The 56,694-nt window shown below is 64.1% G+C and carries 42 protein-coding genes (1 of these 42 only partly in view); 10 read left to right on the forward strand and 32 right to left on the reverse strand.

The window, feature by feature from the left end; all coding sequences use genetic code 11:
* The 5 genes from RM463_RS16700 to RM463_RS16720 all read right to left on the reverse strand — a co-directional run.
* Window positions 1-1,104: the 5' portion of a Re/Si-specific NAD(P)(+) transhydrogenase subunit alpha gene (locus RM463_RS16700; RefSeq protein WP_311430684.1), read on the reverse strand. Its footprint begins 468 nt before the window's first position; 1,104 of the gene's 1,572 nt are visible here — the first part of the coding sequence; the start codon lies at window positions 1,102-1,104; its stop codon lies beyond the left edge, outside the window.
* Window positions 1,105-1,350: 246 nt separating this feature from the next.
* On the reverse strand, window positions 1,351-3,258 hold the full coding sequence (gene htpG, locus RM463_RS16705) for a molecular chaperone HtpG (protein ID WP_311430685.1): 1,908 nt from the start codon (window positions 3,256-3,258) through the stop codon (window positions 1,351-1,353).
* A gap of 106 nt (window positions 3,259-3,364) precedes the next feature.
* On the reverse strand, window positions 3,365-3,835 hold the full coding sequence (locus tag RM463_RS16710; RefSeq protein WP_311430686.1) for a PaaI family thioesterase: 471 nt from the start codon (window positions 3,833-3,835) through the stop codon (window positions 3,365-3,367).
* A complete protein-coding gene (locus RM463_RS16715) occupies window positions 3,828-4,325 on the reverse strand; it encodes a PaaI family thioesterase (RefSeq protein ID WP_311430687.1) in 498 nt (165 codons plus the stop codon). The genes RM463_RS16710 and RM463_RS16715 overlap by 8 nt, the downstream gene beginning before the upstream one ends.
* Window positions 4,326-4,378: 53 nt before the next feature.
* A complete protein-coding gene (locus RM463_RS16720; RefSeq protein WP_311430688.1) occupies window positions 4,379-4,723 on the reverse strand; it encodes a DUF1232 domain-containing protein in 345 nt (114 codons plus the stop codon).
* 244 nt (window positions 4,724-4,967) lie between these two features.
* Here RM463_RS16720 and RM463_RS16725 point away from each other — a divergent pair, with 244 nt between their 5' ends.
* Entirely contained in the window at window positions 4,968-6,914 is a 1,947-nt protein-coding gene (locus RM463_RS16725) for a transglycosylase SLT domain-containing protein (protein ID WP_311430689.1), read from the forward strand.
* A gap of 144 nt (window positions 6,915-7,058) precedes the next feature.
* Here the strand turns inward: RM463_RS16725 and RM463_RS16730 are convergent, their stop codons facing one another.
* Together RM463_RS16730 and RM463_RS16735 are read right to left on the reverse strand one after the other, a co-directional pair.
* Window positions 7,059-7,703 carry a LysE family translocator gene (locus RM463_RS16730; RefSeq protein WP_311430690.1) on the reverse strand — a complete coding sequence of 215 codons (645 nt, stop codon included), beginning with the start codon at window positions 7,701-7,703 and terminating at the stop codon, window positions 7,059-7,061.
* 10 nt (window positions 7,704-7,713) lie between these two features.
* A complete protein-coding gene (locus tag RM463_RS16735; protein ID WP_195687298.1) occupies window positions 7,714-8,130 on the reverse strand; it encodes a TM2 domain-containing protein in 417 nt (138 codons plus the stop codon).
* Between the two features lie 252 nt (window positions 8,131-8,382).
* On the opposite strand from RM463_RS16735, the gene RM463_RS16740 reads away from it, so the two are divergent.
* Entirely contained in the window at window positions 8,383-8,589 is a 207-nt protein-coding gene (locus RM463_RS16740; protein WP_195687299.1) for a cold-shock protein, read from the forward strand.
* Between the two features lie 114 nt (window positions 8,590-8,703).
* Here the strand turns inward: RM463_RS16740 and RM463_RS16745 are convergent, their stop codons facing one another.
* The 3 genes from RM463_RS16745 to RM463_RS16755 all read right to left on the reverse strand — a co-directional run bounded on the left by RM463_RS16745 (window position 8,704) and on the right by RM463_RS16755 (window position 12,232).
* Window positions 8,704-9,459, reverse strand: coding sequence for a hypothetical protein (locus RM463_RS16745; RefSeq protein ID WP_311430691.1), 756 nt, complete (start codon window positions 9,457-9,459; stop codon window positions 8,704-8,706).
* A 197-nt stretch (window positions 9,460-9,656) separates the two neighbouring features.
* Window positions 9,657-11,624: a M48 family metallopeptidase gene (locus RM463_RS16750; protein WP_311430692.1), complete on the reverse strand. Its 1,968-nt coding sequence runs from the start codon at window positions 11,622-11,624 to the stop codon at window positions 9,657-9,659.
* An 11-nt stretch (window positions 11,625-11,635) separates the two neighbouring features.
* Window positions 11,636-12,232 (reverse strand): LemA family protein, encoded by a 597-nt coding sequence (locus tag RM463_RS16755; protein WP_195687302.1) that lies wholly within the window; start codon window positions 12,230-12,232, stop codon window positions 11,636-11,638.
* Between the two features lie 215 nt (window positions 12,233-12,447).
* Between RM463_RS16755 and RM463_RS16760 the strand changes: the two genes are divergently transcribed.
* Both RM463_RS16760 and RM463_RS16765 read left to right on the forward strand, forming a co-directional pair.
* The gene (locus RM463_RS16760; RefSeq protein ID WP_311430693.1) at window positions 12,448-14,046 is read left to right on the forward strand and encodes a cation:proton antiporter family protein; all 1,599 of its coding nucleotides are present in this window, start codon (window positions 12,448-12,450) and stop codon (window positions 14,044-14,046) included.
* An 80-nt stretch (window positions 14,047-14,126) separates the two neighbouring features.
* The gene (locus RM463_RS16765; protein WP_195687304.1) at window positions 14,127-14,414 is read left to right on the forward strand and encodes a hypothetical protein; all 288 of its coding nucleotides are present in this window, start codon (window positions 14,127-14,129) and stop codon (window positions 14,412-14,414) included.
* Window positions 14,415-14,475: 61 nt separating this feature from the next.
* Here RM463_RS16765 and pepN read toward each other — a convergent pair whose 3' ends face one another.
* The 3 genes from pepN to RM463_RS16780 form a co-directional block, all read right to left on the reverse strand.
* Window positions 14,476-17,109: an aminopeptidase N gene (pepN, locus tag RM463_RS16770; protein WP_311430694.1), complete on the reverse strand. Its 2,634-nt coding sequence runs from the start codon at window positions 17,107-17,109 to the stop codon at window positions 14,476-14,478.
* Window positions 17,110-17,175: 66 nt separating this feature from the next.
* Window positions 17,176-17,547 (reverse strand): YbaN family protein, encoded by a 372-nt coding sequence (locus RM463_RS16775; RefSeq protein ID WP_311430695.1) that lies wholly within the window; start codon window positions 17,545-17,547, stop codon window positions 17,176-17,178.
* 104 nt (window positions 17,548-17,651) lie between these two features.
* On the reverse strand, window positions 17,652-18,137 hold the full coding sequence (locus RM463_RS16780) for a YajQ family cyclic di-GMP-binding protein (RefSeq protein ID WP_311430696.1): 486 nt from the start codon (window positions 18,135-18,137) through the stop codon (window positions 17,652-17,654).
* Between the two features lie 161 nt (window positions 18,138-18,298).
* On the opposite strand from RM463_RS16780, the gene cobO reads away from it, so the two are divergent.
* Window positions 18,299-18,898 (forward strand): cob(I)yrinic acid a,c-diamide adenosyltransferase, encoded by a 600-nt coding sequence (cobO, locus tag RM463_RS16785; protein ID WP_195687308.1) that lies wholly within the window; start codon window positions 18,299-18,301, stop codon window positions 18,896-18,898.
* 65 nt (window positions 18,899-18,963) lie between these two features.
* Here the strand turns inward: cobO and RM463_RS16790 are convergent, their stop codons facing one another.
* The 11 genes from RM463_RS16790 to RM463_RS16840 all read right to left on the reverse strand — a co-directional run bounded on the left by RM463_RS16790 (window position 18,964) and on the right by RM463_RS16840 (window position 32,340).
* Window positions 18,964-20,259 carry an adenylosuccinate synthase gene (locus RM463_RS16790; RefSeq protein WP_161423192.1) on the reverse strand — a complete coding sequence of 432 codons (1,296 nt, stop codon included), beginning with the start codon at window positions 20,257-20,259 and terminating at the stop codon, window positions 18,964-18,966.
* A gap of 61 nt (window positions 20,260-20,320) precedes the next feature.
* Window positions 20,321-21,496, reverse strand: a complete 1,176-nt coding sequence (locus RM463_RS16795; protein ID WP_195687310.1) for an ATP phosphoribosyltransferase regulatory subunit — start codon at window positions 21,494-21,496, stop codon at window positions 20,321-20,323.
* Window positions 21,497-21,857: 361 nt separating this feature from the next.
* Window positions 21,858-22,742 (reverse strand): protease modulator HflC, encoded by an 885-nt coding sequence (gene hflC, locus RM463_RS16800; protein WP_195688355.1) that lies wholly within the window; start codon window positions 22,740-22,742, stop codon window positions 21,858-21,860.
* The gene (hflK, locus tag RM463_RS16805) at window positions 22,743-23,975 is read right to left on the reverse strand and encodes an FtsH protease activity modulator HflK (RefSeq protein ID WP_311430697.1); all 1,233 of its coding nucleotides are present in this window, start codon (window positions 23,973-23,975) and stop codon (window positions 22,743-22,745) included.
* Window positions 23,976-24,059: 84 nt separating this feature from the next.
* The gene (hflX, locus tag RM463_RS16810; RefSeq protein WP_311430698.1) at window positions 24,060-25,382 is read right to left on the reverse strand and encodes a ribosome rescue GTPase HflX; all 1,323 of its coding nucleotides are present in this window, start codon (window positions 25,380-25,382) and stop codon (window positions 24,060-24,062) included.
* 8 nt (window positions 25,383-25,390) lie between these two features.
* Window positions 25,391-25,639, reverse strand: coding sequence for an RNA chaperone Hfq (gene hfq, locus RM463_RS16815; protein WP_132043297.1), 249 nt, complete (start codon window positions 25,637-25,639; stop codon window positions 25,391-25,393).
* A gap of 100 nt (window positions 25,640-25,739) precedes the next feature.
* Window positions 25,740-26,678, reverse strand: a complete 939-nt coding sequence (gene miaA / locus RM463_RS16820; protein WP_311430699.1) for a tRNA (adenosine(37)-N6)-dimethylallyltransferase MiaA — start codon at window positions 26,676-26,678, stop codon at window positions 25,740-25,742.
* A gap of 171 nt (window positions 26,679-26,849) precedes the next feature.
* Window positions 26,850-28,796, reverse strand: coding sequence for a DNA mismatch repair endonuclease MutL (mutL, locus tag RM463_RS16825; protein ID WP_311430700.1), 1,947 nt, complete (start codon window positions 28,794-28,796; stop codon window positions 26,850-26,852).
* 33 nt (window positions 28,797-28,829) lie between these two features.
* On the reverse strand, window positions 28,830-30,278 hold the full coding sequence (locus tag RM463_RS16830; RefSeq protein WP_195688350.1) for an N-acetylmuramoyl-L-alanine amidase: 1,449 nt from the start codon (window positions 30,276-30,278) through the stop codon (window positions 28,830-28,832).
* A complete protein-coding gene (tsaE, locus tag RM463_RS16835) occupies window positions 30,278-30,784 on the reverse strand; it encodes a tRNA (adenosine(37)-N6)-threonylcarbamoyltransferase complex ATPase subunit type 1 TsaE (protein ID WP_311430701.1) in 507 nt (168 codons plus the stop codon). Before tsaE ends, RM463_RS16830 begins: the two co-directional genes overlap by 1 nt.
* 17 nt (window positions 30,785-30,801) lie before the next feature.
* On the reverse strand, window positions 30,802-32,340 hold the full coding sequence (locus RM463_RS16840) for an NAD(P)H-hydrate dehydratase (protein WP_311430702.1): 1,539 nt from the start codon (window positions 32,338-32,340) through the stop codon (window positions 30,802-30,804).
* A gap of 126 nt (window positions 32,341-32,466) precedes the next feature.
* Here RM463_RS16840 and queG point away from each other — a divergent pair, with 126 nt between their 5' ends.
* Window positions 32,467-33,579 carry a tRNA epoxyqueuosine(34) reductase QueG gene (gene queG / locus RM463_RS16845; protein ID WP_311430703.1) on the forward strand — a complete coding sequence of 371 codons (1,113 nt, stop codon included), beginning with the start codon at window positions 32,467-32,469 and terminating at the stop codon, window positions 33,577-33,579.
* Between the two features lie 132 nt (window positions 33,580-33,711).
* On the opposite strand, the gene RM463_RS16850 is transcribed toward queG, so the two are convergent.
* The 3 genes from RM463_RS16850 to orn all read right to left on the reverse strand — a co-directional run bounded on the left by RM463_RS16850 (window position 33,712) and on the right by orn (window position 38,332).
* Complete coding sequence (locus tag RM463_RS16850; RefSeq protein ID WP_311430704.1) at window positions 33,712-34,707, reverse strand: HD domain-containing phosphohydrolase; 996 nt, start codon at window positions 34,705-34,707, stop codon at window positions 33,712-33,714.
* Window positions 34,708-34,715: 8 nt separating this feature from the next.
* Window positions 34,716-37,598 (reverse strand): MHYT domain-containing protein, encoded by a 2,883-nt coding sequence (locus RM463_RS16855; protein ID WP_311430705.1) that lies wholly within the window; start codon window positions 37,596-37,598, stop codon window positions 34,716-34,718.
* Window positions 37,599-37,726: 128 nt separating this feature from the next.
* The gene (gene orn, locus RM463_RS16860) at window positions 37,727-38,332 is read right to left on the reverse strand and encodes an oligoribonuclease (protein WP_311430706.1); all 606 of its coding nucleotides are present in this window, start codon (window positions 38,330-38,332) and stop codon (window positions 37,727-37,729) included.
* Window positions 38,333-38,429: 97 nt separating this feature from the next.
* Here orn and rsgA point away from each other — a divergent pair, with 97 nt between their 5' ends.
* The 3 genes from rsgA to asd all read left to right on the forward strand — a co-directional run bounded on the left by rsgA (window position 38,430) and on the right by asd (window position 41,279).
* Complete coding sequence (rsgA, locus tag RM463_RS16865; protein WP_311430707.1) at window positions 38,430-39,464, forward strand: small ribosomal subunit biogenesis GTPase RsgA; 1,035 nt, start codon at window positions 38,430-38,432, stop codon at window positions 39,462-39,464.
* A gap of 27 nt (window positions 39,465-39,491) precedes the next feature.
* Window positions 39,492-40,322 (forward strand): rhodanese-like domain-containing protein, encoded by an 831-nt coding sequence (locus RM463_RS16870; protein WP_311430708.1) that lies wholly within the window; start codon window positions 39,492-39,494, stop codon window positions 40,320-40,322.
* 114 nt (window positions 40,323-40,436) lie between these two features.
* On the forward strand, window positions 40,437-41,279 hold the full coding sequence (asd, locus tag RM463_RS16875; protein WP_311430709.1) for an archaetidylserine decarboxylase: 843 nt from the start codon (window positions 40,437-40,439) through the stop codon (window positions 41,277-41,279).
* A gap of 126 nt (window positions 41,280-41,405) precedes the next feature.
* Here asd and epmA read toward each other — a convergent pair whose 3' ends face one another.
* Together epmA and efp are read right to left on the reverse strand one after the other, a co-directional pair.
* On the reverse strand, window positions 41,406-42,395 hold the full coding sequence (gene epmA / locus RM463_RS16880) for an EF-P lysine aminoacylase EpmA (protein ID WP_311430710.1): 990 nt from the start codon (window positions 42,393-42,395) through the stop codon (window positions 41,406-41,408).
* A gap of 191 nt (window positions 42,396-42,586) precedes the next feature.
* Window positions 42,587-43,153 (reverse strand): elongation factor P, encoded by a 567-nt coding sequence (gene efp / locus RM463_RS16885; protein ID WP_132043320.1) that lies wholly within the window; start codon window positions 43,151-43,153, stop codon window positions 42,587-42,589.
* 115 nt (window positions 43,154-43,268) lie between these two features.
* Here efp and epmB point away from each other — a divergent pair, with 115 nt between their 5' ends.
* A complete protein-coding gene (epmB, locus tag RM463_RS16890; RefSeq protein WP_311430711.1) occupies window positions 43,269-44,378 on the forward strand; it encodes an EF-P beta-lysylation protein EpmB in 1,110 nt (369 codons plus the stop codon).
* A gap of 108 nt (window positions 44,379-44,486) precedes the next feature.
* Here epmB and leuA read toward each other — a convergent pair whose 3' ends face one another.
* From leuA to RM463_RS16905, 3 genes are all read right to left on the reverse strand, one after another.
* Complete coding sequence (leuA, locus tag RM463_RS16895; RefSeq protein WP_311430712.1) at window positions 44,487-46,193, reverse strand: 2-isopropylmalate synthase; 1,707 nt, start codon at window positions 46,191-46,193, stop codon at window positions 44,487-44,489.
* A 349-nt stretch (window positions 46,194-46,542) separates the two neighbouring features.
* A complete protein-coding gene (locus RM463_RS16900; protein ID WP_311430713.1) occupies window positions 46,543-47,367 on the reverse strand; it encodes an ion transporter in 825 nt (274 codons plus the stop codon).
* A gap of 150 nt (window positions 47,368-47,517) precedes the next feature.
* On the reverse strand, window positions 47,518-56,664 hold the full coding sequence (locus tag RM463_RS16905) for a DUF5801 repeats-in-toxin domain-containing protein (protein WP_311430720.1): 9,147 nt from the start codon (window positions 56,662-56,664) through the stop codon (window positions 47,518-47,520).
* Window positions 56,665-56,694 lie beyond the last annotated feature (30 nt).

Consider the following 56,694-nt stretch of genomic DNA (forward strand, 5'->3'; position numbering starts at 1 on the left):
ACTGGCGTGAACCACCGTGGCGCCACGGATGACATCATCCTCCATGTCATGGTGGATCTGGCCATCCTTCTCGGGGGTCAGATCGGTCAGCATATGGCGGATATTGGTGGCGTAGAGCAGCGACGACTGGGTCGCCATGCGTGACGGGAAGTCGGTATAGCCGACCACCACCACGCCGTTGTCGGAGACCACCTTCTCGTCGGCGACGGTCAGATCACAGTTGCCGCCCTTCTCCGCGGCCAGGTCGATGACCACCGAGCCCGGCTTCATGGCCTGGACCATATCCTCCAGCCACAGCTTGGGCGCCGGCCTCCCGGGGATCAGTGCCGTGGTGATGACGATATCGATGTCGGGGGCCTGCTCGCGGAAGCACTCGAGCTGCTTCTCGCGGAACTCGGGGCTGGAGGGAGCCGCATAGCCGCCCGTCTCGGAGCCGTCCTGACTCTCGTCGAAGTCGAGAAACAGGAACTCGGCGCCCATGGATTCGATCTGCTCCGAGACCTCGGGGCGCACATCGAAGGCGCGCACCACGGCCCCCAGGCTGGTGGCCGTACCGATGGCGGAAAGCCCCGCCACCCCGGCGCCGATCACCAGCACCTTGGCCGGCGGCACCTTGCCGGCGGCCGTCACCTGACCGGTGAAGAAGCGCCCGAAGTTGTTGCCCGCCTCGATCACCGCGCGATAGCCGGCGATATTGGCCATCAACGACAGGGCGTCCATCTTCTGGGCCCGCGAGATACGCGGCACCATGTCCATGGCCACCACGGTGGCGCCCTGGGCGCGACACTTCTCGAGCAGCGCCTCGTTCTGGGCCGGCCAGAAGAAGCTGATCAGGGTCTGGCCCTCGCGCAGGCGCTCGGCCTCCGCCTCCTCGGGCTCACGGACCTTGATCACCACCTCGGCCTCGCTCCACAGCGCCTCGGCCCCGTCGACCACGGTGACGCCGGCGTTGCGATAGGCCTCGTCATCGAAGCCGGCGGCCACGCCGGCGCCGCTCTCGATCAGGCAGTCGTGTCCAAGCTTCTGGATGAACTTCGCGCTGTCAGGGGTCAGCGCGACGCGCGCCTCGCCCTTGGCGAGCTCCCTGGGTGCACCAATCTTCACGTTGGATCTCCCGGTTGGTTATTGAATTCGTGCATAGGTCAGGCTTTTTATTCATACCGTACAATGCCGCATTGCACAACCGTCGATTCAGCGTCGAAGGCGAGGCATAGGGCATCATCGGTGTGACAGCTGGAGAGGTGCAACGCTGACCGGAAACAGACGAAAAGGCAAGTGCCCAACAGCGGTGCCCAACGCAAGCAGGCCGCCCGGAGGCGGCCTGCAGACTGGTCAGTCAATGCAGAGGAATCAGGCGCTTAGCAGGGCGTTGAGGCGCTTGACGTAGGCGGCGGGATCATCGAGATGCCCCCCCTCGGCGATGATCGCCTGGTCGAGCAGGATATGGGCCAGATCGTCGAAGCCCTCGCCCTCGACACCCTCGAGGCGCGCCACCAGGGCGTGCTCGGGATTGAGCTCGAGAATCGGCTTGACCTCGGGCAGGGCCTGGCCAGCGGCCTCCATGATGCGACGCATCTGGAAGCCCATCTCGTGCTCGGGCAGCACCACACAGGCCGGCGAGTCGGTCAGACGATGAGTCACCTTGACCTCCTGGACGGTATCGCCCAGCGCCTCCTTGACGCGCTTGACCAGATCCTCCTTGGCCTTGGCGGTCTCCTCCTGCGCCTTCTTCTCCTCCTCGTCCTCGATCTCGCCGAGGTCGAGCTCGCCCTTGGCGACGTCAACGAAGGCCTTGCCCTCGAACTCGGTGAGGTGGCTCATCAGCCACTCGTCGATGCGGTCGTGGAGCAGCAGCACCTCGATGCCCTTCTTGCGGAAGATCTCCAGATGCGGGCTGTTCTTCGCCGCATTGAAGCCGTCGGCGACGATATAGTAGATCTTCTCCTGACCCTCCTTCATGCGCGACACCACGTCGGCCAGCGACTGGTCCTGGGTGGCGCTGTCGGTATGGGTGGTGGAGAAGCGCAACAGGCCGGCGATCTTCTCACGGTTGGCGAAGTCCTCCGCCGGGCCCTCCTTGAGCACGCTGCCGAAGGTGTTCCAGAAGGTCTGGTAGGCCTCGGGATCCTTGGCCAGCTTCTTGAGCATGTCCAGGGAGCGCTTGGTCAGCGCGCTCTTGATCTTCTCGACCTGGGGGTCCTGCTGCAGCAGCTCGCGGGAGACGTTGAGCGACAGGTCGCGGGTATCCAGCACGCCCTTGATGAAGCGCAGATAGAGCGGCAGGAACTGCTCGGCGTCGTCCATGATGAAGACGCGCTGCACATAGAGCTTCACGCCGCGGGCGCCATCGCGCTCGTAGAGGTCGAACGGCGCGCGGCTAGGCACGTAGAGCAGGCTTACGTACTCGAGCTTGCCCTCGACCTTGTTGTGGCTCCAGGTCAGCGGGTCCGTGAAGTCGTGGGCCACGTGCTTGTAGAAGGCCTTGTACTCATCGTCGCTGAGCTCGCTCTTGGGACGCACCCACAGGGCGGTGGCCTCGTTGACGGTCTCCCAGCTGACGGTCTCGCTGCCCTCGATCTCCTTGCCATCCTCGTCGCGGGCCGTCTCGACCCTGGGCATGCGCACCGGCACCTCGATGTGATCGGAGTACTTGCGCACCAGGCTCTGCAGGCGGAAGTCATCGGCGAACTCGCGGGCGTCCTCCTTGAGGTGCAGAACGATCTCGGTGCCGTGGGCCTCGCGCTCGACATCGGCGACGGTGAACTCGCCCTCGCCCCTGGAGCGCCACTCGACGCCTTCCCCCTGCTCGGTGCCCGCCTTGCGGGTACGCACGGTGATGTCATCGGCGACGATAAAGCCGGAATAGAAGCCGACACCGAACTGGCCGATCAGGCGAGCGTCCTTCTGCTGCTCGCCGGAGAGCTGCTTGAGAAACTCGGCGGTGCCGCTGCGCGCGATGGTGCCGAGGTTCGCGATCACCTCATCGCGGCTCATGCCGATGCCGTTGTCGCGCACCGTCACGGTGCCCGCCTCGGCATCATGCTCGATCTCGATGCGCAGCTCGCTGTCGCCTTCGTAGAGGGCATCGTTGTCCAGGGCCGCGTAGCGCAACTTGTCGCAGGCGTCGGCGGCATTGGAGATAAGCTCGCGCAGGAAGATCTCCCGGTTGGAGTACAGGGAGTGGATCATCAGGTGCAGCAGCTGCTTCACCTCGGTCTGGAAGCCAAGGGTCTCTTCGTGTTGCGTGGCAGTGGTCATGTGGCGTGAACCCCCTCTTTCGACATGACGACGGTGGACGGACCACCGACTCGGAACTGGCAATCGATATGGGGTTCCCGCGGGGGTTTTCAAGCCCCTGGGTGACTCACGCCTGCCCTCCTTCGGGGTCATCCAGCACAAAGTGCAGCCTGGCGGTGGCCACCGGTGTGGCTTCCTCCTTCTGCCAGGCACTGACCGTGACATTGGCCAGGCGTCGCCCCTCGCGCAGCAGCGAACAGCGCGCATGGGTCGGCACCAGCCGGGCGGTACGCAGGTAGTCGATGGAGATATCGACGATGCGCGGCAAGCGCGGCTCACGGGTGGCCAGCATCAGGTCCAGGGTCGCCGCGGTCTCCATAAAGGCCGCCACCACACCACCATGCAACGCCGGCAGCATCACATTGCCGACATTGCCCGGGCGAGGGTCGAGACGGAACAGCAGGCCATCCCCCTCTGGGTCCGGCGACGTCGTGACGCCGATGCGCCGCGCATAGGGCATCAGCTCGAGCCAGGCCGACAGATCCCCCGCGTCACGGGTCCTGGTCAGCCACTCCACTCCATGAATGCCTTCAGGCATGGTCCTCCTCCTCGGCAAACAGCGCCTCGGCAAATGTCGGCGGGGTGTTGCGCGGCCCCAGCCGCACGAAGTTGCCGACGGCACGCGCCACCTCTCCCTCGGCCGACTGCCAGACGCGCCCCTCGGTGAATACCACCGAGGCGGTAACTCGCACGACCCGGGCCTCCACCAGCAGGTCCTGGCCGGCCACCGCCGGACGGAAGTGATCGATGCGCAGGTCGAGGGTCGGGCAGACTTCCGGTGACGGCAGTGCCGGCAGGACCGCCGAGCCACAGGCGGTGTCCAGCAGCATGGTCAGCACTCCCCCATGGACCAGCCTGCGGCTGCTGTCGCCCAGCAGCTCCGCGTGCCAGGGCAGGCGCATGCGAGTGAGCCGTGGCGAGGCCTCGAGCACCTCGAGACCCAGCTCACGCGTGTGGGGTATCACGTTGACGAAACGGGTCAGGGCACGCCGCCAGTCGGCGGCGTCGGGACGGGAGTCGGCGTGCATGGGCGGCTCGGCTAGGCGTGTTGTGATGAACAGCTGGCAGTCAAACGAGCGTATCAAACTCCACTGGAGTTATCCTTGCTCCTGTCAACGCTCTCCTCCCGCCAGGCACGATAGGGTCCCAGGGCACTATCCACCCGGGTCAGCAGCCAGCCGACGATCACCGCGTCGTCGAGCACGCCCACCAGCACCAGAAAATCGGGAATCAGATCCAGAGGCGAGATCAGGTAGACCAGCGCCGCCAGCATCCACAGGATGGCCACCCAGGGCACCGGACGATAGCGGCCACGCAGCACGTCGCCGAGCATCGGCACGAACAGCCGCAGGGCCCGGGTAATCTGGCCGATCACACGGGAGCGCCCGCGTAGCCGGGACTTCAACTTGTCACCCTTGCCTGCCATGGGCCTCTCCTTGCCATTTGCGAAAAAAAGTCATATGCGCAAAAAGGTCATGTGCGCGAAGAAGGTCATGCGCGCGACCAGGTCGTACGCGAGAGTCGTACGCGAGAATAGAACGCCACGATAAGCGATTCGATGAGACGACGACAGCCTCGACGACGCTGTCGTGGTCAGGCGACACTATCCCCTAGCCACCCCATCGGCGACGATGGTGGTTTCCACTCGAAACGACGCTGGAGGGTTCCCCATGTCGTTGCGCCTCTTCGTACCCTGGCGTGCCCTGGCCGCCGCCACCCTGTGCTGCCTGCCACTGCTGGGCCAGGCCGACGACCGCAGCATGCGCGAGGCCCTGCAGGCCGCCCGAGCCGGTGACTGGCAGCGGGTCGACGAAGCCGCCATTGCCGATCATGAACTGGCCGGCTACGTGGCCTATCACCGCCTGCGCGACCGTCTGCCCGATGTGGCTCCCCGGAGGGTACTCGACTTTATCGAGCGTCACGCCGACTCGCCCCTCGCCGAGTGGATGCGCGGCCAGGCAATCGATCGCTACGGCCAGGCCGGGCGCCGCACGGACCTGCTCGAGGTCGCCGCCGGGGAGCCCGAGGGCACCGCCCGGCGCTGTCATTACTACACCGCCCTGCTCGACCGTGACCCCGCCATGGCGGCCGCAGGCGGCCGCCGGCTCTGGCGAGTGGGGCGCTCCCAGCCCGAGGCCTGCGACACTCTCTTCAACACCCTGCGACGCCGCGGCGAGATCGGCGAGGAGCAGATCTGGGAGCGCCAGATGCTGGCCTGGCAGGCCGGGCAGAGTGGCCTTGCAAACTATCTGGGGGGCCTGCTGGGCAGTCGCTGGCACGCCGCCCAGCAGGCCATGGCGCGTGTCCAGGCGGACCCTGTCGCGATCACCCGGGTGCCCGACTGCCTGGGGCCCGAGTGCCGTGGCAGCGGCCCCTTCTTCGCTGCCGCCATGCATGACCATGTGCGCGCCGACACCGCAGAAGCCCTTGAGGCGTGGCGCAGGATTGCCCCACGCCTGAGAATCGCGGCCGAGCATCGTCAGACGATCGAGCATGACCTGATCTTCTACTCCCTGGTCCGGGACGTACGCTCCAATCGCGCCTGGGTGGATGCCACCCTTCCCCAGCTCGCCTCACCGGACCTGCTCGAGCTTCGGGTACGCACGGCCCTGGCCGATCGCGACTGGCGCGGCGTGCTCGACTGGATCCAGCGCATGCCGGAGGTCAACCGCGGGGACGAACGCTGGCAGTATTGGCGGGCACGCGCCCTGGAGCAGCTGGGTGACAGGGCCGCCGCCGAGCGTGCCTATGCCGCCGCCGCCGAGGAGCGTAGCTTCTATGGCTTTGCCGCCGCCGACCGGCTGGGGCGCCCCTACGCGCTCAATATGGAGCGCAACCAGATCGACGCCGCCTACCGAGACCGGGTAGCCCACTGGCCGGCCGTAAGGCGTACCGAAGCCCTGCTACGCATCAACGAGCCCGGCCTGGCCGCCAGCGAATGGTATGCGGCGGTGCGCCGTGCCTCCCCACGCGATGCCCGAGCGCTGGGCGACTACGCCCGCCGGCGCGGCTGGCATGCCAGGCTGGTCCAGACCACCATCGTCGGCCAGCTGTGGGATGCCCTCGAGTGGCGCTTTCCCGAGGCCTATCGTGACGACTTCCTGACATGGGGCCGCCGGACCGGGGTCGATCCCTATCTGCTGATGGGCATCGCGCGACGCGAGAGCGCCTACAATCCCGAGGCGGTATCGCCCGCCGGGGCCCGCGGGCTGATGCAGGTGATGCCCGCCACCGCCACCCAGCTGGCTCGCCAGCTGGGCATCGCCGACCCGGGCGCCTATGGCATCCTCGACCCCCAGACCAACATTCGCCTGGGCAGCACCTATATTCGCGATATGCTCGAACGCTACCGTGGCAATCGTCTGGCCGCCACGGCGGCCTACAACGCCGGCCCCGGCCGCGTGGACCGCTGGCTACAGAGCGGCGAGACAGAGGCCTTCGACCTGTTCGTCGAAGGCATTCCGTTTCGCGAGACGCGCAACTATGTCCAGGCGGTGCTGACCTATCGGGCAATCTTCGAAAGCCTGGCCAACGGCGGCAGCAGCGAGGGTGTTTCGATGCTTACCCCCGCCGAGAAGCGGGTGCGCTACGACGGCTCGCTGCTGGCCCGGCAGTAAGCTGGAAGCTGGAAGCTGGAAGCTGGAAGCTGGAAGCTGGAAGCTGGAAGTCAGCATGTGGCCTCCAGTACCCGCGCCAAGCTTTTCTTCCAGCTTCAAGCCTAAGCCCGCGAAGCGGGCGCTCTTCCAGTTTAAAGCCCGGCCTCAGCTGGGCTGGCGCTCCAGCGCCAGCCTGATGCCGAAGAGGATCAATACCGAGCCGGTCAGCCCGTTGAGCCAGCGTGCGAAGAGGGGACTGGCCAGCCACCGCCCTGCGCCGCCCACCATCAAGGCCACCCCGATCTGCCACAGGTTGGCGATCACGAAGTGGACGCCCGCCAGGAACAGCGACTTGGCCAGTGCCGGGTCGCCCGGGGCGATGAACTGCGGAAGGAAGGCCATATAGAAGACCACGGTCTTGGGGTTGAGCACATTGGAGAGCAGCCCCTCGCGCAGGGGCTTCCAGGCCGGAAGCACACGCCGCTCGGCGCCTACCCCGGCCATCGGCAGTCCCTGGCCGCGCCGTGCCGCCACAAGCGCCTGAGCCCCCAGCCAGACCAGATAGATGGCCCCGGCCAGCTTGAGCACACCGAAGGCCCAGGCCGACTGCAGCAGGATCAGCGAGATCCCCAGGGCCGAGACGGCGGCGTGCACGAAGAGGCCACAGCAGATCGCCAGGCTGGTGAGTACCCCATCTCGCACCCCACCACGCGCGGTGTTGCGGATCACCAGCAAGGTATCCACTCCGGGGGTGATCGAGAGCAGGGTGATGGCCACCAGGAAGGGCCAGAACTGGGCATCGATCCACATGATGGCTGGCCTACTCCGCGCGGCGAGCGTGGCGCATGGAGATCTGGTCGTTGAGGGTCCAGAAGTCGTAGAGCACCCCCAGCCCGAACAGGCCGAAGGTCAGCAGATAGACGATGCCGCTCAGCCACTTGCCCTGATAGAAACGATGCAGGCCGAAGACACCGAGGAAGGTGAGCAGCAACCAGGCGAGCGAGTAGTTGATGGGCCCCGAAGTGAAGCGCAGGTCCGCCTGACGGTCCATGGCGGGAATCAGGAAGAGATCGATGAGCCAGCCGATGCCGAGCAGGCCAAGGGTGAAAAACCAGATGGTACCGGTCACCGGCTTGCCATAGTAGAAGCGGTGGGCACCGAGGAAGCCGAACAGCCAGAGCAGGTAGCCGAGTAGCATGCTGTGGGTATCGCGGGAGGTGAGGGGGTGGGCGGTCATGACGCTCTCGAATCCGGTGGGAGAGTGGCTCCGGGCGTGCTGGACGCCTCGGGGGTTTCCAACTAGAGTGATCTTGCGGGCTCGACATAGTCTCCCTGCGTCACACAGCGTGCGCAAGCCTTGTCGGGGCACCGCAATCGATGCACTGGCAGGCGAACGGTCGCCATGACCTTTCCCGCCGGGCACCGCGGCAAGAGGGCGATCCACGCGCTTGCGCCGGCAACACTATCCGTATGTTAAGGAAATCGATAAATGGCAACTGGCACTGTCAAGTGGTTCAACGACACCAAGGGCTACGGCTTCATCTCCCCGGACGACGGTGGCGATGACCTGTTCGCGCACTTCTCCGAGATTCAGGCTGATGGCTTCAAGTCCCTGCAGGATGGCCAGAAGGTTACCTTCGAGGTGACTCAGGGCAAGAAGGGCCTTCAGGCCTCCAATATCCGCGCCGCTGACTAAGCGTCGACTCGACGGAACGGCATCGCCGAACCAACGAGCAAGGCCCACCGTTCGGTGGGCCTTCTTGTTGGTGAACCTGCCCTCTGGGCAGCAGCATGTCGAATGGACCGCCCGCTACTCCTCACGGGCCTCTTCGGCGGGTGCCGACACCTCGCTGCCCTCCGGCTCGCCGTCGAAGCCCTCGAGCTCGGGCACTTCCCGCTCTATCTCCTCGAACTGCTGCTCCAGCTCCCGCTGCGCCTCCTCGAAGCGGCGCTCCTGCTCCTCGATGATCGCATCGATGTCCGACCTGGCGGCTTCCTCGCCGGTCAGCGGGTCCTCACCGAGGGAGGAGTCGATATCGATACCACTCTCGATGTCGCCATCCGCCATGGGCTCGGGTGCCACCCTTTCCTGCTCGGCTTGCTGGAACTGTTCGTCGATGCGCCGCTGGGCCTCCTCAAAGCGCCGCTCGTTCTCCTCGATGATGGCATCGACATCCTCACGCGTCGCCTCTCCGGGCAGGGCGGCATCATCCTCCAGAGGCGTGGCGGGTGACTCGGCGAGGGTCTCGGCATCGGCGGAAACTGCGGCCTCGTCAGGCGCCACCTCGGCTGTGCCCGCCTCCCCCGGCGCTGCCGACTCCTCGCCCGGCTCCTCCACGGCAGCTCCCTCCTCGGTCTCCCGATCAGCGCCTGGCGTCTCCTCCGTCTCTCCCCGGACTTCCATGCCAGCTGGCTCGTCGACGGCCGGGGCCGTTTCGCTCTCGACATCCTGTGCCGGCCGGGACGCATCGACATCGGGCGCCTGCTCATTACCATCACCGCAACCGGCCAGGCCCAGCGCCAGCAGCGTGGCCAGCAGGGTCGATTTCCAGAGTGTGGGGTTCATCCAGCGTCTCCATCACGAAAAGGCCACATTGCAGCAGAGCGCCCCACTCCTCGCAAGGCAACTGCAGCCACAATCGTGGCGAATAACAAATGTCCCGTTGGCTCGAGGTGGCGCCAGGGACGCCAGCACCAGGCAACGGCGACTGTTGCTCTCTTCACCCTTTTACACCCCCCTTTCCTGCCACTCTCTCCTTCCCATCACAGAGGCTCCCCATCACCGAGGCTCCCCAGTGGCAATGGAACCCCAAGCGTCCAGGCCACCGCACGCAGCAGCTCGGCTTCCTCCGGGTCGACCCGACCATCCTGCTCCACGCAGCAGACCATGGCGGCCAGCAGAGGCCCACGCTCCTGGTTGCGCAGTCGCGCCAGGCGGCCCAGCGCCCAGTCCAGCTCCCGGGGATTGGCCGGCTCGGTGACCAGGTCCAACGCCACACCCAGCACCGCAGCGACTCGTTCCAGCGCCGCCCGGGCCGCACCGGGCTCGGGGTGGCCAGACAGGGCCAGCGCCGACAACAGCCGCGACAGCGGTCCGGCCAGGTCGGCAAGGCGTCGATCCCGCAGGGCTCGTCGCTCCCCCTCCAGACCCGCCCTTACCAGCCGGTGCAGTGCCCACTGCAGTGCCCCCGGTGCCTGCTCGGCACTCATCAGACCATCCAGACAGGTACGAAAACGCGCCCCCTGGGCGGGGCTCAAGGCGCGCAGCGCGGGCAACGAAAGCTCGATCAACGGCAGTCGATCGCCGGCCGACAGGCTCGTCAAGGGCTCGGCCAGGGCGTCAAGCTCCGCCAGCACCTCGGGTAGTGCCTGGCGCTGGAGCACCTCACGCTGGGCATCACGACTCTTCGGGTCGACCCCCATCAGGATGGCGTAGACCAGCGCACGAGCCCCGAAGGGCTCATGGGCCGACTTCATCAACCGCTTGTCGATGCCCGCCAGGCGACGGCGAGCCCTGGCCAGTGCCTCGGCGTCGGGACGGCCGACACTGGCCACGGCGGCGGCGGCAACGCCGGTTCCGGTAGTGACCTCCTCATTTACCACCTTGCTCGCCTCCCCGCTCGCCCCTGCGCTCACTGCCTCACTCACGGCGCTTATGGGCGGCGCCGCAGATGGTCTCCGTTGCGGGGCGGACTGCCGTGGGGTCGGCGCGAAGGGTTCGGGCAAGCGACCGTCCCAGCGCGGCAGCACGCGGCGAATGCGCGCCTCAAGCGGCGGGTGAGTCGAGGTCCATCGGCTCAGGCTGCGCACGCCGCTGCCGAAATAGAGATGGCTGAACTCGGCGGCATTGGACGCCAGCAGGCGCGAACCGAGCCGATAGGCGGCCAGGGTCTTGAGCGCACCCCCGATGCCCTGGGGATTGCGGGTGTATTGTACGGCGCTGGCGTCGGCCAGGAACTCGCGCTGGCGACTCACCGCGGCCTTGATCAGATTGCCGCACAGGGTGCCGGCATACCCCACCACCATCAGCGCCACTCCCAAACCCAGTAGCGCCACATGCCCGCCGCCCCGACGCGAGTCGCGCCGCCGTCCCCCGGCCATGCTCCGCAGCAGAAAGTTTCCTGCCAGGCCGATCACCAGGATGCCATGCAGCAGGGTCACCAGGCGCAGGTTGAGCCGCATGTCGCCATGCAGGATATGACTGAACTCGTGGGCGATGACGCCCTGCAGCTGGTCGCGATCGAGATGCTCGATGGCGCCACGCGTGATGCCGATGACGGCATCGTTAGGATCATGACCGGCGGCGAGGGCGTTGATGGCATCGTCATCCAGCAGATAGACCGCTGGCACCGGCAGCCCCGAGGCGATGGCCATCTCCTCCACCACGTGAAGCAGGCGGCGCTCACCCGCATCGCGGGTGTCCAGTGCCAGTGGCCGCCCTCCCAGCGCCTCGGCCACCGCATAGCCGCCCACGCGCAGCTGCAGATGACGCACCAGGCCGCCGAGAATCACCACCGTCATCACCCCACCGGCCACCATGGCGAGAAGGCGCGGTTCGAGCGCCGCCGTCAGCGGGTCGCCGGTGTGCATTCGCGTCGTATCCAGCATGACCACCGCCAGCGACACCAGCATGCAGGTCAGTGCCACCAGCGCCACGACGGCGAGCAGCAGCAGCAGGACAAGTCGTCCGGAGAGGCGCCGGGCGCGATCCTGGGCCGTAAAGAAGTCCATGCGCGCCCCGCTCAGAAGCTGATGCGCGGGGCGATCTGGATCTCGGCGCTGTCCTCGAACTCGAGCAGTGCAGCATCCTGCTTGTGGCCGAAGGAAGCCGCCAGGACCACCGGGGGGAAGCTCTGCTTGTAGGTGTTGTACTGCATGACGGCATCGTTGAAGGCCTGGCGGGCAAAGGCGACACGGTTCTCGGTGCTGGTCAGGGTCTCGGAGAGCTGCTGCATGTTCTCCGAGGCCTTGAGATCGGGATAGGCCTCCATCACCACATTGAGACGGCCAAGAGCGGCTCCCAGCGCTCCCTCGGCTCCGGCCAGCTCGGCCATGGCGGCGGCGTTGCCGGGGGCGGCAGCGGCGTGCTTCAGGCCGGCCTCTGCGGCATTGCGGGCCTCGGTCACCGCAGCCAGCGTCTCGCGCTCGTGGCTCATATAGGCCCGGGCCGTCTCCACCAGGCTGGGGATCAGGTCGTGGCGCCGCTTGAGCTGTACCTCGATCTGGGCGAAGGCATTCTGGAAGCGGTTCTTCAGCGCCACCAGGCGATTGTAGATGCTGACGGCATAGATCAGCAGGGCAGCCAGCAGCACGACAGGCAGGATCATCGAGAGGTCCATGGCATCCTCGAGTGGCGAACAGGAAGTGGGGTAACACCGCTTACCGGCGCCCTGCTGTTACCTTAACCGCTGCCGGGGCCATTGACGATTTCTCTCGCCCTCCCCCTCGACGGCAGACAGGTCGCGTCACTCGACCCCGCCACGAAATCGTGCCATTCCTCGGCCGTCTTCCGTAGACTACCGTCAACGCGTGATTGAACGAACACGGAGCGTGCATGATCGAACCGGCCTTTCTTCTCGCCGCCTTCCTGGGCGGCGTTGCCGCCCTGGCCATTCGGCTGCCACCGCTGGTCGGCTTCCTTGCCGCCGGTTTCGTGCTCAACGCCATAGGCTACGACGAGACTCCCTTGCTCGCGCTGGTCTCCGAGGTTGGCGTCACCCTGCTGCTGTTCACCATCGGCCTGAAGCTCGATGTTCGCACCCTGCTGCGCCGTGAGGTCTGGGGCGGGACCAGCCTGCATATGATCGGCTCGTCGCTGCTGTTCTGCGGGCTGCTGGTCGGGCTCAAGGGGCTCGGCCTGACGCTGCTGGCCGATAGCCAGTGGCAAACGCTGCTGCTGCTGGGCTTTGCCCTCTCCTTCTCGAGTACGGTCTTCGTGATCAAGGTGCTGGAGAAGCGCAGCGAGACCCAGACCGCCTATGGCCGACTGGCCATCGGTGTGCTGATCATGCAGGACATCTTCGCCGTGCTGTTTATCACCGCCTCAACCGGCAAGCTGCCGAGTCCCTGGGCGCTGGGCCTGGTGCTGCTGATACCGCTGGCCCCGTTGCTGCGCCAGTTGCTGGACCGCCTGGGACACGGCGAGATGCAGATCCTGTTCGGCATGCTGCTGGCCCTGGTGCTGGGCTATGCGCTGTTCGAGGCGCTCGGCGTCAAGGGAGATCTCGGCGCGCTGATTATCGGCCTGCTGCTGGCTCCCCACCCCGCCGCCCAGACCCTGTCGCGCTCGATGTTCAATATCAAGGAGCTGCTGCTGGTCGGCTTCTTCCTGAGCATCGGTCTCACCGCGATGCCGAACGCCAGCCACGTCCAGATGGCGCTGCTGCTGGTCGCTCTGCTGCCACTCAAGAGCCTGCTCTATCTGCTGGTGTTCATGCGCTTTCCGATGCGTAACCGCACCGCGGTCCTGGCCACCCTGAGCCTCTCCAACTACTCCGAGTTCGGGTTGATCGTCGGGGCCATTGCCGTCGCCGGAGGCCTGCTCGACGGAAACTGGCTGGTCGTCATCTCGCTGGCGGTCGCCCTGAGCTTTGGCCTCTCCTCGATGCTCAACGCCGTCAGCGAGGGCATCTATCGCTGGTTGGAGCCGCGCCTGCCCGAGCGTGACCCGAGCGAGCTCTCTCCCAGCGACCGGCCCATCGAGGTCGGTGATGCCGAAGCGGTAGTGCTGGGCATGGGCCGCATCGGGCGCAGCGTCTATCGCCGCCTGCAGAAGCAGTACGGGCTGCGTGTACTCGGCATCGACAGCAACCCGGCCAGCGTCAAGATGCTGGCCGAACGTGAGTTCAATATCGTTGAGGGCGATGCCCTGGACTCCGACTTCTGGGACAAGCTGCTGATGTCTCCCGACGTTCGCATGGTGGTGCTGTCGATGCCTCACCATGCCGGTAACCTCTTCGCCCTCAAGCAGCTGCGCTCACGCCAGTTCGATGGCAGGATCACCGCCGTGGTCGAGTTCCCCGAGGAGATCGAACCCATTCGTGAGCTGGGCGCCAGCGCCGTCTTTCATGTTTATGACAAGGCCGGCCGGGCCCTGGCGGACAGCGCCGCGGAAGAGTCGGGGATCGAGCCGATTTCAAGCCAGCTTGGATGAGACGCCATGCATGCCGATGATGACAACCGTCTCCGGCATGCTACCGTTGGCACCTTACCGAACCACGAGGGAACCTGAACATGGAAGAGTTCTTCGCCTGGATCGGTCGCACCCTCGGCGAAGTCATCCGCTTCGTCGTCGACCTGCTGACCGGTTTCTTCGCCAACCTCGGCGCCTCCGCCAAAAGCTTCCTCCAGGAACTGGCCGGCTCGCTGGGGATCTCCACATCGATCGTCAGCCTGCTGATCCTGGTGGTGGGCCTGTGGATGTTGTGGAAGGCCTTCCGTGCCCTGACCCGCCGGGCCATCGTCGCCACCCTGATCTGGCTATTGCTGGGCTTCGCCGTGTTGAGCTGGCTGATCTACTGACTCCCAGCAACGTGAAAGCGCCGCCCCAAGGGGCGGCGCTTTCCGTTAGTGATGCGAATGTTCAGGCCAGTGCCTTCTCCACCACCTCATAGACGTTGGGCGAGAGCTTCTCGGCACGGATGCGCTCGAGTTCCCCCTTCATCAATGCCTGACGCTGCTCGTCGAAGCGCGCCCAGCGTGTCAGCGGAATGATCAGGCGAGCCGCGATCTCCGGGTTCAGGCGATCGAGCTCGATCACGGTGTCGGCCAGCAGGCGATAGCCCTCCCCGTCCAGACGGTGGAAGTTGATGCGATTCTGGCCGACGAAGGTGCCGATCAGGGCACGCACCTTGTTGGGGTTCTTCAGCGAGAAGGCGGGGTGCTCCATCAGGAACCTGACGCGCTCGAGCACGTCGGGCTGCGGACGACCGACCTGGATGGCGAACCACTGATCCATCACCAATGGATCATGGGCCCAGCGCTCACCGAAGGCCTTGAGGGCCGGCTCGCTGAGCTCATCGCGGCTGCTGTGGGTCAGCAGGGTCAGGGCATGACGCACATCGGTCATGTTGTGATCGGCCTCGAACTGCTCACGGGCCAGCACCACGCCCTCCTCGTCCTCGATTGCCATCAGGTAGGCAAGCGCCACGTTCTTCAGGCTGCGCCGGGCGATCTGCTCGGGTGTCGGCGCGTAGGGCTCATCGAGCCGGTTCTCGCGGTAGACGCGCAGGAAGTCGTCGCGCAGGGAAGCCGCCAGCCCCTGGCGCATGAACTCCCGTGCCGCATGGATGGCGTCGACATCCACCAGCGGCTGCTGCTCGGCGATATAGGCCTCGCTGGGCAGGACAAGCATCTCGGCCAGCACCGCACGATCCTCGGGCTCCCCCTCGAGCAGCCCGCGGAAGGCCTCGACGACCCGCGAATCCATCACCTTCTCGACCCCATTGCGGTGGGCGGCGATCAGGTCATCCAGGGCCAGCATGGCCAGGCGCTGACCGGCCTCCCAGCGGTTGAAACCGTCCGAGTCGTTGGCCAGCAGAAAGGCCAGATCCTCGCGCCCATAGGGGAAGCGCAGCTTCACCGGCGCCGAGAAACCGCGCAGCAGCGACGGCACCGGGGCCTCTGAGACATCGGTGAACACGAGCTCCTGCTCCGCCTCGCACAGCTGGATGACGGCGTCACTGCCAAGCGCTTCGCCATCCAGTGTCAGCGGCAGGTCACGGCCGCTCTTGGTACCCACCAGCCCCAGACGGACCGGGATATGCAGCGGCAGCTTGTCGGGCTGGCCGGGGGTGGCTGGCGTGCGCTGCCGCAGGATCAGCCGATACTCGCAATTGGCGTAGTCATACTCGCCGAAGGCGTCGATCTCCGGCGTGCCGGCCTGGGAATACCAGCGCATGAACTGGGAGAGATCCAGGCCCGAGGCTTCGGCCATGCACTCCACGAAGTCCTCGATGGTCACCGCCTGGCCATCGAACCGCTCGAAGTAGCGATCACTGCCCCGGCGGAAGGCCTCCTCGCCCACCAGGTTGGCCAGCATGCGCACCACCTCGGCGCCCTTCTCGTAGATGGTCAGGGTGTAGAAGTTGCCGATCTCGATATAGTGATCGGGGCGCACCGGGTGCGCGGTGGGCCCGGCATCCTCGGCGAACTGGGCGGTGCGGAAGAAGGCAACATCCTCGATGCGCTTGACCGCCGGGGAGTTGGTATCGGCCGAGAAGCACTGGTCGCGGAATACCGTGAAACCCTCCTTGAGGGAGAGCTGGAACCAGTCGCGGCAGGTCACCCGGTTGCCCGACCAGTTATGGAAGTACTCGTGGGCGACGATGCTCTCGACCCGCTGGAAGGCGGTATCGGTGGCGGTCTGGGGATGGGTCAGCACCGCCGCGGAGTTGAAGATATTGAGCCCCTTGTTCTCCATGGCGCCCATATTGAAGTCATTGACCGCCACGATCATGAACAGGTCGAGGTCATACTCGCGACCGTAGGCCCGTTCGTCCCAGCGCATGGCGCGCTTGAGCGAGGCCATGGCATGGTCGGTCTTGTCGAGGTTCTCCTCCTCGACCCAGATCTGCAGGGCCACCTCGCGGCCACTCATGGTGGTGAAGCGATCCTCGACCTTCTTCAGGTCGCCGGCCACCAGGGCGAACAGGTAGCTGGGCTTGGGGTGGGGATCCTGCCAGGTGACGAAATGCCGGCCTCCCGGCAGGCTGCCCCGCTCCACCGCATTGCCGTTGGAGAGCAGTACCGGCTCACGCTCGTCATCACCGATCACGGTGGTGGAGAAGGTCGCCATGACATCCGGGCGATCCGGATAGTAGGTGATGCGCCGGAAGCCTTCGGCCTCGCACTGGGTGCAGTACATGCCATTGGAGAGATAGAGCCCCTCCAGGGCGGTATTGGCCTCGGGGGCGATCTCCACCTCGGTATCCAGGAGAAAGGCCTCGGGCACTCGGTGCACCGTCAGGCTGCTGTCGCCCACCGCATATTCGTCAGCCTCCAGCGGCTCGCCATCGACGGCGATCGCCTTGAGGGCGAGGCCTTCGCCGTCGAGCACCAGCGGCTCACCGGGCTTACGCTCCGAGTGGCGCTCCAGATGCAGTCGCGCCTTGACCCGCGTGGCGCCGGGGTCGAGATCAAAGGTGAGTTCGGCATGGGTGACGCGGTAGGCCGGGGGGCGGTAGTCGCTCAGGTAGGTCGCCTGGGGGTCGGACATGCGTGATGCTCCTGTCGAGAATTGCGACCATTGTACGGCGCCTCGCCCACCGAGCTCAAAGCACCCTCACAGCGCCGGCTCGGGACGTGTGACGATCCAGGCGCCGAGCAGCGTCAGCCCGGCGATCAGGGCAAGCTTTAGCCATAGCAGGCTGACGGTCAGCGCCAGCACCAGCATGGAGAGGACCAGCATGCCGCCGGCCAGCCACTTGGCGTGACGCGGAATGGCCCGCTCGCCCTCCCAGGCCACCACGGCGGGCCCGAGGCGGGGATGCTCACGAATCCAGCCGGCCAGGCGCGGCGAGCTTCTCGATGCCGCCCATACCGCCAGCAGCAGAAAGCAGGTGGTGGGCATCAGCGGGAGGAACATGCCGACAATGCCCAGCACGAGGCTGATGCCGGCGATGGCAATCAAGACGAGGCGCTTCAACTCTGACATCCCGCGCTCCTTTCCCAGTGATACTGGTATTGAAGCGCAGCCTGCCCTGGCACGCCAATCGGAGGTGACTATGGTGCCCTTGGACGAGCAGATGCCGGATGGCGTCAGTCTCGAAAGTTATCGAACTGCAGCGGCAGATCGGGACCCTGCTCACCGCGCAGCAGCGCCATCACCGCCTGAAGATCATCGCGCTTCTTGCCGGTGACACGCACCTTCTCGCCCTGAATCTGGGCCTGCACCTTGAGCTTGGACTCCTTGATGCGCTTGACGATGTCCTTGGCCTCCTTCTGGTCGAGGCCCTGCTTGAGCTGCGCCTCCTGGCGCGCGCGCACGCCGGAGAGCACCGGCTCCTGAGCGTCGAGGCAGCGGGCATCGATCCCGCGGGCGATCAGCTTGTTGCGCAGCACGTCGAGCATCTGCTTGAGCTGGAAGTCGACCTCGGCCTCGATGCTCACGCTGTCACCCTCGAGGCTGAAACTGGCATCGACGCCCTTGAAGTCGAAGCGCGTCTGAATCTCGCGATTGGCCTGGTCGACGGCATTGCTGGCCTCGTGCTTGTCGAACTCGGAGACGATATCGAAGGAGGGCATGGCGGCTCCTGGCAAGGGGGATGGAAGCAGGGATTCTACCAGCCCTCTTCTTTCAGCGCCGCCGATTCCCGGCTTTCGTCAGACGAGGAGGCTGACGCCTCGCCATGGCTCGCGTATGCTATGACGCACCTTGACAAGCCTTGTACAGAACTGGAGCCCCGATGAGCGATCGCGATACCCGCCACAAGCAGTCGATGCAGAAACTCAAGAGCCACGTCGACGACAAGGTCGCCGCCGCCACCGAGCAGCGCGGCCTGATGATGGTCTTCACCGGCAACGGCAAGGGCAAGACCACCGCCGCCTGGGGCACCGTCACCCGTGCCCTGGGCTATGGCTACCGGGTCGGCGTGATCCAGTTCATCAAGGGCCAGTGGGAGTGCGGCGAGCGCGAACGGCTGATCGAGGACCCCAACCTCGAGGTCGCCATCATGGGCACCGGCTTCACCTGGGAGACCCAGAACCGCGAGACGGACACCGCCGCCTGCCGTGAGGTATGGGTCGAGGCGGAGCGCATGCTGGCCGACCCCGAGGTCTACCTGGTCGTGCTCGACGAGATCACCTACATGCTCAAGTTCGGCTACCTGGACATCGAGACCGTCAGGCGTGCCATCGAGAACCGCCCCGCCGAGCAGAGCGTGATCATCACCGGTCGCAATGCCCACCGCGACCTGCTGGCCATGGCCGATACCGTCACCGAGATGCAGGAGGTGCGCCACGCCTTCAACTCTGGGGTACAGGCGCGCCGCGGCATCGACTATTGAGGGAAGCAGAAGGCCCCGCTTGTGCGGGGCCTTCCTTATATCGCCATACCGCTTCGGCGAGTCGGTCAGTCGTCGAACGGGTTACGCAGCACGATGGTCTCGTTGCGGTCGGGGCCGGTGGAGATGATATCGATGCTGACGCCGGTCTTCTCCTCGAGGTAGCTGATATAGGCACGCGCGTTGGCCGGCAGGTCCTCCACGCGCTTGGCGCCCAGGGTCGACTCGCTCCAGCCCGGCAGGTCCTCGTAGATGGGCTCCACGGCCTCGTAGCCCTCGGAGTCCACCGGGTTGTCCAAAAGCTCACCATCCTTGCTGCGGTAGCCGACACAGACGCGGATGTTTTCCAGGCCGTCGAGGACGTCGAGCTTGGTCAGGCAGATTCCCGAGACGGAGTTGACCTGCACGGCATGGCGCAGGGCCACGGCGTCGAACCAGCCGCAGCGGCGTGCGCGTCCAGTCGTGGCGCCGAACTCGTGGCCCTTCTCGGCCAGGTGGCGACCATGGTCGTCGAAGAGCTCGGTGGGGAACGGGCCGGAGCCGACACGGGTGGTATAGGCCTTGGTGATGCCCAGCACGTAGTCCAGGTAGAGCGGACCGACGCCGGAACCGGTAGCGGTTCCCCCTGCGGTGGTGTTGGAGCTGGTCACGTAGGGGTAGGTGCCGTGGTCGATATCGAGCAGCGAGCCCTGAGCCCCCTCGAAGAGGATGTTCTCGCGCTCGCGACGCACGCCATGCACCAGACTGACGGTATCGGTCACCATCGGACGCAGCTCTTCGGCCATCTGCATGGCGCTGTCGAGCACTTCCTGGAAGTCCACCGCCGGCTCGCCGTGATACTGGGTCAGCACGAAGTTATGGTAATCCAGCACCTCGCCGAGCTTGGCGGCAAAGCGCTCGCGGTGGAGCATGTCGCCCAGGCGCAGACCACGACGCGCCACCTTGTCCTCATAGGCCGGTCCGATGCCACGCCCGGTGGTGCCGATCTTGGCGATGCCACGGGCCTTCTCGCGGGCCTGATCGAGGCGCACATGATAGGGCAGGATCAGCGGGCAGGCCGGCGACAGGCGCAGACGATCGCGTACCGGCACGCCCTTCTCTTCCAGCTTGCGGATCTCGGTGATCAGAGCCTCCGGCGACAGTACCACGCCGTTGCCGATGACACACATCTTGCCGGGCCACAGGATGCCGGAAGGGATCAGGTGGAGAACGGTCTTCTCGCCATCGATCACCAGCGTGTGGCCGGCGTTGTGACCGCCCTGGAAACGCACCACGGTGGAAGCGGACTCGGTGAGCAGGTCGACGACCTTGCCCTTGCCCTCATCACCCCACTGGGTGCCCAATACGACTACATTCTTGCCCATTGCTCTCTCGTCTCTCGTTGCCGCGCGGCGGCGGGCCGTCGCGCCAAGGTGGTAACCCAGTCTACAGTGTCACGGCTTGCCAGTGGCCATCATCGAGCACCAGCTGACGATCGCAGCGGTGTTCCGTGGGCCCGGTACGTTGTCCCGGCAGCGCCTGCACCACACGCTCGCCTCGCGCGCGCAGCGCCATCACGGCGTCTACCAGTCCCTCTCCCTCGGCCGGCGCCCAGATGCCATCACGGGGCGGTTCTGCGGGCGACAGCGTGGCCAGCTGCTTGAGGTCCATGGAGAAGCCGGTCGCGGGGCGAGCCCGGCCAAAGGCACGCCCGGTGTCATCATAGCGCCCACCCTTGGCCAGCGGTTGCCCGTAACCGGGCACATAGGCGGCAAACAGCATGCCGGTATGGTAGGCATAGCCGCGCAGCTCCCCCAGGTCGAGGTAGAGCGAAACCCCGGGATGGGCGGCCTGTACACCGCTCAACAGGGCACGCAGCTGCTCCAGGGCGGCAGTGACGGCGGCAGGCGCCTCGGCGAAGGCCTCCTGGGCCTCGTCGAGCACCTCAACGCCACCATGCAGGCGGCCCAGCGCCATGAACATCTCGGCCAGGCCAGGATCGCCGACACTCGCCTCGACCCGGGCGGCCAGCTCACCGGGCGATTTCCGCTCCAGGGCCGCGAACATCGCGCGCTCGGCATCCCCCTCGAGATCGGACGCTTCCACCAGACTACGGTAGATGCCGATGTGGCCCAGCGCCAGGTGAATCTCGCGGGCGCCGGCGGCGCTCAGCGAGGCCAGGGCCAGGTTGAGAATCTCCAGATCGGCCTCGCGACCGGCGTGGCCGAACAGCTCCACCCCGACCTGCACGGGACTGCGACCGCACTGATGCTGGTCGGGCGTGGCGCGCAGCACGTTGGTGCAGTAGCAGAGTCGCACCGGTCCCTGGCGCTTGAGGGAGTGGGCATCCATGCGCGCCACCTGGGGAGTGACGTCGGCGCTGATGCCCATCATGCGGCCGGTGAGCTGGTCGGTCAGCTTGACGGTCTGCAGGGCCAGATCGGAGCCGGTACCGGTGAGCAGGGAGTCGAGAAACTCCGCGGTAGGCGGCATCACCTGGTCGTAGCCCCAGCGGTGATAGAGGTCGAGCAACCCTCGGCGCAGCTCTTCCATGCGGCTTGCCTGGGGCGGCAGCACTTCGTCCATGCCGTCGGGCAGCAGCCAGCGGTCAGCGATGGTCATGTCAATCATCCTGCAAGGCAATGAATGGCCGTGTTGGGGACACTGCCGAGAGCTCGGCGAGCGTCTGACTGATGTCAGGGCTTGCGATAGACGGCCACAAAAAAACCGGGCCACGCCCGGTTACAGGAGTCTATCACGTTTGGGCCCGGGATGAACCCCGACCGGGCCCGCAGCAGAGCTATCTCAGTAGCTTGTCAGCTCGGGGCTGATCTGGCGGCAAGCCTGTGAGGAGGCGCTGTAAACCCCTCCCTGGGCGCTACCGACGCCTTCCCTGGCGTAGGACCTCCTCTGCGGCTTACCCCCAGCGCCCCTAGTGCTGATAACGACGGAGATCCTGGACCCGCTGGCCCGGTCGGTCGTTCTACTCCTCGCCGGAAGGCGTGGGGCTCTTCAGGTACTGGAAGAAGTCGCTGGACGGGTCGAGAACCAGCATATTGCCATCACTGGCGAAGCTGTCGCGATAGGCATTCAGGCTGCGCCAGAAGGTGAAGAACTCCTCATCCTTGCCATAGGCCTCGGCGAAGATGGCTGCCGCCTCGGCATCGCCCTCACCCCTCAGGGTCTCGGAGCGCTCGTTGGCCTGGGCCAGCAGCACCTGACGCCGGCGATCGGCATTGGCACGAATGCGCTCGGCCTCCTCCTGACCCTGGGCACGCCACTCGCGAGCCTCACGTTCACGCTCGGAGCGCATGCGCTCGTAGACCGCCGAGGAGACATCCTCGGGAAGGTCGATGCGCTTGACCCGGATATCCCGGATCGCCACCCCCAGCTCGTCGCGCAGCAGTGCATCGAGCTCCTCGGTCGGCCCCGTCATCAGATCATCGCGACGCTCGGCGATGATCTCCTGCAGGTCGAGACGGCCGAAGGCGTTACGCAGGCTCTCGTCGACCCTCGGCTGGATCAGGCGACTGGCCATCAGCTCGTCGCCGGCCGTGGCTTCGTAGTACTGGGTCGGATTGACCACCTGCCACTTGACGTAGGAGTCGACGATGACCGCCTTCTGCTCCAGGGTCAGGTAACGGCTGGGATCGGTGTCCAGGGTCAGCAGCCGGGTATCGAAGGTACGCACCGTCTGGGTGATCGGCACCTTGAAGTGCAGCCCGGGCTGGATGTCCTCCTCGATGATCTCGCCGAAGCGCAGCTTGACCGCACGCTCGGTCTCGTCGACCACATACAGGCTGTTGCTGGCCAGCCAGGCGATGGCCGCCAGGCCGCCGACAATGAGCAGGGAACGATTATTGATCATTTAGCGGCCCTCCCTGCGGATACCACCGGTATTGCTGCTGTTGCTGGTGTTGCTGGAAGATGACGAGGCGCCCTGCGAGTTCCGCAGGCGCTCCAGCACTCGCGGATCGAGCTCACCCTGTTGGCCCTGCGGCTCTGCGCTGCGGGTGCCGCTCTTGCCCATCTGGTCCAGGGGCAGATACATCAGCGGCGAGTCGTCGGCGACATCGACCATCACCTTCGGCGTGCCGCCGAAGACCTCGCTGATGGCATCCAGGTAGAGGCGCTCACGCATGATCGAGGGCGCTTCCTCATACTGGCCCAGCAGGGCGTTGAAGCGGCTTGCCTGACCCCGCGCCTCGGCGACCACCGACTCGCGATAGCCCTGGCCCTGCTCGACGATACGCTGCGCCTGACCCTGGGCCTCGGGGATGATGGCGTTGGCGTAGGCCATGCCCTGGTTGATGGTGCGCTGACGGTCCTCGCGAGCCCGGATGACATCATCGAAGGCATCGATGACCTGATCGGGTGCCGAGGTGGACTCGATGTTGATGGTCTGCAGGCGGATACCGGTGCCATAGCTGTCCTGGTAGGACTGCAGGCGACTGGCCACCGAGCTGCCGAGGATCTCACGACCGGAGGTCAGGATATCGATCATGTCGGTACCACCGACCACGTGGCGCAGGGCGCTGTCGAGAGCATTCTCGATGGAGAGCTGCGGGTTACGCACGTTGAGCACGAAGTCACGCGGGTCGGCGACCTGGTACTGAGCCGAGATCTCGACCTCGACGATGTTCTCGTCGCGGGTCAGCATCGACTGGGTCTGGGTCAGCGAGCGCACGCGGGTCACATTGACCATGCGCACGTCGTCGATCAGCGGCGGGTTCCACTGCAGGCCAGGCGTGACCACTTCCTGGAACTTGCCGAAGCGCAGCACCACGCCCCGCTCGGACTGGTCGACCAGATAGAAGCCCGACGCCGCCCAGATGGCCAGGGCCACCAGCAGCAGCAGGCCCGGCAGGGTGAAGGCATTGCGCGGCTTGCCACCGCCGCCCTTGCCCCCGGAACCGCCCTTCTTGCCACCGCGGCCACCCAGCATGCCGTTAAGCTTGTCCTGAAACTTCTTCAGGGCCTCATCCAGGTCCGGTGGCTGGTTGCCACCGCCCTTGCCACCGCCGCCGTTTCCACCGCCACGGCGACCGCCCCCACTCCAGGGGTCGTGCTGGTTGCCACCACCAGGCTCATTCCAGGCCATAGGTCTTCTCCACTATGCGTTGCTGCCCCGACCGGAAGTGCCGGCGGGGGCCTCGGTTGCAATCCTGTCTTGTGCTTGTCCCGCCTACGGGGATTCTTCCCACGCCTCACGCTCGCTCAGTGACGCCGGCAGGTAGTCATCGGCCCGCTCACCGAGCCGCGCCATCAGCTGCAGGAAGTCGCGGCGCGGCAGCCGTACCTGCAGGCGCGTCTGGCCCTCTTCGCAGAAGCTCTCCTCACGAACCGCACCCAGCTCGTGCAGGCCGGCACGCAGCCGCCCCTGCTCGGGCTCGAGGGTCAGCGTGAAGTCGATGACATCCTCGGCCAGACACTCCGAGAGCGCCTGCTCCAGCAGCTCGATGCCTCTTCCCTCCCTGGCCGACAGCCAGACCACCTCGGGGCGCCCCTCGCCATCGCGCTCGATGCGCGGCGCGCTATCGAGCAGGTCGATCTTGTTCATCACCCTGAGCGTCGGCACCTCCAGGGCACCAATCTCGTCGAGCACCGTCTCGACCTGCTCGACGTTGAGCTCACGGTCGGGATCGGCGGCATCGATGACGTGCACCAGCAGGCTGGCCTCGGCGGCTTCCTGGAGGGTCGCCTGGAAGGCCTCCACCAGCTTGTGCGGCAGATGGCGGATGAAACCGACGGTATCGGCCATCACCACCGGCCCCACATCCTCGATCTCCAGTCGCCGCAGCGTCGGGTCGAGGGTAGCGAAGAGCTGGTCGGCCGCATAGACCTGCGACTCGGTAATCGAATTGAACAGCGTCGACTTGCCGGCGTTGGTGTACCCCACCAACGAGACGCTGGGGATCTCGGCACGGGCCCTCGAGCGACGGTTCTGGTCCCGCTGGCCGCGCACCTTGTCGAGGCGCTTGTGGATCGACTTGATGCGCCCACGCAGCAGCCGCCGGTCGGTCTCCAGCTGGGTCTCACCCGGGCCGCGCAGGCCGATACCGCCCTTCTGGCGTTCCAGGTGGGTCCAGCCGCGCACCAGGCGGGTCGACATGTACTCCAGCTGAGCCAGCTCGACCTGCAGCTTGCCCTCGTGGGTCCGCGCCCGCTGGGCGAAGATATCGAGAATCAGGCCGGTACGGTCGAGCACGCGACACTTGAGCTCACGCTCGAGGTTGCGCTCCTGGGAGGGGCTCAGGCCGTGGTTGAAGATCACCAGTTCGGCCGAGTGAACGGCGAGTGCTTCGCGCAGCTCCTCGAGCTTGCCCGAGCCGACGAAGGTGCGCGAATCGGGACGCTTGCGACTGCCGGTCAGCAGGGTTGCCGGCTCGGCGCCGGCAGAGCGCACGAGTTCCAGGAACTCCCCCGGATCCTCGCGCTCTTGCTCATCCTGAAAGTCGACATGGACGAGTACCGCCGTCTCACCGGCGTCGGGGCGTTCAAAAAACAATCACTACCTCACTCATCATCCTGCGCGGCGGCAGGGTCCTGGGCCGGCAGACGCACGTTACGCGACGGCACCACGGTGGAAATGGCATGCTTGTAGACCATCTGGCTGACGGTGTTACGCAGCAGGATCACGAACTGGTCGAAGGACTCGATCTGGCCCTGCAGCTTGATGCCGTTGACCAGGAAGATCGATACCGGGATACGCTCCTTGCGAAGGATGTTCAGGTACGGATCTTGAAGCGACTGCCCTTTTGACATTTTACTCTCCCTGGATGTGTCTCTGGAGTTGGGTTGTTGGGGTGTTATGAGGCCTTTTCAAGCGGCCCGGCCAGCGGCCAACGTAAATCGGTATCTTACGCTAAGTGCCGAAATGGCGCACGAGTTTCAGCACCTCTGCCTGGGGGTCGCCCTCCAGGGTATCCACCCAGTGCAGTGCTTCCCAGCTGCGCATCCAGGTCAGCTGCCGTTTGGCCAGCTGCCGAGTCGCCACGATACCGCGCCGCTCGAGACCCGCGCGATCGACCTCAGCGTCGAGATACTCCCAGACCTGACGGTAGCCGACGCTCTTCATCGAGGGCAGCGACGGCGTCAGGTCTCCACGTGAACGCAGGCTGGCGACCTCATCGATCAGCCCGCCCTCGAGCATGGCGGCAAAGCGCGTGGCGATACGCTCATGAAGCACCTGCCGCTGACCGGGGGCGAGCCCTATCGACAGCGTGCGCCATGGAAAGGTTTCAGGACGCTGTTCGGCCCACAGCTCGCTGAGCGTGCGACCACTGAGACGAAACACCTCCAGGGCGCGCAACAGCCGCTGGGGATCGTTGGGGTGAATCCGCGCCGCGGCGCCCGGATCGACGCGCTCCAGCTCCTTGTGCAGCGCGGCCAGGCCGCGCTCCTCGAGCTCGGCCTGAAGCTCGCCACGCATCCCCGGGTCGGAGCTCGGCAGATTGGCCACGCCATGCAGCAGCTGGCGAAGGTACATCATGGTGCCGCCCACCAGCAGCGGCACACGGCCACGGGCCGTGATCTCACGCATCTCGCGCAAGGCGTCCTCGCGAAACTCCGCCGCCGAGTAGGGCTCGGCCGGGTCGCGAATATCGACCAGGCGGTGCGGCGCCCGGGCCAGCTCCTGCGCCGAGGGCTTGGCACTGCCGATATCCAGGCCACGGTAGACCATGGTGGAGTCGACACTGATCAGCTCCACGCCGAGGCGCTCATGGAGCTCAATGGCAAGGTCGGTCTTGCCGGCGGCGGTGGGGCCCATCAGCAGAATGGCGGGCGGACGATCGTCGGTCATGAAATTCTCGGACTCTCTCAGGGGGAGCGCCGAGACGCTTACCCGGCGGCAGGCCTGCGACGAGGCGCTGTGAACCCATCCCTGGGCGCTACCGACGCCATCCCTGTCGTAGGACCTCCTCTTCGGCCTGCCCCCGGCGCATCTCGTCGCTCTAGTGGAAATATTGCGTGCTCATTGCCCCCGCATGAAGAGGCGGTCGAGCTGCTTCATGCTCATCTCGGTCCAGGTGGGGCGTCCATGATTACACTGGCCACTTCGCTCGGTGCGCTCCATATCGCGCAGCAGGGCATTCATCTCCGCCAGGGTCAGGCGGCGGTTGGCTCGCACGCTGCCGTGGCAGGCCATGGTGGAGAGCAGCTCGTTGATATGCGCCTCGAGGTGGTCGGAGCGTCCGTAGCGCTCCAGGTCGGCGAGCATCTGCCGAATCAGCGGCTCCACGTCGGCATCGGCCAGCAGCACCGGCACCTGCCGTACCAGCAGGGTCTCGGGCCCGGCGACATCGAGCTCGACCCCCAGGCGGGCAAAGGCCTCCTGCTCACCCTCCGCGGTGGCTACCTCGGCGGGGCTCGCCGCAAGCGACACCGGCACCAGCAGTGGCTGGGCCTCGAGTCGCCCCCCGTGGACCTGGGTCTTCATGCGCTCGTAGACGATGCGTTCATGGGCGGCATGCATATCCACTAGGATCAGGCCACGCTCGCTCTGGGAGAGAATATAGACACCGTGCAGCTGGGCCACGGCGAAGCCCAGCGGCGGGGCCCGGGTATCATCCTGCTCGGGCAGCGGCTCGGGACGCGGGGCTTGTGCCTGCTGGCGCTCCGCCAGGGCCAGCCCCGCCGCACCACCGCCGGCACCGGGCGCGGCCGGCTGCGGAGTCAGCAGCGCCTCCTCGTGATCCGGGTGCAGGCGACGATAACCCTCCATAAAGGCCCTGACGCGATCCGGCGTGACCCGCTCGCCCTCGTCGCGCTCGGGCAGCGACATCGGCTGCTGCTGCCAGCGCCCGGCGGGCTCGGCCACCTGGCGAGGCGCGGCGTCCGCTTCGTTGCGCTCGCTCGCCTCAGCGTCGGGCGTTTCGCCAGGTTCCCCCTCCGCCTGCCCGCCGGCACGCGCCTCGCCAAGCGCCCGGTGCAGACTGGAGAACAGGAAGTCGTGGACCAGGCGACCGTCGCGGAAGCGCACCTCATGCTTGGTGGGGTGAACATTGACGTCGACCACCGTCGGGTCGACCTCGAGATAGAGCACAAACACCGGGTGGCGGCCGTTGAAGAGCACGTCGCGGTAGGCCTGGCGTACCGCATGGGCCACCAGGCGGTCGCGCACCACCCGGCCGTTGACGAAAAAGTACTGCTGATCGGCCTGGGCACGAGAGTGAGTGGGCAGGCCCACCCAGCCCCACAGCCGCAGCCCGGAGGCCTCGATATTAAGATGCAGGGCATGCTCGAGAAACGCCTTGCCGAGAAGCGCGGCGATGCGCCGCTCGCGACTGGCCAGGTCCTCACCCGCACGCAGCTGATGAACGGTCTTGTGGTTGTGACGCAGGGTCCAGCCGATGTCATAGCGCGATAGCGCCTGGCGGCGGAAGGCCTCCTCGACATGACCGAACTCGGTCTTCTCCTTGCGCAGGAACTTGCGCCTGGCCGGGGTGTTGAAGAACAGGTCACGCACCGTCACCGAGGTGCCGCGCGGGTGCGGCGCCGGCGAGACCCGCGGCTCCATGTTGCGTCCCTCGGCCACCACCCGCCATCCGGCGGTGGGGTCGCCATCGGGGTTGGAGACCAGCTCCAGGCGCGATACCGAGCTGATCGAGGCCAGCGCCTCGCCGCGAAAGCCCAGGCTCGCCACGCCCTCGAGCTCCTCCAGGGAGGCGATCTTGCTGGTGGCGTGGCGCGACAGCGCCAACGGCAGGTCATCCTCACCGATGCCGCTGCCATCGTCGCGGATCCGGATCAATCGGGCACCACCCGCCTCCAGCTCCACCTCGATGCGCGAGCTGCCGGCATCGATGGCATTCTCGACCAGCTCCTTGACCACCGAGGCGGGGCGCTCGACCACCTCGCCGGCGGCGATCTGGTTGGCCAGGCGTGGATCAAGGGTTCGAATGCGTCGCTGTTCTGACATATCACTCCACGAAACGAAAACCGCAAGCCGAGCTTATGAGCGGGGGATGCGCAGCACCTGGCCGACCCGGATCACATCGCCATTGAGCTCGTTGGCCTGCTTGAGGCGGCGCACCGGCACATCATGGCGGGAGGCGATCTCGGAGAGGGTATCACCCGGCTGGATGCGATACTCGTCGCCGGCGGTGCTTCGCCCGTTGTCACGCTGCCAGGCCAGCAGGCTGGCCGGGGGCGGGTTGGTGCGGAAATGCTCCTCGACGCCCGAGAAGATGGCTCGGGCCATCTTCTCCTGGTGGGCGGGGTCGAGTAGGCGACGCTCCTCCTGGGGGTTGGAGATAAAGCCGGTCTCGACCAGCAGCGACGGGATATCCGGCGACTTGAGCACCACGAAACCGGCCTGCTCCACCCGAGGCTTGTGCAGCCGGTTGACGCGCCCCATGCGATCCAGCACCTGTCCCCCGATGGAGAGGGAGTCGTTGAGGGTCGCGGTCATGGTCAGGTCGAGCAGCACGCCGCGCAGCACCTCGTCCTTGTCCTTGAGCGAGAGATTGCCATCCACACCGCCGATCAGGTCGGCCTTGTTCTCGCTCTCGGCCAGCCACTGGGCGGTCTCGGAGGTGGCCCCACGCTGGGAGAGCGCAAAGACCGAACTGCCGTTGGGGCGCGGACTGTGAAAGGCATCGGCATGAATGGAGACGAAGAAGTCCGCCTTCTGCTCACGCGCGATATGGGTGCGCTGGCGCAGCCCCACGTAGTAGTCGCTGTCGCGGATCATCACCGCACGGAATCCCTCGGCCGCATTGACTCGCTGCTGGAGGCGCTTGGCGATCTGCAGCACCACGTCCTTCTCGAGGGTACCCGAGGGGCCGATGGCGCCGGGGTCCTCGCCGCCATGGCCGGCGTCGATGGCGATGATGATATCGCGCTTGGGATGCGGCTGAGCCGGCTGGACCACCGCCTCGGGCTCGGGCACTACCGAGCTGCCGCCGAGGTCGACCTGGGCCTGGGCACGCTTGGCGGCGATCTCCTGCTCGCGGATCATCGCCTCGATGGGATCGATGGGGTCCTCCACGGCGCTCTCGCCGGGGTACTCCAGATCCACCACCAGTCGATGTCCATACTGATTGTTGGGCGCCAGGACGAAGTGGCGAGGTGCCACCTCGCGCTCCAGGTCCAGCACCACGCGCAGGTCGTTCCCTTCGCGAACGCCGGAGCGGATACGGCTGATGGCACTGCCGGTCAGGTCGAGTCCGTCGAGGTCGGCCTGCATGCGGCTGTCGTCCAGATCGATCACCAGCCGCCGCGGATTGTCGAGGGAGAACACCTTGGCCTGGGTCGGTGAGGCCAGGTCGAAGACCAGGCGCGCATGATCCGGCGCCGCCCACAGCCGCAGGTTCTCCACCTCGCCGGCCTGAACCGCGGCAAGAGGGGCCATCATCGACAGGCTCAGCGCCAGCAGGCGATGCAGGATGGCTGGTCGCATCAGGTGGCCCCCTCTCCGGGCTTGGCCGCGCGACACCACTCGGTGACGGCGGGCATGGCGGCCAGGCGAGCGAGTGCCGCTTCGCCATGGGCACTATGTGCCTCCAGCACCGCCTCGCGGCCCTCTCCCACCACGCCAAGCTCGATGCGCAGGTCGGGACCGGGCAACCAGCCCTCACCACGAACCGGCCACTCGATCAGACTCAAGGCATCATCCCCCAGCAGGTCTCGGCCGCCGATGAACTCGAGCTCCTCGGGGTCACCCAGACGATAGAGGTCGAAGTGATAGACCCGCTTGCCATCGAGTTCGTAGGGCTCCACCAGGGTATAGGTCGGGCTCTTCACCGCGCCGCGATGACCATAGGCACGTAACACGCCGCGGGCCAGGGTCGTCTTGCCGGCTCCCAGCTCGCCGACGAGATAGACCCGCCCACGCCCCTCCAGGGCACGCCCCAGGCACTCCCCCAGGCCCACCTGGCACGCTTCATCATCGAGTCGCAGCCGCATCGTCCTCGCTCTTGCCATCACTCGTCGCCATCATACCCGGCCGGGTTGACCAGAATTCGCGCATAGGATGCCAGATCACCGGCCAGCAGACCACGCTCTCCGGCGTCTGCCGCGGCCAGATCCGCGGCCCTGGCGTGTACCAGCACCCCCAATCGGGCGGCGATCTCCAGCGGCACCCCCTGGGCCAGCAGGGCACCGAGCATCCCGGAGAGCACATCCCCCATGCCACCGCTGGCCATGCCGGGGTTGCCGAAGGGGCAGACCGCGACCCCCTCGGGGCCCGAGATCAGGCTGCCCGCCCCCTTGAGAACCACCACCCCGCCGAAACGCTCGCGCAGGGCCACCACGGCCGCACGACGGTCCGCCTCGATCTCGGCCACACGCCAGCCCAGCAGGCGGGCCGCCTCGCCGGGGTGGGGGGTCAGGATCCAGTTGTCGCGGGGCGCCATGCCCTCCTCGGCTCCGGCGAAGTAGGCGGCCAGCAGATTGAGTCCATCGGCATCCACCACCAGCGGCTTGTCGGACTCGAGCGCCGCCTGCAGCACACCCTGGCCCCAGCAGCCCTGCCCCAGGCCGGGCCCCACCACCAGCACATCGGCCTGGGCGGGAAGCTGGCCGAGATCGGTGGCGCCACGAATGCCATGGGCCATCACCTCGGGACGACGCACCAGGCTGGCGGCAACATGCGCCGGCGCGGTGGCCAGGCTGATCTTGCCGGCCCCCAGCCGTGCACAGGCCTCGGCGGCCAGCAGCGCCGCGCCACCGAAACCGGGCGCGCCCCCCAGCACCAGCGCATGGCCACAGTCGCCCTTGTGGGCGGTACGCCGCCGCGCCGGCAGCCAGGCAGCCGCCAGCCCCGTGTCGAGCAGGTGCGCTGCCGGTACCAGGTCCGTCTCGGCCAGGGCCTCCACCCCCAGATCCCGAAAGCAGAGCTCACCGACATGCTCCGCCGCCGCACCGATATGCAGCCCCAGCTTGTCGCCGATAAAGGTCACGGTGGTAGCCGCCAGCACCGCGTCGCCGAGCACCGCACCGGTATCGGCGTGCAGCCCCGAGGGAATATCGAGGGCCAGCACCGGCCTGCCGCTGGCATTGACCGCCGCGATCGCCTCACGAAAGGCACCGCGCACCTCGCCGGCAAGCCCGGTCCCCAGCAGGGCATCGATCACCAACTCCCCGGTAAGCCTTATGCCGGGCGTCCAGGGTTCGGCGCCCACGCCGGCCGCCGTGGCCATCTCGGCGGCCAGGCGGGCATCGCCACTCAACTCATCGACGGGCCTGAGCAGAACGCGCTGCACCGTGAGCCCCTCGGCGGCGGCCAGGGCGGCCAGCACATGGCCATCGCCGCCATTGTTGCCCCCTCCACACAGCACCGTAAGCGAACGAACCTCGGGCCAGTGCTGCCTGAGAACCTGCCAGGCCGCGGCACTGGCGCGCTGCATCAGGGCGAAGCCCGCGATGCCACCGGCAATGGTGCGCCGGTCCAGTTCACGCACCTGGTCGGCGAGGTAGAGCGGGTGCAGTCCTGCCCCGGGCCCCTGGCTGGCATCGGTCATGCGGTGTCTCTCCGGTGGCAATGCTTTATCATGGCAGTAGTTCGATAGACGACCTTATCGAACAGTGTAAAGCCTTCGCGGCCCGCGCCAAGTGGCGCAGGCCCCCTGCACGGTGTTTTCGAGATCATGTCCTCCTCGTCTCTCCACGACGACGCCCCCGACCCGCACGCCCTGGCCCAGCGTATCAAGGCCTGGGGGAGCGAGCTCGGCTTCCAGCAGCTTGGCATTACCGATATCGACCTCAGCGAGGATGAGGCGCGTCTGGAGCGCTGGCTGGCGGCTGGCCGGCATGGCGAGATGGGCTTCATGGCCAAGCACGGCACCAAGCGCACGCGCCCCGACGAGCTGGTGCCCGGCACCGTGCGAGTGATCAGTGTGCGGCTGGACTATCTGCCCGCCGAGGTCGAGACCCTGACCACCCTGGCGAGTCCGCAGACGGCCTATGTGTCGCGCTACGCCACCGGCCGTGACTATCACAAGCTGATGCGCAAGCGCCTGGCGACCCTGGCCAAGTGGATCGAGGCCGAGGTGGGCCCCTTCGGCTACCGTGCCTTCGTCGACTCGGCGCCGGTCATGGAGCGGGCACTGGCGCGCAAGGCGGGTCTCGGCTGGGTGGGCAAGAATGCCATGATGATCAATCCACAGGCCGGCTCGCTGTTCTTTCTGGGTGAGCTGTATACCGACCTGCCGCTGCCGGCGGATGAGCCCTTTGCCGGCGAGCACTGCGGCAGCTGCAGCGCCTGCCGCACCGCCTGCCCCACCGGCGCCATCGTCGAGGATCGGGTGGTCGACGCCCGGGCCTGCATCTCCTACCTGACCATCGAGCTGTTCGGTGCGATTCCCGAGCACTATCGCGAGGCGATGGGCAACCGGGTGTTCGGCTGTGACGACTGTCAGCTGGTCTGTCCCTTCACGCGCTTTACCACGCCCACCGCCGAGAGGGACTTCTCGCCGCGCCACGACCTCGACCGCGCCAGCCTGCTCTCGCTATTCGCCTGGGGTGAGGAGGAATTTCTGGAGAAGACCGCCGGCAGCCCGATCCGCCGCATCGGCTACGAGCGCTGGCTGCGTAACCTCGCCGTGGGGCTGGGTAACGCCCCCTGGAGCGAGGCCATCGAGGCGGCGCTGAGAGCACGCCTGCCCTACCCCTCCGACCTCGTCCGCGAACATGTGCGCTGGGCCCTCGCCCGCCAGCGGGAAAAACGCCGGGAACTGATTGCCGTAAGCCGTAAGCCGTAAGCCGTAAGCGGCCACCAATGTCTTGTGATCAAGGTGGCTTTCGGGTCTTATCCCTCTGCGCGCAGCTACCCCCCCGTCTATCCTGGCGGCATTAAAGTAACAAGCGATGGGGACTTTGGTTCGACGCTGGAGTCACTCCGCTGTTTGGTCATGCCACCGGTCTCGAAGTTGAAGAATCTCCGGCAGACAACGAAAGAAAGCTTCCACCAAGGCAGGATCAAAATGCTTGCCAGCTTGCTCCCGAATCAAGTGGATTGCCTGCTCGACCGACCAGGCCTGCTTGTAGGGGCGCACACTGGTGAGCGCGTCGAAGACATCGGCAATGGCCACGATGCGCGCAGCGAGCGGAATATCCTCACCGGCCAACCCCCGCGGGTAGCCGCTACCATCCCACTTCTCATGATGGCAAAGCGCCACTTCCCGAGCCATGTCCAATAGCGCAGACCCATCTTCGCCGATGATTTCGGCTCCAATCTCGGTATGACGCTGCATGGTGGCCCACTCTTCGGCATCCAGCCTGCCTGGCTTCTGCAGGATTGCATCGGGAATGCCAATCTTACCCACGTCATGCATGGGAGAAGCATTGAGCAGGATCTCGGCCCAGGCCTTGCCAAGCCCAGCCGAGATCGCGATCAGCCGTGAGTAATGGCTCATGCGAATGACATGGAGCCCGGTTTCATTATCCTTGTATTCCGCTGCCCGCCCGAGTCTCTGCACAATAGCGAGACGGGTCGCTACCAGCTCATCCACCTGCACCAGTGACAGATGGTTCTTGACGCGTGCGTGAACGACTGGAGTACTGACCGGCTTGGTAATGTAGTCCACCGCCCCCAGATCAAAGCCGTGCGCCTCGTCCTTCGCATCAGACAAGGCTGTTACAAAAATCACGGGGATACGCCTTGTGGAGTCATCCCCCTTGAGAGTCTTGCACACGTCATAACCGGTAAGTCCCGGCATCATTACATCTAGAAGGATCAGGTCAGGGCTCTCGATACGAGCAAGGTGAAGGGCTCGATTGCCATCCCGCGCAAACAACAGGCGATACTGGTCTGACAAGATCGTGCGCAACACCTGCAGGTTGGCAGGCTCGTCGTCGACCAGCAGCAGTGTTGGGGTGGCGGTCAGCATGAATGTCCTTAGCGAGTATCGCGGTACTGGATCAGTAGTTGAGCAACCCTTTCCGGCTCGAAGCCATCAAGTGCCTCAAGCGCTGCCTTGCATTCAGCACCGGTCAGGATCGAACCTACCAGCGCCGGTGCCTGATCTGGCAATTCCCCCTGACTCAACTGTACGATGAGTTGATCGAGGTCGGTCGATTCGGAGAGTGCCATCTCACTTGGCAATTCCACGTCCACGCTGCAGGACTGATAGTTAAGCCATTGAAGGACAGCCGTGAAGTGCTTTTTCAGTTGCTGCCACTGCAGGACAGTGACCGATTCGCCCCGCTCAAGAGTCAGTTCGATGGCGGCCAGAGCATGAGCCAGCTCGATGAAGCCAAGGTTAGCTGAAGTGCCACGCATACGATGAGTGTGCTCTCGAACCATGTCAGCAGAAGGCTCCTGCCGCAGGGTGTCCGGTTGGCTTTGGGGTGATAGTAAAAACGCCTTGGCCGCGCGCAAGTGGGCAACGCGGTTGGGCCAGAGCTGGTCAATAAGCGTCTCATCCACGACAACGGCATTCAGAGCAGCCATTGCCTTGGGTGTAACGGCTTGCCAACCCAGTTGACTCGCGATTTCCCCGGTCAGCTCAGGAATGTTGATAGGCTTGATCGCAAAACCGTCCATGCCTGCATCGATGGCAGTGCGTCGGTCATCTTCCAGCACGCTGGCAGTCAACGCAATGATCGGGGTACGAGGTCGGTTCCGCTCGGCATCATACTGCCGGATAGCCTGGGTTGCCTCATGCCCATTCATACCGGGCATCTGAATGTCCATCAGCACCACGTCAAAAGGCTGTTCCTTGTAATGTTGCACCGCCTGGTCGCCATCACTGGCGGTCACCACTTTATGTTCACGTTTTTCGAGCAGGGTCTTGAGCAGCTCCAGATTCTGAGGCACATCGTCCGCCACCAACACCCTCAGTGGCGGCAGAGGCGTCTCCTGGTCGGGTGCAGGACTGGTGGCCACTGCCCTGCCTGGGAGAATCGGCAGATCAAGGTGAAAGCAGGTACCGATACCCGGGGTACTATTCACTGTGATCTGCCCACCCATCAGTTCGGTTAGCTGTCTGGCGATGGTTGTCCCCAGGCCAGTGCCGCCAAACCGTCGCGTCATGCTGGCATCGGCCTGGACGAAGGGGTCGAAGATCGTATCGATACGATCAGCGTCAATACCGATACCGGTATCCCTCACTTCCAGGGTGACACCACTTGACTTCGTCTGACGTACCTGCAGAGTCACACCGCCACTACTCGTAAACTTCACGGCATTACTGACCAGATTCAGTATGATCTGCTGGATTCTCAGGGGATCGCCACGAAAGAACTCGGGAGCCTGATAGTCAAGCTCTAGATAGAGGCCTTTGCGATGAGCGTCAAGAGACTGGCTCGCCACAATCTGCTCACAGAGGCCATGAAAGGAGAAATCATTGTCTTCCAGAATCGTATGCCGGCCATCCAGCTTGGCAGTGTCGAGAATATCATTGAGATGGGTCAGCAGTGTGCTAGCGGAACTCTTGATAATGTCCAGATGCTTTGTTTGCGACCTGTCCAGAGTGGTTTCGAGCAGCAGATCAGTGAAGCCAATGATGGCGTTCATAGGGGTACGTATCTCGTGGCTCATATTGGCCAGAAATCGACTCTTTGCCTCGGCAGCCTGTTCCGCTGCCTCCTTGGCCTGTCGCAGCTCACTCTCCATACGCACCCGCTCGGAGATATCTGTGAGAAAACCCACGAAGATGCTCTGGCCATCCGTGCGCGCCTCACCAATTGCAAGCCGCACCGGCACCTGGTAACCGTCCTTGTGCAGCGCCTCGACTCGCCGGCCAGTGCCGATAATCTTGCGCTCTCCCGTATGTAGGTAGTGGGCCAGATAGTCGTCGTGGGCATCTCGATGGGGGGTGGGCATCAGGATGTTGACATTTTGGCCAATCACCTCTTCAGCTCGATAGCCGAGCATGCGCTCTGCTGACTCATTGAAACTCAGCACGATACCCTGGTCTGAAATCTTGATAATTCCGTCAACTGCTGCGCCTATCGTCGCCCGCAACTCGTTGGCAACTGCCCGGCTATGGCGAAACAGGCTGCGATACCGAGCGAGGGCATTGACGCTGGCGGCCAGCAGGCTAAAGCCTATGGTGGTAAACGCGATAATGAGTGCCAATACTATATGAGATTGGTCGCCAGGCTGGATGTCTTCTGCCGGAGTACCGATAAAGCGAGCGGCTTCCATGGCAATATAGTGCATGCCACCAATGGCCAGGCCCATGATGATGCCAGCCAAGAGACGGCGCTTGTAGCCTTTCAGGAGTCGCTGGTAACGGAGTCCGAAGCTGACCCACAGGGCGAGAGTGCCCAAGGCCACTGCCACGACAAGAGAGACAGTGAACAGGACCGGGTCATAGCGCAGGGATGGTCCAATTTCCATGGCCGCCATCCCGAGGTAGTGCATGGCGCCAACCCCCGCACCAACGGCCAGGCCGCCGACTATCAGCCTGGCACCTGTCAGCTCATAGCGAGACAGCATGCTGAGCGTGACCCAGGACGCAATCAGGCTGGGCACCGCCGACAGCGCAGTAATGCTCGGATGATAATGAACATGGGTCGGCATCTGGAAGGCGAGCATGCCGATAAAGTGCATCGACCAGATGCCCAGACCCAGCGATACTGAACCACTGGCCAGGTGCAACCTCTGCATGATCGAAGCCTGACTGCGCCTGGCCGCAGCAGCTAATGTAAGGGCCATATAAGATGCCCCGATGGCAATCACCAACGACAGTGCGACCATCCTGGGGTCATACTGACCGGAAATCATCTTGTCAGGCTCTGGCCCTATGACAAAAAAATGTTCAAGAGACAGCAATGTTCAATCTCCCCCGAGAGCAAGCGATATGCCTCGGTGGCGTCCTTGGTGGGGGCACCATGAGGCCGGCCAAGGCCAGGAAAAAACTCAGCGCAGCCAAGCGCTGCCCCCCTCCGGACATGGCCCGGTTACTCCTCCTCATCGCCCTGCTTCCCCTGCAGGCGCAGAAAAGTATTGCGATAGTGGGCCAGTTCGGCGATGGACTCCTTGATGTCATCCATGGCCAGGTGCACATTGCGCTTGCTGAAGCCCGCCAGGGCGCCGGGATTCCAGCGCTTGGCCAGCTCCTTGAGGGTGGAGACATCGAGGTTGCGGTAGTGGAAGAAGGCCAGCAGCTCGGGCATCTCACGCTCAAGGAAGCGACGGTCCTGGTGGATGCTGTTGCCACACATCGGCGAGCTGCCGGGCTCGACATGCTCCTGCAGGAACGCCAGGGTGCGCCGCTCGGCCTCGGCGGTATCCACCTCGCTCGCCTGCACGCGCGCGGTCAGCCCCGACTCGCCGTGGGTTCGGGTACACCACGCATCCATCCCCTCGAGCAGGCTATCCGGCTGCTTGACCGCGATCACCGGCCCTTCGGCGACCACATTGAGCTCGGCATCGGTGACCAGGGTGGCCACCTCGATGATCCGCTCCCTGTTCGGGTCGAGGCCGGTCATCTCCAGGTCGATCCAGACCAGACGCTGGCTACGGGAGTTCTGCTTGTCGTCTTGCACTGACGCGTTCGCGCTCATGGAAACACCTTCTCCTGCGGGGGCCGACTCGCAACCTCGCGACAGCCGGCGTCATGGATGAGTACAATGCCATCATTGTACCGAGCATCAGGGCCCCATGAGCAAACGCAAGCTGAGTCGCCAGCAACGCTGGCGTATCGAGAAGATACAGGCCGAGCGCGCCGCGCGCGCCACCCGGCACGATGTCCAGGAAGAGGCGCTGCTCACCGCCGGCGACTACGGCGCCGAGCAGCCGGGACGGGTGATGGCCCACTTCGGCCGCACCCTGGACGTGCGGCCGAACGCCGACGACGAATCGATACGCTGCCATCTGCGCGCCAACCTCGATGGCCTGGTCACCGGCGACCGGGTGATCTGGCGCGGCAGAACGGATACCGAGGGGCGCATCGTGGAGGGGGTGGTGGTCGCCCGCGGTGAGCGCGACAACGTGCTGGAGCGACCCGACGCCCGGGGCCAGCTCAAGCCGGTGGCGGCCAATATCGACCAGATCCTGGTCGTCTTCGCGGTGGAGCCCGAGCCCCACCCCAATCTGATCGACCGCTACCTGGTGGCCGCCGAGGCCACCGGCATCCCCCCCGTGCTGGTGCTCAACAAGGTTGACCTGCTACCCGACGGCGGCGGCGAGCTGATGGCACTGCTGCAGCGCTACGCGGCACTCGGCTATCCGGTGGTGGCCACCACCACCGCCCGCGAGGATGGCCTGGCGAGCCTGCTGTCGCGGCTGGCCGGCCGCACCTCGGTGTTCGTGGGGCAGAGCGGTGTGGGCAAGTCGTCACTGATCGACCGCCTGCTCCCCGACGAGGGGCTGCGTATCGGTGACCTGTCGAAGGATTCTCGCAAGGGCACCCATACCACCACCACCGCGCGGCTCTACCGGCTGCCCCGCGCCGAGGGGGCCGAGCTGATCGACTCCCCGGGGATTCGCGAGTTCGGCCTCGGCCACCTGACCGAACGGCAGGTCACCGAGGGTTTCATCGAGTTTCGCCCCTATCTCGGCCAGTGTCGCTTTCGCGACTGCCGCCACCGCCAGGAGCCGGGCTGTGCCCTGCTCGCCGCGGTGGAGCGTGAAGAGATCCATCCCGAGCGATTCGCCAGCTACCGGCGCATCCTCGATTCCCTGGAAGTGAGCTGAGTGGACCTGTCATAGAAGGAGAGTCCCATGAGTTCAGAAGCCAACCTGCTACCGCTGATCGTCGAACCGGAGCAACTCGCCGAGCACCTGGATGACCCGTCGCTGCTGATCATCGACGTGCCCATGCGCGGCGACAGCTATACCGAGGGTCATGTCCCCGGTGCCGTGTTCCTCGACAAGGCTCGGCTGATGCGCGGCGACGGCGAGGTCCCGAACCGCGAGCCCAGTGTCGAGCAGCTCTCGGCACTGTTCAGTGACCTCGGCCTGACGCGTGATACCCATGTGGTGGCCTATGATGACGAAGGCGGCGGCTGGGCGGGCCGGCTGCTGTGGACCCTGGAACTGATCGGCCATACTCGCTACTCCTACCTCAACGGCGGCATTCATGCCTGGCGTGCCGCGGACCAGCCGCTCGCCACCGAGGCCAGCGCCCCCACGCCCAGCGATTATGAGGCTGTGCTCCTCACCCCCGAGGTGCTGATCGAACGCGATGAGATCGCCGAGCGTCTCGGCGAGAAGGGATTCGCGGTATGGGATGCCCGCTCACCCGCGGAGTACCGCGGCGAGAAGGGTGACAACAAGCATCTCGGCCATATCCCCGGGGCGGTCAACCTGGAGTGGACCCAGGCCATGGACCCCGAACGCGGCCTGCGACTGCGCGACTATGCCGAGCTGATCACCGAGCTCGAGGCCCTGGGGCTGACCCCGGACATGGAGGTGGCCACCCACTGCCAGAGCCACCACCGCAGCGGCTTCACCTGGCTGGTGGGCAGGGCACTGGGCTTCGACCGAATCCGCGCCTATGCCGGCTCCTGGAAGGAGTGGGGCAATCGCGACGATAGCCCCATCGAGAAGTAGGCCGGCCCCTCGGGGTAGCGGTAGCCTCCCTCGGGATCAGACCCCGAGGGAGCAGCGAAACGGCGCTCTTCCAGCTCCAAACGTATATCTCCCAACCACGAGAATCCTCACATAGTGTCCCTAGCCAAGCTATTTGCCCTGATCCAGTACCCCGTGCCCCACCACCTGCTCTCGCGGCTGGTGGGCCGGCTGGCCGAATGTCGCCAGCCCACGCTCAGGAACACCCTGGTGCGTGCCTTTATCCGCCGCTTCGGGGTGGACATGGCCGAAGCCGCCGAGCCCGACCCGACCGCCTATGCCACCTTCAACGACTTCTTCACCCGGGCGCTGAAGGACGACGCACGGCCCATCGGCGAGGGCGTGGCCAGCCCCGCCGACGGCCGGCTGTCGCAGTTCGGGGCCATCGAGGCGGGCCAGCTGCTGCAGGCCAAGGGGCATCGCTTCTCGGCCGAGGCGCTGCTGGGCGGCGACACCGAGGCCGCAACCCGCTATCTCGGCGGCAGCTTCGCCACCATCTATCTGTCGCCCAGCGACTATCACCGAGTGCATATGCCACTTTCCGGCACCCTGACCGAGATGGTCTACGTGCCGGGCCGGCTGTTCTCGGTCAACGCCGCCACCACCGAGCATGTGCCGGGCCTTTTCGCCCGCAACGAACGCCTGGTGTGCCACTTCGATACCGAGCACGGCCCCATGGCCATGGTACTGGTGGGCGCGATGATCGTCGCCGCCATCGAAACCGTATGGGCCGGCCAGATCACGCCCCTGCCCCATGGCGAGGTGCAGCGCATACGCTTCGATACCCCGGTGCGCCTGGAGAAGGGCCAGGAGATGGGCCGCTTCAAACTTGGCTCCACGGTGGTGATGGCCTTCGCCGAACCGGTCACCTTCGCCGACAGGCTCGACCCTGGCGCCAAGGTGCAGATGGGAGACTCGCTGGGTGAGCTGAATCACTAGTATCAGGGCTTTCCCGGCGTTAAGTCTCCGCGGAGGCGCTGTGAACCCATCCCTGGGCGCTACCGATGCCATCCATGGCATAGGACCTCCGCTTCGACTTACCCCCGGCGCCCTGTCCTCGCACCTCTAACAGCGCGGCGTGGCGAAGGCCATGACCTCCGCCACGCTCTCCTTGCCCAGCGCCAGCTGGATCAGCCGATCGATGCCGAGCGCAACACCGCTCCCCTCTGGCATGCCGTGCTCCAGCGCCGCCAACAGCCGCCGATCGACCGTGACCTCGGGCAGCCCCGCCGCCCGCCGGGCAGCGTTGTCCTCGGCAAAGCGCGCCGCCTGCTCCTCACCATCGGTCAGCTCATCGTAGCCGTTGGCCAGCTCCAGTCCCTCGAGATAGAGCTCGAAGCGCGAGGCCACCCACTCACCATCCTCCGGGTCGCGGTGACGCCGCGCCAGGGCCGCCTGGCTGGCCGGATAGTCCACCACCACATCGATGGCGCCCCGCCCCAGATGCGGCTCGATCTCGAGGCTTATCAACAGGTCCAGGCAGTCGTCGCGGCTGGCATCAGTCATCTCGAGCCCGCCCCTCTCCTCGGCCAGGCGGCGCAGCTCGGGCAGCGCCACACGAAAGGGGTCGATGGCGAGGTACTCACGAAACAGCTCGCGGTAGCGGCGATGACGCAGCGGGCCCAGGGTATCCCCAGGTTCTCGCCCCAGCACGCACCTCACCAGCTCCGCGGTCTCCTCGATCAGCCCTTCGAGGGACATGCCAGGGCGATACCACTCCAGCATGGTGAACTCGAGGTTATGGCGCCGCCCGACCTCGCCATCACGGAAACAGCGGGCCAGCTGGAAGATCGGCCCCGCCCCCGCCGCCAGCAGCCGCTTCATGGGAAATTCCGGCGAGGTCTGCAGCCACAGGCGCTCGCGGCCGGCGGGCGTGGTGGCCGCGGCCGAGAGCGAGGCCAGGTGCAGGTCGGTGCTGCCGCCGTGGCCCAGCACCGGCGTTTCCACCTCGAGCACACCGCGCGCGGCGAAGAAGCCGCGCACCTCGGCCAGCAGACGAGCCCGCTCGCGCAGGGTCGCCATAGTGGCAGTAGGCTGCCAATCGATAACTGACATGGTGAGTACACCCAGGGAGGGAGGAATTCGCCTGATACAGCGGGCTCCTGCGGGTAAGGCGTTACCTCATCCGTTGTAGGAGCCCGACTTGTCGGGCGATTGACGGAGGCCGCAGCTGGTCGCCTTCGGCGCCAATCGCGCGATGAATCGCGCTCCTACGGGAGGTCGTCTACAGACGTGTCGTCGAGAGATCAAGCCCGGCTGACGTACTCACCGCTACGCGTATCCACCTTCAGCACCTCACCCTCGTTGATAAACAGCGGCACACGCACCACGGCGCCGGAGGAGAGCGTGGCCGGCTTGGAACCGCCCTGGGCGGTGTCGCCCTTGAGGCCGGGGTCGGTCTCGGTGACCTCGAGCTCGATGAAGTTGGGCGGGGTCACGCTGATCGCGTTGTCGTTCCACAGCGTGATGGTGTAGACCACCTGCTCCTTGAGCCACTTCTCGGTGTCGCCCAGGGCCTTCTTCTCCACCGGGTACTGCTCGAAGGAGCCGTCGGTCTTCATGAAGTACCACATCTCGCCATCGTTATAGAGGTACTCCATGTCCAGATCCAGGACATCGGCGCCTTCCAGGCTCTCGCCGGACTTGAAGGTACGCTCCCAGACGCGGCCGGTCATCAGGTTGCGCAGCTTGACGCGGTTGAATGCCTGCCCCTTGCCGGGCTTGACGAACTCGTTCTCGACGATCGAGCAGGGATCGCCGTCCAGCATCACCTTCAGACCGCCCTTGAATTCGTTGGTAGAATAGTTAGCCATCTTCACTCACTCATGGTCGAGCGCGCCCACGGAGACCCCGCGGCGCGCTGGGAAACGATTTTCGACGAGGCAGGCCAGAACGGTCAGCGCCTCGTTCGCATTGACTGGTGACAGCATGATAACCCGAAGCCCCGCCCCTTTGCAGCGCCACGACGAAAGCGAAGAGAGCAGTCAGAACCGTTCACAGCGAGAGGCGCCGGGGCCTGTCGCCGGATCAGCCTCGAGCGAAGAAGCGTCGCCACTTTCGCTCCCACCCGCCTGGCAGGCGCAGCTGTCTGGCGCCATCCGTGACCCGCGCGAGCTCTGCCGACGCCTGGGACTGAATGAGCACTGGCTACCCGGTGCCGAGGCGGGTCATGGGCTCTTCGAGGTGCGCGTGCCCGAGGCCTTCCTGGCACGCATGCGCCCCGGTGACCCCGACGACCCCCTGCTGCGCCAGGTGCTGCCGCTGGGCGAAGAGGCGCGCCCCACCCCCGGCTATGTCGCCGACCCGCTGGAAGAGGCCGCCCACACCCCGGCCAAGGGGCTGATTCACAAGTATCACGGCCGCGTGCTGCTGATCACCAGCCCCGCCTGCGCGGTCAACTGCCGCTACTGCTTCAGGCGCCACTTCCCCTATGCCGAGAATTCCCCCTCCATGGCACAGTGGGAGGCCAGCCTCGACACCCTGCGTGATGACTCCTCGATCACCGAGGCGATCCTCTCCGGCGGTGACCCCCTGGCGACCAGCGACCGTCGTCTCGCCTGGTTGATCGAGCGCCTGGAGGCCATTCCCCACCTCAAGCGCCTACGCATCCATACCCGCCTTCCGGTGGTCATTCCCGAGCGCATCGACGCCGAGCTGCTCGGCTGGCTCGGCGCCACACGCCTGCAGAGGGTGGTGGTGCTGCATATCAACCATGCCAACGAGATCGACGAGGCCGTGATCGCCGCCTGCCGCCGCCTGAGCGATGCCGGCGTGACCCTGCTCAACCAGAGCGTGCTGCTGCGCGGGGTGAATGACACGGTCGAGGCACTGGCCGCCCTCTCCGAACGGCTCTTCGAGGCCGGCGTGCTGCCCTACTACCTGCATGTGCTCGACCCGGTGGCCGGCGCCGCGCACTTCGACGTACCAGACGACGAGGCCCGCGAACTGGTCGCGGGCCTCAGGGACGTGCTGCCGGGCTTTCTGATGCCGCGGCTGGTCAGGGAAATTCCCGGCGAAGGGAGCAAGACACCCTTGTAGGAGCCCAATTCATTGGGCGTCCTCGGCAGCAGCTATCATCCCTGAATGACACCGCCGGGCGCCTGCGGCGCCAATCGCCCGACGAGTCGGGCTCCTACAGGATGCTCTTCACGCAAGGGTGGCCGCGGTGACGTTCGCCGCGGGCGCCTGGGTGGAGAGCTTGCGGTTGATGGCGCTCATCACCCCCTTGATCGAGGCACTGGTGATGCTCTCGTCGGTGCCCACGCCGAAGACCGATTCGCCGTCGATGCGCACCTCCACGTAGGCGATCGCCTCGGCATCGGAGCCCTGGCCGCGGGAGTGCTCGTGATAGTCGATGATCTCCACATCGTGACCGGCGGCCGCCATGGCCCGGATAAAGGCGGCCAGCGGCCCGTTGCCCTGCCCCTGGATGGTGCGGCGCTCGCCGTGCTCCTCGATGGTCGCCTCCAGGGTGACCGTCGGGCTATCGGGCTCCGAGGAGAGACGGTGGCTGACCAGGCCGAAGGGTGAGGTCTGCTCGAGATACTCGTCGCAGAAGGCCTGGTAGATCATCTGAGCGGTAATCTCCTTGCCGGTGCGATCGGCCACCTCCTGCACCACCTGGCTGAACTCGATGGAGAGACGACGCGGCAGCTCGATGCCGTGCTCCTGCTCCAGCAGATAGGAGACCCCGCCCTTGCCGGACTGGCTGTTGACGCGGATCACCGCCTCGTAGCTGCGGCCCACATCCAGCGGGTCGATGGGCAGGTAGGGAACGTCCCAGATGGCATCCGGATTGGCGCGACGTTCGGCCATGCCCTTCTTGATGGCATCCTGGTGGGAGCCGGAGAAGGCGGTGAACACCAGGTCGCCCACATAGGGGTGACGCGGATGGACCGGCAGCTGGTTGCAGTACTCCACCTCCCGCATGATCGGAGTGATATTGGAGAAGTCGAGCCCCGGATGCACCCCCTGGGTGTACATGTTCATCGCCAGGGTCACGAGGTCGACGTTGCCGGTACGCTCGCCGTTGCCGAACAGGGTGCCCTCCACGCGGTCGGCGCCGGCCATCAGGGTCATCTCGGCGGCGGCCACCCCGGTGCCACGGTCGTTATGCGGGTGCACGCTGACGATCAGCGCCTCACGGTTCTTGATATTGCGGCAGAACCACTCGATCTGGTCGGCATAGTTATTGGGGGTGCCCACCTCCACCGTGGCCGGCAGGTTGACGATCATCGGCTTCTCGGCAGAGGCACCGAAGGTATCCATCACCGTCTCGACGATCTCCTTGGCGAAGTCCATCTCGGTGGTGGTGAACAGCTCCGGGGAGTACTGGAAGGTCCAGTTGGTCTCGGACGCCTCCTCCATGCGCTGCTTGATGCGCGTGGTGGCGTCCACGGCGATCTGGATGCACTGGGGCTTGTCGACCCCGAACACCACGCGCCGGAACATCGGGTCGGTGGCGTTGTAGACGTGAACGATGGCGCTCTTCACCCCCTCGAGCGCCTCGAAGGTGCGATCGATCAGATGGTCGCGGGCCTGGGTGAGCACCTGGATGGTGACATCACCGGGGATGCGGTTCTCCTCGATCAGCGAACGCACGAAGTCGTAGTCGGTCTGGGAGGCCGAGGGGAAGCCCACCTCGATCTCCTTGAAGCCGATCTTCACCAGCAGGTCGAAGAGGCGCTGCTTGCGCTCCTGGTCCATGGGATCGATCAGCGACTGGTTGCCATCACGCAGATCGACGCTGGTCCAGATCGGCGGCTGCTCGATGCGGCGGCTGGGCCACTGGCGATCGGGCAGATCCACGGCTACGAAGGGGCGGTACTTGGCGGCAGGGTTATCGAGCATCATGGCGGCGTTCTCCTCTGGATATGGGGGCATCAGGCGTACTGGCGTTCGGAAACGACAACGCCCCGATGGCCACAAGGCGATCGGGGCGCTGCACGAAGGATCACGGGACGACGGGCATCAACCCAGCGGGGCGATACCGGGACGACCGGGAAACAGGGGGTATAACAGCATGTGGTGACGGGGGTGATTGACATGGTACGACCTCTTGACGACCGGGGCTCCAGCGGGGGAGCAGTGACTCGGCGATGCAGGCGGCATCGCCGGCGCTCAGGCTAGCGCTAGTAGTCGTAGGTCGAGGTCGTACATGGTCTGGTTCATGCCCCTAGAGAATCAGTCCTGAGGCGCGTTGTCAACTCCGCCGCTCAAGCAGTCCCTCCATGCGCGAGAGCTGCTCTCGCAATTCGCGCACATCGTCCCGCAGGCCATGGAGCTCGGCGGCCTCCCCCTCCCCGCTCTCGATCTCCATCTGCACGCTCTCCTTCTGCATCACGTCGAGCACGATGCCGATCATCATATTGAGAAAGATGAAGGCGGTCAGGAAGATAAACGTCAGGTAGTAGAGCCAGCTCCAGGCATACACCTCCTGGGTGGCATACATCACGTCGGTCCAGTCCTCGAAGGTGGCAATGCGGAACAGCGTGAGCATGGCGGTGGCGATATTGCGCCACAGGAAGTCGTCCACATCGGCGAACAGGAAGCTGCCGATGGCCGCATAGATGTAGAAGATGATGAACATCAGCAGCGCCACATAGCCCATGCGCGGAATCGACTTGACCAGCGCTGCCATCAGCATGCGCAGCTCGGGGATCATCGACACCAAGCGTAGCACCCGGAAGATGCGCAGCAGGCGAGCCAGCAGCACCATCTCCGAGTCATCCAGCGGGATCAGGCTGGCGGTGACGATCAAAAAGTCGAAGACATTCCACCCCTGGCGGAAGAAGTTGCGCAGGCGCTTCTCCGCCGCCATGCGAATCAGGATCTCCACCAGGAAGAACACAGTGACCGCCACATCCAGCCGCAGCAGCCACTGTTCGAAGCGGCTGGTCTCCTCGTAGGTCTTGGCGCCGATCAGCAGCGCCGAGAGGATGATGATGGCGATGACCGCGGTCTCGAACAGCTTGTTGGCACGCAGTCGTTCGAAGCGGTCGCGCCAGGTTGCAACACCGGTCGCCATGGTCAGAGTTCCTTCATCTGTGGTGGTTAACGTGCAAGGCATCGAAGTATAACGGTACCGCCGGAACGCAGACGGGCCACTGCAGAGTGCAGTGGCCCGGTCGTTACGCGTCTCGCTCGGCCTCACAGCGCCAAGCGTATTCTACTCGGCCTACTCGATGATCGTCACCGACTCATCGATCTTGAGTATCACCTCAACGTTGTTTACCTCTGCCGTATAACTGACAAAGCCGTCAGTATCGGGAGTGCTGGGATCACCCCATTCACTATCGAGATGCACGCTATCGTTCCCATCTCCGAGTATCTTCAGCGCATTATCGTCATCGGTCATTTCGAGCACATCCTCGGCACGCAATCTGTCGCTGTTACTGCCGATGGCATTTCTGCCGGCGATGCTTAGATCCAGGGTCTCAATGTTATCGAGATTCGTCGCGAGGTCGCTGCCAATTAAGTTTTCGCCATAACGCAGCTGAATGGTGTCTTCTCCGCCACGCGCATCAATGGGGCTGCCGGTCCAGAGCAGATTGTCGTTGCCGGTGGTGGGCAGTTTGTCCGCCACATTCACCTTGATGGTGCCCGTGGTTTCCCCTGACTTGTCACCCACCAGTGTACCCTCGGCAACGGTGGCTTCCTGAGTCCAGGCCTTGACGTTGATATCAATGGCTCCCCCCGTGCCCAGATGCAACACACCCAGACCGTCCAGCTCATCCTGGGTCAGGCCGGTGATGGTATGAGTGTTGGTGTTGCTGTCAAAGCTCACCCGGTCCGCCGCCAGCTCAGTGTCATTTACATAAAACACCACCTTTTCACCATCGGGCAGACCCTCAAGCTCCAGAGTTGTCAGCTCGATGTGCTGATCAGAGTCGGCCGGATCTTCAGTGTTGGTGGCCACTGGATCCTTCATGGCCGCGTTCAGGTTGAGGTCGATGATATCGCCGGCATCACCGAAACTCAGGGTCGGGCTCAGCTCTACACCGTCGGCTCTGGGCGCGATGACCACTTCAAAGTCGAACGGCCAGGAGGTGGGCGTGTTGCCGGTTTCGCCGCCCACCAAATACAGCTTGAGTCCCGACAGAGTACCACTCCAGTAGGCCGGCGGCTGAATGGCAAGATAGGCGGGCAACTCACCATTGCTCAGCGGGATCTGCCAGGTGCCTCCCCCGGCGTTATTGGCCAGGCCGGCACTGTTGGCGTCGCTGCCGTAATACAGGGTGAACTCCTTGGGCAGCCCCTCAATAAAGGCCGCCTGCAGGGTCTCATCCTCGTCGGGCAGCACGGTGCCATTGACCTGGATCTCCGCCTGAGTGCGGATTTCGCCATCATGCTCGGTGCCGGCTGCGCTCAGTGTGATATCCGGCCGGGTATTGGTGGCATAGACGGTCAGGCCCCCGGAGCCGCTTGCCAGCTCCACCACACTGCCGGCTTCCTGGTTTTGCACCCAGCCCTTGAGGGTAATAGTGCCGCTGTCATAAGCCTTATTGGGCACGTAGGTCAGATCCAGTGGCGTATCCGGGCTTACTCCACCAATCACATAATACTGACCGTCATCCAGCCCCGATACGTTGGCCACGTTTTCCAGCTTCAGCTCGGTATCGCCCTGCTTGAGTACGCCCGGAATATCCGTGCCGTCCAGCTTGAGGTAGAGCTTGCCATCCACAATGCTCCAGTCGCCGGTCTGGTCACTGGGGTTGGACACGGTCACGCTAATGGCGACAGGCTCGCCTTCCGCGACCGCGGCCGCCGAAATAGCGACCGTGGCCGAATCGGTCACCGGGTCCAGCGTGACCTGAGGTGCAACCTGGGCTTCGCTTTCCAGACCGCTGTCATGCAGGGTCAGGGTAACATCCAGCGGCAGCTTGCCATTGAGGTTATTGGCATTGCGGTTGGCATCCGCCGGTGGCGTGACGGTCACGCCAGCCAGCAAATTTTCAGCAATGGTTTGAGGATTGTCTCCGTTATTGACCTGCACTGTCATGGTCCAGAGCACCACCGTCTGACCGTTTTCCACCACCTCGGTGCGCAACATGCCGTTACCGGAGAAACTGGTTTCATCGTCCGGCGAGGTGCGCAGGGTCAGGGTCATGCTGTAGTTGCTCTGGTTGGCGCCTGTCGTGTCCACAGCGGCGCTTACCACCTTGTTCAGCGCAAAATCGTCGTCTTCTGTCTGCGAGTCAACTACCTCACTCAGACTTATCGTCGGCAGCGTCTGTTCATTGCTCCCCTTGGTAAAATCGGTGGTCAGTTGCCAGCTGATGCTGTCTTTTTCCGGACTGGCCGTACCATCCTGGGTGGCCACGGTAATGGTGATGGCGCTGTTGGTCAGGCCGCCGGCCTGACGCCCGACGCTGAACACCACATCCTGTGTGATGTCACCGTTAAACGCCGTGGTTACCGGCAGCAGCCACTGGCCGTCCCCGGTATAGATGCCCCCCTTGACCGCCACGCCCTCCGGCACATTCTGGATCAGAATGTGCGTTATGGCTTCACTGCCATCGTAGTCACGCTCATCATTAGCGTTACTGTCAGGCTGCTTGCTGATGTTCAGGCTCACCGTCACATCGCCGGGCTGAGTCGCGGTATGCGAAATGGCCGTCTGATCGTTGACATTGCTGCCATTAATGCTGGCAACCTCCGCCAGCACGGCATCGGTAACCGGCTGCACCTGCAGTGTGTGAGATCCATCCTTGAAGTCGGCGGTTTCCACTGGTCCGGTGGTGTTATCCTGGGCGGTATCCGTGACTTTGTATTTCACAGTGAGGGGAATATCACCGCTGAAGTTGGCCGAAGCCTTGGCGTAAATGCTTTTCACCGCATCGACACCGGTAATTTCATACCAGCCATCCACCGCAGTCAGCGGCTTAGTACCGGCGGCGTCGCTGAACAGAGCAAGGCCTTCAACGGCTTGTATGCGCACCACGCTGATCACTTCATCGTTATCGCCGTTCTGGTAGACCGGTGACAGATCGATGCGCCCCACCTGATCCTCGGCAATGCTGGAGGCCACCTTCAGTGACGCTTCCGGCGACGGCGTGACCTGAAACTCGACGTTTTGCGCATCGAAGAAGGTTTCGGACGGGTTGTCATTTTCGGTGACCACCGGCTGGGCGGTGAAGTTAACGGTGCCGCTGTAATTGGCCGGCAGCTGAATCTTCACCGTGCCATCCGCAATCTGATCCGGTTTCACCACCCACACCCGGGCGCTGCCAGTTCCCGCGCCCACCACGGCGCCGGCCCCCAGCAAGGCGAAACCTTCAGGCAGGCCACTGATGCGCAACGTCAGGGTTTCGGATCCGTCATTGCTGGTTTCACCGCTGCTGAGGGAAGTGATCAACTCATGGAGCGCCACCGTGTTATCGGCGTTATCCAGCGTCTGTTCAACGTAAGATGGGCTCTCCGCTACCACCATATTCGGGGTGTCCGGCACCCCGATGAGCGTGATGGTCACCGGCAGCTCATGGGCGGCACTGGTCGACGTGGTGTCGCCCAAGGTATCCACCGACACCGCCGACACCGTGAGATTAATGGTCTCGTTGCTGTCTTTGGGCGGCGTGAGCGTGGGCTGTTGGGCCTTGTCAAAATTACTCAACTCAAGCTGATACCTTCCATTGCCATCATCGACAAGGCCGTTGCCAACACTATAGGTCACTCCTTTATAGGTAATGCTGGCACCGGCGGGAATGCCCTTGATGGTGATATTAAAGGTCTCATCAGGATCGCCACTGGTCGGGTTGATGGTCAGGGGAATATTGGGCGTATCCTCGCTGGCGGTAATACGCGCATTGACCTTGAGGGTGACCTGGTCGGCCACTGGATCGAGGATCACATTGGTCAGCAAGGCTTCACCCGACACCGCCTCCACAGTGACACTGTTATCATCGGCGTCCTTGTCAAGGGTGACCGCTTCCACCTTGATTTTAACCTCACCCTTGAAGTTGTTCGGCCCCTTGAACCGAACGGTGTCGAGGTATTCCATGGGAATATCCACCGGGGTACCGTTGTAGGCCACGTCAACCGTTGTGGTGCCGTTGTGGTACTGGAAGTAAGCGCCTTCCAGGGCAACATCCTTGCCATCGTACGGAGTCAGGCGGGCAAAGGTTTGCTCGGAAGCATCTTCGTTGGCCCAGTCTGTCTTCAGGTTAAAACCGTCCGAGTTCAGGGAAAACCAGGTGTCTTCCAGGCCAGAGTTGCTGTAGTTATACCCGCTGGTCATGGTGAGGTCTGGCGTGGTATTACCGTCCGAATCCGTGTCCCCGCCTGCCGGTGGCGTGGTCACTTCAGCCACCGGGGTGACGACTATCGCCTGATCGTGCGCCCACTCTTTACTTTCAGTATTACCTGACTGGGTATAGGCCGCCGCTTCTTCCGTCGTGACATACACCGTCATGGTGCCATCTAAAGAACTATGCGCCGGCGGCTTGATGGTGAACTGCTGTATTTGCTCCAGGGTGTACTCACCAGCCCCAGTGCCGACCGTCAGTATCAGTCCACCACTCGTCGCATCACCACCGCTCGGAATGGCAACTTCATTTCCGTTATGGTCTATCAGTGTCCAGCTACCGCCCTCGCTGGGCAGGTCGGTGATACGAACCTGAGTAATGCTCTCGCTGCCATCGGTATCCTTCAGTGCCAAGCTGTTCAGCAATCCCACAGCAGTGTCTTCGGGCGTTGCCTCAGGATTCTGAAGCTTGACGTCATCCGGCTTGGCGTAGACTCTCAACTCCAGATCCACACTGGCCGATTCGGCTGTTGTGGTCACTGTGCTGTCGCTGTCACTGTCCTTGGTGTACAGCGTGATAGTCATGTTATCTGCAGTACTGTTTGAGTAGTCCTGAGGGGGCTTGATGCTAAAGGTCGGGTTACCGCCATCATCGGCACTCAGGTAATCTGCTTCCGGCATCTCGATTTTGCCATCAGCGCCCGCAGTATATGCCTTGCCATTAATGGTAACGACCGTGCCTTCCGGCAAGCCGGAGATGTCGTACCAATAGGACTCGGAACCATCAGCATCCTTGAGGGTTTCACCCAGGACCGACTGAAGATCGAGAGTCCCGTCTTCTTCCATGGCGGCAGTAATCTTGGCGTTATCCGTGCCGGACGCGTCGGCCACATTAAGGCTGGTGGCGCCCACAGTTGTTGGATCAGCTGGAGCTGTCAGCGCGATTGCAGGCGCATCAGTCACTGCCAGCACATCCACGGTGATGGTCTGCTGGCTGTTGGAGCCGTTGGTTCCATCGACCTCAGCATCCGGCAGCTTGTTACCTGAGCCATCCACCTCATAACTGTCTACGCTGACCACCACATCGAAGTTTTCATGACGATCGTCTGCCGGTTTGGCCTGAATCGCCTCATATTCCGTCCGGGTCAGATAGTTGACGTTTTCAGTCGGCAAACCGCCGGACAGATGCAGCCCCGTATCCACATCGGTCTCACCCGAGGTTTCAACAATCACAATGGTGTAACTGCCGTCAGGGTTGGCTGTAAGTGGTGTATCATCTCCCTTGGTCAGCAGAGTACCGTTAGGTGCACTGGCATCGGGCGTTAAGGTAATAGCCCCCAGACGCTCGGGATCATCGCCGGTTTTACCTGATCCATTCTTGTCGGTTTTATCGGTAATCACTGGCGTTTTTAGGCCCAGTGGGACTGAGGTGCCTTCTTGGGTTGTAACCGTAATAGCGTCAACATCGCTGGCCCCATCATTGGCGTGCGGGATATTTGGCGCATCGGACACCGGCGTTACATTAACGGTCACGTTAGTGACAGTATTGCTGCCATCATCGTTGGATACGGTGACCTTAAAGCCATCCTCACTGCCATTATTGCTATAATCCGTGTTCGGGTGGTAGGTGACCTGTCCGTTTGCATCCACCACCACAATACCGTGACCAACGTTATAGCCTGCGGTGCCAGCCGGAATATCCGTCACTCCATCGGGCAAAGTAGCAGCTGAAGCCGCATTATTGCCATCTGCATCCTGAATACTGACATTATCCTTGGTGGAGTCGGCAGAGGTGGTAAATGGCCCGAATGGGGTATCTTCCGGTGTAGTAATGGAAATGTCCGATTTCGGCGCATCATCAACCACATTCACCACAAACTTGCCGGGTGCGGTATCGCCGTCAGCGTCTTTGATCTCATAGTTGAAGCTAAGATCGAAATTACCACTAACCGCCGACGGGTGAGTCAAGGCACCTTTCAGTTCAAATTTATATTTGCCTGTGTCTTTATCCAAGGTAACGGTAAAGACTTTTGCACCATCTCTGGTAGCTGTCAGCACATTGTCATTGACGGTCAATGTAATGCCAGTGTTACCCGTAAGTTTCAGTGTATTCAACAGATCGTCCTGATCTGCACTGAATACCAGACTGCCCATGCCATCTTTACCCGCATCAACCGGCAGTGCTGCTGTTACACTGGTTACGCCTTCACCGGCTTCACTACCTGAGGCCAGATACTTTTCATCCACAATTGATTTGGCTGGCTGGCCGTCAACCGAAGGGCCATCGTCCTTAAAGTTGAACTTACCGCCAATATTTACAGATGCTTTAGCCGTGTCGCCATCGCCGTCTTTTACTGTGGCTTCCAGCTTAATAGCACCATCGGTAACGCTTAGCGCATCATCATGGTTATTGATGTCCGGATGCTTAAGCGGACGATTTTGGGTAAGGGTTACCGCACCGGTATTGGAATTAATCTCAATACGGAATGCTTCAGTTCCACTGGCGTTGTTACCCACGCGCCCCACTACATCCGTGCCATCCATGAACAGATAAATATTGGTACTGGTAGCAGTATCAGTCACACCGCTGGCAGTGCCATTCGTTACACTAAGGCTGTAAACAGTGCCATCCGTTGCAGCAGCGCTATCGGCACCGTGGTTGATATCGAATACGTCGCTAACAAAGTCCGCATGGGTAGCGCTCACACTGCCTGCTGCAAAGTTGCTTTCATCCACTGTGACGCTGCCCGGCGAGGTGCCACTAAGAGCAACCAGCGGTGCATCATCCACAATGGTGATGGTCACGGTATTGGTGACGGTATTGCCGTATTGATCCTTGGCGGTGTAGGTAAAGCTGTCAGTCTCCGGACGACCAGCCTCGTCTTTGGTGTTGCTGGTCAGAGTGTAATCAAAAGTGCCGTCAGCCTTCACCGTCCAAGTACCCAAGCCGGTGTTACCACTTTGTTCGCCATTCACGTTCCAGTTGGTTTGCAGGTTGAGGCTGCCACCGGTGATCTGCTCGCTGGTTGAGCTCGAGTCGGTGCCATTGGCCAGGCCCGCTTCATCCACCTGACCGGAGGTGTTAGTCGGGGTAGCAGTGACATCCGCCACGTTGATGGTGAGCGTGGTTTCCACCAGGTCACCGTCACTGTCTTTGACGGTGTAGGTGAATACATCTTGCGCGTCACTGGTTACCGCATTGGCGGTAGACTCGTAGGTATAGCTGCCATCGGCTCTCAGGGTCAGTGTGCCGTAGGTACCTGCGATCGCCTGCCCCACATTGGCATTTTCTGCCGCTGTGCTTGTGCCTGCAACCACACCCACCACGGCATTGCCGCTGTTTGCCCAGCCATCGGCACCGGCGGTGTCATTGCTTAACACACCACTGGAGGCGTCCATGTTCAGGGTGGCACCCTCGGTCACATCGCCGGAATCAACCCTAGCGACAGGCTGATCGTCCACAATGTTAATGACCAGGTTGCTGGCCGGTGCGGCATCGCCATCAGCATCGCTGACAACGAGCGCAAACTGGGCGCTGGTGTCATCGCCGCTGGTCGCTGCCGGCAGGGTGTAGCTGTAATAGATAGTGCCTTCGCCGGTGCTGGCATTGTGCTCGTATCGAGCGGTCAGACCGTCAGCAAAGGTTTGGTCACTGGTGGTCAGCACATGACCGCCCAGCGTGATCGGGTCCGTGCTGTTCAAACCATCTTTTGCCGTGAAGCTGATGGTGCCGCTGACGGTTTCCTTGCTGGTGGCCGCCTCGGTGCCGTCGTTCAGACCGGACTCATAAACGGTGGTCGTCGCGCCACCCGCAGCCGGTACCGATGTGGTTGGCGTGCTGTCGGCAATATCAATGGTAAGCGTAGCCGTCGAGGAGTCGGCATCACCGTCGGCCAGGGTGTAGGTAAAGACATCTTCTACCCCACCCTCGCTGCCAGGATTGCGGGCATAGGTGTATGAGCCATCAGAATGAATGGTCAGCTTGCCGTAGGTGCCATCAACGGTTTGTGTGCCGATGCTCGGTACGGCAGTCGCAGTGCCGGTGGTACCGCTCAGAATGGCTGTAACACTGGCGCCATCGGCACCTTGGGCGTCGTTGGTAACGACGTTTCCGGTGATGTCTTCAATGCTGCCTGCGGGGACGACATCGCTGTCATTCACCGCAGTCGGCGCGTCATCTTCCACCCGCACCGTCAGGGTGCCATTGGTAGTCGCGTTGCCCGCGTCGGTCACGCTCAGCGGAATATCCAGCGTGAGCGCGTCATCGTTGGCACCGCTGTGCTCCTGCTCGCCGGTCAGGGTGTAGGTGTAATCGAGAGTACCGGCCGTCGGTATGCCCCCTACCGAGCTACTGGCGGTAAAACCGGTCAGTTCCAGAGTGCCGCCATCCACCGCAACCGTCTGCGGTGTTGTCGCCAACGCATTCAGCTGCGCCAAGGTGAAGCTCTGGCCACCCACGGTGATGCTCTGCAAGCCATCCGCGGCCGTAATCGTGAGGGTGCCGGCGGCACTTTCACTGTCACTGCTGGCATCGGTGCCGTCCGTCAGGCCACTTTCCTTCACGGTGATGTGACCTTCCACACCGGCGGTGGTGTCGTTGGCCGCGATGCTTGGCGCGCCATCGGTTTTGCCATCGATGGTGATGGTCAGGGTGGTGGTGCTCCAGTCGCCATCCGCATCCTTGATGGTGTAGCTGAAGGTTTCGGTCAAGGTATCACCGTCCTTCAGGGCATTGACCGTGGCATTGTCGTTATCCAGGGTGTAGCTGTAGGTGCCATCGGCGTTTAGCACCAAGGTACCGTAATCACCGGCCACACCGGTGCCACCGACATTGCCGCTCTGTTCACCCGTGGCGCTGCCTTGGGTCACGCCGGTGACGGTAGCGCCATCGGCGCCCACGGTATCCGCGGCATCGTTGGCGGAGGCGTTCGCGCCGCCGATCACGTTGCCACTGGCCGCCACGGTGCTGTCTTCGGTGATGCTGTTGGCATCATCAACCGCGGTCGGCGCATCGTCGACAATCTTGATGTCGAGGTTCTGTGTCGCGGTTTCGGTTTCGACGCCGTCGTCCTTGGCCGTTATGCCAAAGCTGTCGGTGACATCGGTCGCATC

Source organism: Halomonas sp. LES1, from assembly GCF_031846005.1.
Taxonomy (GTDB): Bacteria; Pseudomonadota; Gammaproteobacteria; order Pseudomonadales; family Halomonadaceae; genus Halomonas.

Bases quoted from the DNA above. Each gene is read 5' to 3' on its own strand.
- htpG (WP_311430685.1), bottom strand. From the start codon at position 3,258: ATGACCACTGCCACGCAACACGAAGAGACCCTTGGCTTCCAGACCGAG.
- queG (WP_311430703.1), top strand. From the start codon at position 32,467: ATGTCCTCCTCGTCTCTCCACGACGACGCCCCCGACCCGCACGCCCTG.
- mutL (WP_311430700.1), bottom strand. From the start codon at position 28,796: ATGTCAGAACAGCGACGCATTCGAACCCTTGATCCACGCCTGGCCAAC.
- RM463_RS16850 (WP_311430704.1), bottom strand. From the start codon at position 34,707: ATGCTGACCGCCACCCCAACACTGCTGCTGGTCGACGACGAGCCTGCC.
- RM463_RS16750 (WP_311430692.1), bottom strand. From the start codon at position 11,624: ATGGACTTCTTTACGGCCCAGGATCGCGCCCGGCGCCTCTCCGGACGA.
- tsaE (WP_311430701.1), bottom strand. From the start codon at position 30,784: ATGCGGCTGCGACTCGATGATGAAGCGTGCCAGGTGGGCCTGGGGGAG.
- RM463_RS16715 (WP_311430687.1), bottom strand. From the start codon at position 4,325: ATGCACGCCGACTCCCGTCCCGACGCCGCCGACTGGCGGCGTGCCCTG.
- RM463_RS16720 (WP_311430688.1), bottom strand. From the start codon at position 4,723: ATGGCAGGCAAGGGTGACAAGTTGAAGTCCCGGCTACGCGGGCGCTCC.
- RM463_RS16765 (WP_195687304.1), top strand. From the start codon at position 14,127: ATGGAAGAGTTCTTCGCCTGGATCGGTCGCACCCTCGGCGAAGTCATC.
- RM463_RS16740 (WP_195687299.1), top strand. From the start codon at position 8,383: ATGGCAACTGGCACTGTCAAGTGGTTCAACGACACCAAGGGCTACGGC.
- leuA (WP_311430712.1), bottom strand. From the start codon at position 46,193: ATGATGCTCGATAACCCTGCCGCCAAGTACCGCCCCTTCGTAGCCGTG.
- RM463_RS16755 (WP_195687302.1), bottom strand. From the start codon at position 12,232: ATGGACCTCTCGATGATCCTGCCTGTCGTGCTGCTGGCTGCCCTGCTG.
- RM463_RS16830 (WP_195688350.1), bottom strand. From the start codon at position 30,278: ATGCGACCAGCCATCCTGCATCGCCTGCTGGCGCTGAGCCTGTCGATG.
- RM463_RS16840 (WP_311430702.1), bottom strand. From the start codon at position 32,340: ATGACCGATGCCAGCCAGGGGCCCGGGGCAGGACTGCACCCGCTCTAC.
- epmA (WP_311430710.1), bottom strand. From the start codon at position 42,395: ATGTCAGTTATCGATTGGCAGCCTACTGCCACTATGGCGACCCTGCGC.
- hfq (WP_132043297.1), bottom strand. From the start codon at position 25,639: ATGTCAAAAGGGCAGTCGCTTCAAGATCCGTACCTGAACATCCTTCGC.
- rsgA (WP_311430707.1), top strand. From the start codon at position 38,430: ATGAGCAAACGCAAGCTGAGTCGCCAGCAACGCTGGCGTATCGAGAAG.
- RM463_RS16745 (WP_311430691.1), bottom strand. From the start codon at position 9,459: ATGAACCCCACACTCTGGAAATCGACCCTGCTGGCCACGCTGCTGGCG.
- epmB (WP_311430711.1), top strand. From the start codon at position 43,269: ATGATAACCCGAAGCCCCGCCCCTTTGCAGCGCCACGACGAAAGCGAA.
- orn (WP_311430706.1), bottom strand. From the start codon at position 38,332: ATGAGCGCGAACGCGTCAGTGCAAGACGACAAGCAGAACTCCCGTAGC.
- RM463_RS16730 (WP_311430690.1), bottom strand. From the start codon at position 7,703: ATGTGGATCGATGCCCAGTTCTGGCCCTTCCTGGTGGCCATCACCCTG.
- hflK (WP_311430697.1), bottom strand. From the start codon at position 23,975: ATGGCCTGGAATGAGCCTGGTGGTGGCAACCAGCACGACCCCTGGAGT.
- RM463_RS16780 (WP_311430696.1), bottom strand. From the start codon at position 18,137: ATGCCCTCCTTCGATATCGTCTCCGAGTTCGACAAGCACGAGGCCAGC.
- pepN (WP_311430694.1), bottom strand. From the start codon at position 17,109: ATGTCCGACCCCCAGGCGACCTACCTGAGCGACTACCGCCCCCCGGCC.
- RM463_RS16900 (WP_311430713.1), bottom strand. From the start codon at position 47,367: ATGGCGACCGGTGTTGCAACCTGGCGCGACCGCTTCGAACGACTGCGT.
- efp (WP_132043320.1), bottom strand. From the start codon at position 43,153: ATGGCTAACTATTCTACCAACGAATTCAAGGGCGGTCTGAAGGTGATG.
- RM463_RS16775 (WP_311430695.1), bottom strand. From the start codon at position 17,547: ATGTCAGAGTTGAAGCGCCTCGTCTTGATTGCCATCGCCGGCATCAGC.
- hflC (WP_195688355.1), bottom strand. From the start codon at position 22,742: ATGATCAATAATCGTTCCCTGCTCATTGTCGGCGGCCTGGCGGCCATC.
- RM463_RS16790 (WP_161423192.1), bottom strand. From the start codon at position 20,259: ATGGGCAAGAATGTAGTCGTATTGGGCACCCAGTGGGGTGATGAGGGC.
- RM463_RS16795 (WP_195687310.1), bottom strand. From the start codon at position 21,496: ATGACCATCGCTGACCGCTGGCTGCTGCCCGACGGCATGGACGAAGTG.
- RM463_RS16760 (WP_311430693.1), top strand. From the start codon at position 12,448: ATGATCGAACCGGCCTTTCTTCTCGCCGCCTTCCTGGGCGGCGTTGCC.
- RM463_RS16710 (WP_311430686.1), bottom strand. From the start codon at position 3,835: ATGCCTGAAGGCATTCATGGAGTGGAGTGGCTGACCAGGACCCGTGAC.
- miaA (WP_311430699.1), bottom strand. From the start codon at position 26,678: ATGACCGACGATCGTCCGCCCGCCATTCTGCTGATGGGCCCCACCGCC.
- RM463_RS16725 (WP_311430689.1), top strand. From the start codon at position 4,968: ATGTCGTTGCGCCTCTTCGTACCCTGGCGTGCCCTGGCCGCCGCCACC.
- RM463_RS16870 (WP_311430708.1), top strand. From the start codon at position 39,492: ATGAGTTCAGAAGCCAACCTGCTACCGCTGATCGTCGAACCGGAGCAA.
- cobO (WP_195687308.1), top strand. From the start codon at position 18,299: ATGAGCGATCGCGATACCCGCCACAAGCAGTCGATGCAGAAACTCAAG.
- RM463_RS16735 (WP_195687298.1), bottom strand. From the start codon at position 8,130: ATGACCGCCCACCCCCTCACCTCCCGCGATACCCACAGCATGCTACTC.